Raw genomic sequence first — 56541 nt, forward strand, 5'->3', positions numbered from 1 at the left:
CCCGGCGGCCGCCGGCGCCTGGCCAGGCTGGCGCGAGTTCCGCGTGGTGCGCCGAGCGTTTGAAGACGATGCCCGGAGTCAATGCTCTTTCTACCTGCAGCCGGTGGACGGCGCGCCGCTCCCGGTGTTCCTGCCCGGCCAGTTCCTCACCTTCGCTGTGCCGGCGCGTGAAGGCGCCACCCCTTCGACACTCACACGCTGCTATTCACTCTCCGACCGCCCCGACCCGGCCGCCTACCGCATCACCATCAAGCGCGCCATGCCACCCCCGGGGCGTCCCGAACTGCCGCCCGGCGCGTCGTCCAGCCACTTTCACGACCGCGTGCACGAAGGCGATGTGCTCCGGGTGAAGGCGCCGGCGGGGCGATTTTTCATCGACACCGATGCCAGCGTTCCGGCGGTGTTGATTGCGGGCGGCATCGGCATCACGCCCATGATGAGCATGCTGCGCTGGTGCGTGAGCGAGCAACCCCAGCGCGCGGTGCACCTGTTCTACGGCGTGCGCAACAGTGCCGACCACGCTTTCAAGGGCGTGCTCGAATCGCTGGCCCGGACACACCCCACCTTTCAACTCCACATGGTCTACAGCGACCCGCAGCCCGGCGATGCGTTGGAGCGCGACCACCAGCACACCGGCCGGATCGATCTGGATCTGATCCGCCGTTGCCTGCCCCACGGGCAACACCAGTTTTATGTGTGCGGCCCGCCACCCATGATGCAAAGCCTGGTGCCCGCCCTGCGCGAATGGGGCGTGCGCGAGCAGGACATCCATTTCGAAGCCTTCGGCCCCGCCACCGTGCGCCCCGCAGGCCCGGCGAGCAACGAGCCGCCGCCCGCCACCGCGACCACGCTGGACGTGCACCTGCGCCGATCAGGCCGCACCCTGGTGTGGGACGGGCAAGACGCCAACCTGCTGGACTTTGCCGAGCGCCACCTGGTGGCGGTGGAATCCGGCTGCCGCTCGGGCAGCTGCGGCAGTTGCGAAACCCGGCTCGTCTCAGGCTCGGTGCGCTACGCCGAGCGGCCCGACCACGAGGTGGCGCCGGGTCATTGCCTGCTCTGCGTGGCCACGCCGCAGACCGCCCTGGAGCTGGAAATATGAGCGCAGCGCCGGGCCGCCCCAAGCCAGCTCGCACCGCAGCCCGCAGGGCGGAGGTACTTCTGTGACTTTGAGAGCACGCCTCTTCAGCCGCGAGGTGGTGCCTTTCTACCTCTCGCTGCTGGCGCTCGCGGTGGCCGCGCTGCTGGCCGACGCCGCGCTCCATTTGCTCAACGCCGTCTGGGTGGGCCGCTGGCTCGGCATCCCCGGGGTGCTGCTCATCCTCGGCTCCATGGGCTATTCGCTGCGCAAGCGCAAGCTCATCCAGTGGGGCAAACCCGTCACGCTGCTGCGCCTGCACGAATACATGGCCTGGGCGGGGTCGCTGCTGGTGCTGGTGCACGCCGGCATCCACTTCAACGCCATCCTCGGCTGGCTCGCCGTCGGGGCCATGCTCATCAACGTCGCCAGCGGGCTCACCGGCAAGTTCCTCATGCAGCGCGCCCGGCGCCGGCTCGACGAGTCCCGGGAGCGCATGCGCCAGCAAGGCCTGACCGATGAGCAGCTCGCCGAGCGCACCTACTGGGACAGCCTCACCTTCGACGCCGTCAAACAATGGCGCTCGGTGCACTTCCCCATCACGCTCGCGTTTGCCGTGCTCGCGCTGGCCCACATCGTGGCGGTGTTTCTTTTCTGGGGCTGGAAATGAAGGGCCGCTGGTTGTGGATCGTGATCGCGGCCAACCTGGTGGCTTTGGTGGGCCTCGCGTTCTGGCTCCCGCACCTCATGATCAGCCCAGGCCCGCTCATTCCCGGGCACGCCACGCTCACCACCGACTGCTACGCCTGCCACGCCCCCCTGCGCGGTGCCTCCACCGAGCGTTGCATCACTTGCCACACCGTGGCCGACATCGGTCTGCGCACCACCAAGGGCCAGGCCATCACAGTGGCTCAGGCGGTTCGCGCCACGCCCATGAAGATGTCGTTCCACCAGGAGCTCACGGAACAGGACTGCATGGCCTGCCACAGCGACCACGCCGGTCCCAAGCTCACCCAGCGCGACCGCAGACCGTTTTCACACGCCTTGCTGCGCGTGGCCACGCGCGAGCGCTGCGCGTCGTGCCACGCCGCACCCACCGATGACCGCCACCGCAAGCTCAACCCGGCCATGGGCTGTGTGACCTGCCACACCGCCGACGGCTGGAAGCCCGCCCACTTCGACCACGCTGCCCTCACCAAGGTGGAGCTGGACCGCTGCGAGAGCTGCCACAAGCCACCCGGCGACAGCCTGCACCGCCCGATCAAGGGGAACTGCGCCCAGTGCCACTCCACCCAGGCCTGGGAGCCCGCCACCTTCGAGCACGACAAGCTGTTTGTGCTCGACCGCGACCACAACGCCAGTTGCGAGACCTGCCACAAGAACCCGGCCGACTACCGTCAATACACCTGCTACGGCTGCCACGAACACACGCTCGCCAACGTGCGTGAGGAGCACGAAGAAGAGGGCATCCGGAACTTCGACAACTGCGTGAAATGCCACCGCAGCGCGGACGAGGAGCCGAGTGGCGAAGGTCGGGGCGAGGAGAAGGACGGCGAGCGGGACTGACCGATCCAGATCCTCGAAGGCGCATCGGCAACCTTGGCCAGCGCCTGTTGCATGATGGCCGTGTAAGCTGCTTCGACAACCGATGCCGTGGGGACCTGTGCCGTCTCGGCTCCTTGCACGCAAAACCCCGTCCGTCGTCCTCATGACCCCGCCTGCCCAACGCTCGTCGCCTGTCCGGGCTCATGTCCGCATGCCCACACCGTCCACGGTTTTCCGCGCCTTGCTGCGCTGCCTGGCCCTGGCGATGGGCGTCGCAGCGGGTGGCGTCTGGGCGTCCGAGGCGCCGTTGTGGTTCGACGCAGGCCGTCCCCGGCTCCAGGCCTGGCAGGCGGTGGAGCTGCTGGCCGGGGCGCCCGGCCATGGGCTGATCGCCGAAGACTACGGCGTCGATGCGCTGGGTCTGCAGGTGGCCGAGGCGGCCCAGGAGCCTTCGCTGGATGACGCGGCCCAGGAACGGCTGGCGCAAGCGCTCAGCGCCGCCATGCAGCGCTACCTGAGCGACCTGCACCAGGGTCGGCTGGACCCGCGACGCATCAACCACCACTTCAGGCCACCGGCCAGTGACGGCTTCGACCCGGCGGAACGGCTGCGCGAGGGCCTGCAGACCGGGCAGTTGGCCGATGTGGTGCGCGAGGCCGCACCGCGCCTGTCGCAGTACGAAGCGCTGCGCCGGGCACTGGCCCGGATGCGGGCGCTGGGCGACCACCCCGCCTGGCGGCAGGAGCTGCCCCCGTTGCCTCGCCCGGCCCGTCCCCAGCCGGGCCGGCCCGGCAAGCTGGAGCCCGGCCAGACCTGGGCCGGCCTGGCCCTGCTCGCCGAACGGCTGCGCCTGCTGGGCGACCTGACGGCCGACGAACCGCTGCCGGTGGTCTACGAGGGTGTGTGGGTGGAGGCGGTCCAGCGCTTCCAGGAGCGCCACGGGCTGGAGGTGGACGGGGTGCTCGGCAAGGACACCTGGGCCGCGCTGCGGGTGACACCGGGCGAGCGCGCGCAGCAGATCGCCCTCAATCTGGAGCGGCTGCGCTGGACGCCGCTGACCGAAGCCCAGCGCATGATCGTGGTCAACATCCCGGAGTTCGTGCTGCGCGCCTACGAGGTCCGCGAGGGCCGCATCGTCGTCCACCAGACCATGAAGATCATCGTGGGCAAGGCCATGGACACGCGCACGCCGGTGTTCGAAGAAGAGATGCGCAGCATCGAGTTCAGCCCCTACTGGAACGTGCCGCCGTCGATCGCGCGCAGCGAGACCGTCCCCAAACTCCAGCGCGATCCCGGTTACCTGGCGCGTGAGGACATGGAATTCGTGTTACCGGACGGCCTCGTCAGCACCGAGGTCACCCCGGACGTGCTGGCCGAGGTGCTGGCCGGGCGCGCCCGCATACGCCAGCGCCCCGGGCCGAAGAACGCGCTCGGCGCGATCAAGTTCTCCTTCCCGAACCGCGACCACATCTACCTGCACCACACGCCCGCGGCCCAGCTCTTTGGCAAGGGCCGGCGCGACTTCAGCCACGGCTGTGTGCGTGTCGAGAAGCCGGTGGAGCTGGCCCTGTTCGTGTTGCAGGACATGCCCCAGTGGACCGAGCAACGGGTGCGCGAAGCCATGGCCGCGGGGCAGTTGCAGGCCGTGCGGCTCGCCACGCCGGTGCCGGTGCTGATCACCTATGGCACGGCGCTGGTGAAGCAGGGGCGTCTGCATTTCTACCCCGACATCTACGGCCACGACCGTGAGCTGGCCGAGGCCTTGCGACAGCGCTGAGTCAGATCGGATCGGCCAGCAGCTTGGAGAAGGCGGCGATGTTGGCGGCGCTGGGCACCTGCGGTTTCATCTCGTCTTCTTCGGCGGTGGCGTTCTCGTGGGCCTGGACGGCGTTGACCAGGGCGTACTGGTTTTCCCACGAGAGGGTCTTGCCTTCCGGACACATGTCGCGCAAAGTGCCAAACCAGTAGTAGCCGTCCTTGCCGCCGAACAGCGTGTCGATGGCGCCGGCGTCGCCGGTCTTGATGCCCTGGGCCGAAAGGATGAGCTTGAGTTTGTGGTGGGAGACGGAATAGTGCATGCGCGCTTCGGGTGTGTGTGGCCAGGTCAGGGCGGCCCGCCAATGTGCGGGTCACCAGGGGCAGCGATTTTACCGATGGCGCCGCCGACCCGGCGCCGGTGGTTGGCACTGCACTTGCTAACGCCCCTGGGGTGACGGAGCCGACCTCGCGTGGGCTCCGACGGTTTCGCCAGCGATTGGTCTTTTTCAAGGTGCCCGCTCATGTCCGCAGATGCCCTGTCAGCTGATTCCCCATCGCCAGAGGTTCCTGTGGCCGTGGCACCCGCGTCGCCCAACACGCCGCACCCGCGCCACATCCGCCTGACCTCGCACTCCGGCGGGTTCGGGGCGCTGCCCATCGTGTGGGGCGCGGCCACCGCGCGCGAGCGCGGGCCGGTGGTGGGCACCACACTCAACGTGTCGAACCGCAACGTGATCGGCACCCACAGCGGCAGCTACAGCGTGTACCGCGCGCTGGCCGTGGCGGCGGGCGCGCTCAAGCGCGAGCACCGCGCCGACCTGACCAACACCGCGCCCACCGACATCATCGGCCCCTACCCGCAGTGGGCCGACCCGGAAAAGATCGTCAGCATGGACCCCTGGGGCGCGGTGATCGCCGACGCCTACGCCACCGAGCTGGAGGCGGGCTACGACATCCGCCCGACGATTGCCGTGACACAGGCGCACGTGATCCTGCCCGAGGTGATCGACGCGCTGCAAAAAGGCAGGCTCCAACCCGATGGCCGCTTCCTCACCGCGGGCGGCGCCGCCGTGGTGACCAAGGTGGCGGTGGAGCCGGTGTGGTACCTGCCGGGCGTGGCGAAGCGTTTTGGCTGCACCGAGGCCGTGTTGCGTCGCGTGCTGTTTGAAGAGACCGGCGGCATGTACCCCGAGCTGGTCACGCGCTCCGACCTCGAGGTGTTCCTGCCGCCCATCGGCGGGCAGACGGTCTACATCTTCGGCAACCCGCGCGACCTGGCCGACCCGTCGGTGACGCTGACCGCGCGCGTGCACGACGAGTGCAACGGCTCGGACGTGTTCGGCTCCGACATCTGCACCTGCCGGCCTTATCTCACGCACGCGATCGAAGAGTGCATCCAGGGCGCGCAGCGCGGCGGCGTGGGGCTCGTGTCGTACTCGCGCAAGGAGGGCCGGGCACTCGGCGAGGTGACCAAGTTCCTGGTCTACAACGCGCGCAAACGCCAGGTGGGTGGCGACACGGCCGACCAGTATTTCGCACGCACCGAGTGTGTGGCCGGCGTTCAGGACATGCGCTTCCAGGAGCTGATGCCCGACGTGCTGCACTGGCTGGGCATCACCAGGATCCACCGCCTGGTGTCGATGAGCAACATGAAGTACGACGCCATCACCGGCTCGGGCATCGAGGTCGGCGAACGGATCAACATCCCGGACGAACTGATCCCCGCCGACGCGCGCGTGGAGATGGACGCCAAGATGGCGGCGGGCTACTTCACGCCCGGCGCGGTGCCCGACGCCGAGGAACTGAAGATCGCCAAGGGTCGGGGGCTGGGGTCATGAGCGCCGCCCGGCCGTTCCGAAGGCGCTCAGCCCCGCAGTGCGCAGCACGGAGGGTCGTCCAGTGAGCGCTGCGCCCGGCCGCTCCAAAGCGGGCTCGCACCGCAGCGCGCCGCGCGGAGGTCGCTAAATGACCGCCGCCGTACCCGACACCCGCACACCGGCCGGCGCGGTGCGCGCCCTGCGCTCCACCGCGGCGGTGCGGCAGCGGGCGCAGCAGCTGCTGGCCCGCGCCCGCGCCGGCGCTTCGCATGCCTTTGCGGTGGACGATGCCGCACTGAGCGTGGCCGCACGCACCGTGGCCGAACTCACAAGGCAGCGCTTTCCGGACGGGCGCATCCCTTACCACAGCCGCTGGCGCCATTTCGAAGCGGGCGGGGTAGACCGCGCTGGCCAGCTGGACGCGCTGCTCGGTCCGGTGGACGCGGCCACCCGAGCGCGGGCGCAGATCGACCTGGCGCTGGTGAGCGTGTTGCTGGACGCCGGTGCCGGCCCGCAATGGACGTACCGCGAAGCCGCCAGCGGACAAAATTTTTCGCGCTCCGAAGGGCTGGGTGTGGCGAGCTTTCACGCCTTCACCGGCGGACTGTTTTCCAGCGATCCGTTGCAGCCGCTGCGGGTGGACGCGGCCGGCCTTGCGGTGCTCAGCGCCGAGTGCCTGGGCGACGCCTTTCAGGTGACGGCGGACAACCCGCTCGTGGGTCTGGCCGGTCGCACCCAGGTGCTGCGCCAACTGGGCGAGGCGCTGAAGGCGCAGCCCGACACTTTTGGCCCCGCGGGGCGGCCGGGCGGTTTGTACGACGCGCTGTGCCATGCCGCGGCTGCGGACACCGAACCGGTGCGCACCATCGCGGCGCATCACATCCTGGTCCTGCTGCTGAATACGCTCTCGGCCATCTGGCCGGCGCAGAACACCATTCACGGCCTGGCCCTGGGCGACTGCTGGCAGCACCCCGCCGTGGCGAGCGAGGGCCTCACCGCCGGCTGGATGCCGTTCCACAAGCTCTCGCAATGGCTCACGTATTCGCTGCTGGAACCGTTCGAATGGTCGGGCCTGCGCGTGACCGGGATCGACGCGCTCACCGGGCTGCCCGAGTACCGCAACGGCGGCCTGCTGATCGACGCCGGTGTGCTGCGCCCGCTGCCGAACGGCTGGGCCACGCGCAGCTGGTCCGCCGGCGATGCCTTCATCGTCGAATGGCGCGCGCTCACCGTGGCCCTGCTCGACGAGCTGGCCCCGCTGGTGCGCGCCGAGCTGGGCCTGAGCGCCGAGCAGATGCCGCTGGCCTGTGTGCTCGAAGGCGGCACCTGGGCCGCGGGGAGGGCGCTCGCGCAGCGGCTGCGCAACGGGCTGCCGCCGCTGAACATCGTCAGCGATGGCACGGTTTTCTGACCACAACAACACAAGGCAAAACCATGAGCAACGTCCACCTCATCGACCACCCGCTGGTGCAGCACAAGCTCACGCTGATGCGCCGCAAGGACGCCAGCACCAACAGCTTCCGCCGTCTGCTCAACGAGCTGGCGCTGCTCATGACCTACGAGGTCACACGCGACCTGCCGGTGCAGGACATTCAAATCGAGACCCCGCTGGAGCCCATGACCGCCAAGGTGGTCGATGGCAAGAAGCTGGTGTTCGTGTCCATCCTGCGCGCGGGCAACGGCATCCTAGAGGGCATGCTCAACGTCGTGCCCGGCGCGCGCGTGGGTCACATCGGTCTGTACCGCGACCCCAAGACACTGACCGCGGTCGAGTACTACTTCAAGATGCCCTCGGACATGCACGAGCGCGACGTGATCGTGGTCGACCCGATGCTGGCCACCGGCAACTCGGCCATCGCCGCGATCGACCGTCTGAAGGAAACGCGCCCGAAGTCCATCAAGTTCGTCTGCCTGCTGACCTGCCCCGAAGGCCTGGCCGCGCTGCAGAAGTCGCACCCCGACGTGCCGATCTACACGGCGGCCATCGACCGCCAGCTCAACGAACACGGCTACATCCTGCCGGGCCTGGGCGACGCGGGCGACCGCATCTTCGGCACCAAATAGCGCACCGCTCCGCGGCGTATCCTCGGGCGCTGATGAAACTCCGCCGTCAAGGTGAACCACGATGCTGGACCTGCTGATCACCCACGCCAACCTGCCCGACGGCCGCACCGACATGTCGGTAGCCGTGCGAGGTGGTCGCATCGTCGAAGTGACGCCCGGCCTGCTGGCGCCTGCGCACGAGACGCTGGACGCTGGCGGTCAGTTGCTCACGCCGCCGTTCTGCGACCCGCACTTCCACATGGACGCCACGCTCAGCGTCGGGCTGCCGCGGATCAACCAGAGCGGTACCCTGCTCGAAGGCATCGCGCTGTGGGGCGAGCTCAAGCCGCTGCTGACCGAGGAGGCGCTGGTCGAACGCGCGCTGGCGTATGGCGACTGGGCGGTGGCCAAGGGACTGCTCGCGATCCGCAGCCACGTGGACACCAGCGACCCCAGCCTGCTGCCGGTGCGCGCGATGCTGGAGGTGAAGCGGCGCATGGCGCCTTACCTCGATGTGCAGCTGGTGGCCTTCCCGCAGGACGGCGTGTTGCGCTCGCCGGGCGGGCTGGAGAACCTGAAGCGCGCGCTCGACCTGGGCGTCGACGTGGTGGGCGGCATTCCACACTTCGAGCGCACCATGAGCGAAGGCGCAGCCAGCGTGAGGCTGCTGTGTGAACTCGCCGCCGAGCGCGGCCTGCCGGTGGACATGCACTGCGACGAAAGCGACGACCCGCATTCGCGTCACATCGAAACGCTGGCCTTCGAGACGCAGCGCCTGGGCCTGCAGGGCCGCGTCAACGGCTCGCACCTCACGTCCATGCACAGCATGGACAACTACTACGTGAGCAAGCTGATCCCGCTGATCGCCGAGGCCGGCGTGAGCGCGGTGGCGAATCCGCTGATCAACATCACGCTGCAGGGCCGGCACGACAGCTACCCCAAGCGCCGCGGCATGACGCGCGTGCCCGAACTCATGGCGGCTGGCGTGACGGTGGCCTTTGGCCACGACTGCGTGATGGACCCCTGGTATTCGCTCGGCAGCGGCGACATGCTGGAAGTGGCCCACATGGGCCTGCACGTGGCGCAGATGACCAGCCAGGCCGGCATGCGCCAGTGCTTCGAGGCCGTGACCACCAACGCCGCCAAGGTGATGGGGCTGACCGGCTACGGCATCGAAGCGGGCCGGGATGCCAGCTTCGTGCTGCTGCAGGCGCGCGACCCGATCGAGGCGATCCGCCTGCGGGCGACGCGGTTGAAGGTGTGGCGCCAAGGGCAACTGCTGTCGGACATGGCTCCAGCGGCTGCGCACCTGAACCTGGCGGGGCGGCCCGGTTCAACGACGTTCGCCCGATAACACCCACCGTGCTCTGGGCGCTGGCGCACAGATGACCGGGCGCATATCGTCCAAGCTACCCGATCCCGTCCAGCCCGGGCACGGCGCGATCCTGCGCCTCCCGGCGGATTTTCACGAAAGACGATCCGATGTTTCCAGAGTACCGAGAGCTCATCACGAGCCTCAAGACCACCGATCTCCACTTCACGCGCCTGTTCGACCAACACAATGAACTCGACCAGAAGATCCAGAACATGGAGGACGGCATCGAGATGGCCACCCCGGTAGAGATCGACACGCTCAAACGCGAGAAGCTGCAGCTCAAGGACGAGCTGTACGTCATTCTCAAGAAGGCCGAGAGCGTCTGAAGTGAAGCACCCCCCGCAGCGCTTCGCGCTACCCCCTGGGGGCGGCACTGGCCGTCCGGCAAAGCCGGCCCGGCGGTGCCCCGGGCTGCAGTTTCATGAGTCACCCATCAGGTTTCATTTCTTCCAGGAGGGCCCATGGCCACGATGATGAAAGCCGCTGTCTTTGTCGAAAAGAACCGCATCGAGGTGGTGGACAAACCCATTCCCGATGTCGGTCCCAACGATGCCCTGATCCGCATCACCACGACCACCATCTGTGGCACCGATGTGCACATCCTCAAGGGGGAGTACCCGGTCGCCAAAGGCCTGACCATCGGCCACGAGCCGGTGGGCGTGATCGAAAAACTGGGCAGCGCCGTGATGGGCTACACCGAAGGCCAGCGTGTCATCGCCGGCGCCATCTGCCCCAACTTCAACTCCTACGCGGCGCAGGACGGCGCGCCATCCCAGGACGGCAGCTACCTGATTCCACAGGGCCTGTGCGGTTGCCACGGTTTCAAGGCCACGGCGGGCTGGCGATTCGGCAACCTGATCGATGGCACCCAGGCCGAGTACGTGCTGGTGCCGGATGCACAGGCCAACCTCGCGCCCATCCCCGACGGGCTGACCGACGAGCAGGTGCTGATGTGCCCCGACATCATGTCCACCGGCTTCAAGGGCGCGGAGAACGCCGGCATCCGCATCGGCGACACCGTGGTGGTGTTTGCGCAAGGCCCCATCGGCCTGTGCGCCACCGCGGGCGCGCGCCTGCTGGGCGCGTCCACCATCATCGCGGTGGACGGCAATGACCACCGCCTGGACATCGCGAAGAAGATGGGCGCCGACCTCACGCTCAACTTCAACCACTGCGACGTCGTCGACGAGATCATGAAGATCACCGGCGGGCGCGGGGTGGATGCGTCCATCGAAGCGCTGGGCACCCAGTCCACCTTCGAATCGGCCCTGCGCGTGCTCAAACCCGGCGGCACCCTGTCCAGCCTGGGCGTCTATTCCAGCGACCTCACCATTCCCCTCTCGGCCTTCGCCGCCGGCCTGGGCGACCACCGCATCGTCACCGCGCTGTGCCCGGGTGGCAAGGAACGCATGCGCCGGCTGATGAACGTGGTGGCCTCGGGCCGCATCGACCTGGGCGTGATGGTGACGCACCAGTTCAAGCTGGACGACATCGTGGCCGCGTATGAGCTGTTTGCACACCAGCGCGATGGCGTGTTGAAGGTGGCGATCAAGCCCTGAGGCCGGCGGGCGGCCTGCGGTCGGAAATCCGTTTTTCCGTGTGGTGGGTGAAACGGATTTCCGTTCGCCCGGACGTCCTGTGGGCGGCCCAGAGGGGGTCTGAGCGGCGTTTTTGAGGGGATTCGGGGCCTGTTCCTAGGGTAAATACCCACTGGCACGGCCTTTGCGCTGAACACCCTCAAACAGCCCATGACCATGATCCGTTGCCTGCCCCCTTTTCTGCTGATGTGCTGCGCCCTGAGTGCACAGGCCCAGACGCCGGTGCTCACGACGCTGCAGAAGATCTCGCAGACGGCCACCATCAACCTGGGGCACCGCGAGTCGTCGGTGCCGTTCTCGTACTACGACGGCCGCCGCCAGGTGGTGGGCTATTCGCAGGACCTGATGCTGGCGGTGACGGAGAGCATCAAGCGCGAACTCAAGCTGCCGGCGCTGGCGGTCAAGCTGGTGCCGGTGACCTCGCAGAACCGGATACCCCTGGTGCAGAACGGCTCGGTGGATCTGGAGTGCGGCTCCACCACCCACAACCGCGAGCGCGCACGCCAGGTGGCGTTCTCGGTGTCCATCTTCCAGACCAGTTCGCGCCTGCTCACCCACAAGGATTCGGGCGTTACCGAGCTGGCTGATCTGAGCGGCCGGCGCGTGCTGGTCACGGCCGGCACCACGAGCGAACGCCAGCTCATGCTGCACAGCGAGTCCACCGGCCTGCGCGTCGACATCGCCACGGCCAAAGACCATGGCGAGGCGTTCGCGCAGCTGCAAAGCGGGCGGGCCGTCGCGTTCCTGATGGACGACGCCGTGCTCTACGGGCTGCGCGCCAAGGCGGACAAGCCCGACGACTGGCGCGTGGTCGGCAAGCCGATGGCGGCCGAGGTCTACGCCTGCATGCTGCGCAAGGACGATGCCGCGTTCAAGGCCGTGGTGGACCGCAGCCTGACGCAGCTGATGCGGTCGGGTGAGGCGCTGAAGATCTACCGCCGCTGGTTCCAGAGCCCGATTCCCCCCAAGGGCCTGAACCTGAACTGGCCGCCGCCCGACGCGTTGCTGGAGCTGTACCGGTCGCCGACCGACCGGCCGCTGGGCTGAGCGCAGCTGGCGCCAGATTCCAGCAAGCCCCAGCCCTCTCCCCGTCCCCACCACCGTCCCAGCCAAGGATTCACCATGCCCAGCCGCTTCTTGTCATCCGTCAGGCCCGCCGCCCGGGCGGTCTGCGTGACGCTGTGTGCGCTGGCGCCACTGTGGGTCGGTGCCGGCCCGGTGCTCGATCGCATCCAGCGCACCGGCACGGTGGTGCTGGCGCACCGGGAATCGTCGGTGCCGTTCTCCTTTCTTGACCAGGACCGCAAGCCGGTCGGCTATTCGATCGACCTGTGTCTGAAGCTGGTGGACGCGCTGCGCAAGAAGCTGGAACTGAAGACGCTGACACCCGCCTTCGTCATGGTCACACCGGCCAACCGCATCGCGACGGTGGAAGAGGGCAAGGCCGACCTGGAGTGCGGCTCCACCACCAACAACGCCGAGCGCCGCGAGAAGGTGGCCTTCACGGTGCCGCACTACATCACCGGCGCGCGCTACTTGGTGCGGGCCGACAGCCCGGTCCAGGTGGTCCGCGATTTCAAGGGCCGCAAGCTGGTGTCCACCAGTGGCACCACGCCGCTGAAGGCCATCACCCGATCCAACATCGACCACCTGCTGGGCATCCGGATTGTGGAGGCCGCGGAACATGCCCGGGCGGTCGAGATGGTGGAAACCGGCGAGGCCGAGGGTTTCGTGATGGACGACGTGCTGCTGTACGGCCTGGCGGCCGGGCGGCCCGATCCCGACCGGCTCAAGGTGGTGGGCAAGTTCCTGACCATCGAGCCGCTGGCCATCATGCTGCCGAAGAACGACCCGCAGTTCAAACAGCTGGTGGACGACGAGATGAAGCGGCTGATCCGGTCCGGAGAGGCCCACGCGGTCTACGACCGCTGGTTCAGCCAGCCCATCCCGCCGGCCAACAAACCCCTGAACCTGCCCATGAACTACCTGCTGAAGGATTTCTGGAAGTACCCCACGGACCAGGTGCCCGGTTGATTCGGCCACGGTCTTTCTTTGTTTCCCCCACCCTCCCAACCTATTGGAGCCTGTATGAAAAAGTCTTTGTTGATTGTTGCCGCCCTCGTGGCCAGCTCGGCCGCCGTGGCGCAGACCACCGACACCCTGAAGAAGATCAAGGACAGCGGGTCCGTGACCATGGGCGTGCGTGAAAGCTCGGGCGCCCTGTCCTACACGCTGGGCGACGGCAAGTTCGTGGGTTACCACGTCGAGATCTGCCAGAAGGTGCTGGCCGACGTGCAGAAGCAGCTGGGCCTGGCCAAGCTGGACATCAAGTACCAGCCGGTGACCTCGCAGAACCGCATCCCGCTGGTGCAGAACGGCACGGTGGACATCGAGTGCGGCTCCACCACCAACAACGCCGCGCGCCAGAAAGACGTGTCCTTTGCGGTCACGACCTTCGTGGAAGAGGTGCGCATCGCGGTCAAGGCCAACTCCGGCATCACCTCGATTGCCCAGCTCAACGGCAAGAAGGTCGCCACCACCACCGGCACCACCTCCGTGCAGACCCTGCGCAAGAACGAGCGCGCCACCGGCGTGAACTTTGAAGAGGTCTACGGCAAGGACCACGCCGACAGCTTCCTGCTGCTGGAGAGCGGCCGTGCCGATGCGTTCGTGATGGACGGCGCCATCCTGGCCGGCAACATCGCCAAGGCCAAGAACCCGGCCGACTTCAAGCTCGTGGGCGAGGTGCTGTCGGTGGAACCCATCGCCATCATGGTCCGCAAGGACGACGCCGCCTTCAAGAAGGCCGTGGACGACAGCCTCAAGGCCATGATGAAGTCGGGCGACGTGGCCAAGCTGTGGACCAAGTGGTTCGAGCAGCCGATCCCCCCGGCCAACACCAAGGTCGGCATGGTCGCCAACGAGAACACCAAGGCGGCCTGGGCCACCCCCAACGACAAGCCGATGGAAGACTACGCCGTCAAGAAGTAAGGCCCCCACACTCCGCCGCTGCGCGGGTCGTTGCCCCCCGAGGGGGCTGGGCCAGCCTTGGGGCGGCCCGGCGGCTGGCCCGGTCTGGCTTGCACACTCCGGCGCCGCGCAGGCCGCTTCTTCTCGAACAAGGAATTCACCATGAGCACATGGGATTGGCAGGTGTTCTGCAAGGACACCATCGACGGTGAGGTGCGCCCCAGCTGTTTTGGCGAGGGCGGCGACATCACCTACCTGGACTGGCTGCTCTCGGCCTGGGGCTGGACGCTGAGCGTTGCGGTGCTGGCGCTGGTGGTGGCGCTGGTGGTGGGCTCGCTGATGGGCATCTTCCGCACCACGCCCAGCCGCGCGCTGGTGGTGATCGGCAACGTGTGGACCGAGCTGTTCCGCAACATCCCGCTGCTGGTGCAGGTGTTCCTGTGGTACCACGTGCTGCCGGCGCTGATTCCGCCACTCAAGGACGTGCCCAGCTTCCTGCTGGTGGTGTTCGCGCTGGGCTTCTTCACCTCGGCGCGCATCGCCGAGCAGGTGCGAGCCGGTATCCAGAGCCTGCCCAAAGGGCAGCGCTACGCCGGGCTGGCCATGGGCCTGACGCTGCCGCAGACCTACCGCTACGTGCTGCTGCCGATGGCGTTTCGCATCGTCATCCCGCCGCTGACCAGCGAGAGCATGAACATCATCAAGAACTCCTCGGTCGCGTTCGCGGTGTCGATCGCCGAGCTGACCATGTTCGCCATGCAGGCGCAGGAAGAAACCTCGCGCGGCATCGAGGTCTACCTGGCGGTCACCGGTCTGTACTTCATCTCGGCCTTCGTCATCAACCGCATCGCGCTGTTCATCGAACACAAGGTGCAGGTGCCCGGCATGATCGGAGGGCATTGACATGAACCTCGACTTTTCTTTTCTCGACGGGTCGGTCCTGTCGAGCTTCGTGCTCAAGGGCCTGATCTTTTCGGTGCAGCTCACGCTGATCGCCATGGTCGGTGGCATTCTGCTCGGCACGGTGCTCGCGCTCATGCGCCTGTCGGGCAAGAAGTGGCTGGTGATGCCGGCCGCGTTCTACGTGAACACGCTGCGCTCCATCCCGCTGGTGATGGTGATCCTGTGGTTCTTCCTGCTGATCCCGTTGCTGATCGGGCAGCCCATGGGCGCCGAGCTCTCGGCCATGATCACCTTCACGGTGTTCGAGGCCGCGTACTTCTCGGAGATCATGCGCGCGGGCATCCAGAGCGTGCCCAAGGGCCAGGTGAATGCGGGTTACGCGGTGGGCATGACCTACGGCCAGACCATGCAGCTGATCGTGCTGCCGCAGGCCTTCCGCAACATGCTGCCGGTGCTGATGACGCAGACCATCATCCTGTTCCAGGACACCTCGCTGGTCTACGCCATCGGTGCCTACGACCTGCTCAAGGGCTTCGAGGTCGCGGGCAAGAACTTCAACCGACCGGTGGAGACCTACCTCGTGGCCGCCGTCGTCTATTTCGTCATCTGCTTCTCGCTGTCGATGCTGGTGCGTCGCCTGCAGAAGAAGATCGCCATCATCCGCTGAGGATCAGGAGCACAACCATGATCGACATCAAGAACGTTTCCAAGTGGTACGGCAGCTTCCAGGTGCTGACCGACTGCACGACCTCCATCCAGAAGGGTGAGGTGGTGGTGGTCTGCGGCCCCTCGGGCTCGGGCAAGTCCACCCTGATCAAGACCGTCAACGCGCTGGAGCCTTTCCAGAAGGGCGACATCGTGGTGGACGGCATCAGCATCGCCGACCCCAAGACCAACCTGCCCCAGCTGCGCAGCCGGGTCGGCATGGTGTTCCAGCACTTCGAGCTGTTCCCGCACCTGAGCGTGACCGAGAACCTCACGCTGGCACAGATCAAGGTGCTGGGCCGCAACGCCGACGAGGCCAAGACCCGCGGCCTGAAGATGCTCGACCGCGTGGGCCTGATGGCGCACAAGGACAAGTTCCCCGGCCAGCTCTCCGGCGGCCAGCAACAGCGCGTGGCGATCGCGCGGGCGCTGAGCATGGACCCGATCGTGATGCTGTTCGACGAGCCCACCTCGGCGCTCGACCCCGAGATGGTGGGCGAGGTGCTCGACGTGATGGTCAAGCTCGCGCAAGAGGGCATGACCATGATGGTCGTCACCCACGAGATGGGTTTTGCCAAGAAGGTCAGCCACCGCGTGATCTTCATGGACGCCGGCAAAATCGTCGAAGATTGCCGGCGCGACGAGTTCTTCGGGAACCCGGACGCGCGCTCGCCACGGGCCAAGGAGTTCCTGTCGAAGATCCTGGCGCATTGAGACCGGTTTGCCTTCAAAGCGATAACTGCGTTGCTGAAGCCTTGCCGTGCTACAGCACTGTCTGCGGCTTCGCGCCATGTTCTCACTTTGAATGCAAACCGGTATGAATTTTTCTTCCTGAGGTCGCCATCCACCCCGCACCGCCGTTCGGTCCCCCCCCAACCCCGCCGCACCGCCGGCCTGGGGTGGCCCTGCGGCGCGCGTGGCTGGCGTTGATGGCGCTGGCCCTCATCGCGGCGGCGGGGTTCTGGGTCTATGAACGCAGCTTCGCCCAGGGCGCGAGCAGCCTGAAGGCGGCCTCCAACGGCCGCCTCGATCTGTTTGCCTCGGTTGTCGAGGCGCGGGTGCGGCGCCTGGAGCCGGTGCCCGCCACCATCCAGCTCAACCCGGTGGTGGTGCGGTTGCTGCAGGCGCCCAGCGCGGCGCACGCGTTGGCCGCCAACGACTACCTTTCGCGCCTGAACGCCCACCTGGGCAGCCTGGCGGTGTTCGTGCTCGATGTGCGCGGTGTGGTGCTGGCCTCCAGCAACACCGCGCTGCGCGACGACAGCCTGCGCGGCGAAGACGTCTCCTACCGCCCCTATTACCTGGAGGCGCTGGCCGGGCGCTCGACGCGCCATTTCGCCATCGGCAGCGGCGGCCATGCGGGCTACTTTGCCTCGCACCCGATCTACGACGGCCCCCGGGTGGTCGGTGTGGCCGTGATCAAGATCGGCCTCGACGCGCTGGAGCAGACCTGGCCCATGCTGGGGGCGCCGGCGCTGGTGGCCGACGCCAACCAGGTGGTGATCCTGTCCTCGCAGCCGCAGTGGCGCTACACCTCGCTGGCGCCGCTGCCCACCGAGCGCCGGGTCGACCTGCAGCTGGCCCAGACCTATGGCGCGCTGCGCCTGCCGCTGTTCCCGCTGAGCGTGGAGCTGTCGGTGAACGAAGATTCCCAGGAGGTGCAGGGCCTGCTGCTGGGCGACGAGGCCCGGGTCTCGGCGGCGCTGGGCCAGGCGCGCAGCCGCGCGGACTTCATGGTGCTCGGGCGCTCGCTCGACGGCATGGACTGGCGCGTGCTGATCTTCACCAGCCTGGCCGCGGTGCGCCACCAGGCCCTGCTGGACGGCGTGGGCGGCGCCGTGTCCGTGGCCTTCCTGCTGCTGCTGGCGCTGTACTGGGCGCAGCGCCAGCGCATCGAGCGCCAGAAGCTGGGCGCCAAGCGCCAGCTGGAGCAGGCCAACGCCGAGCTGGAGCAGGAGGTGGGCCGCCGCACGCAGGAGCTCACCGACGCCAACACCCTGCTGCGCAAGGAAGTGGCCGAGCGCGAGCAGACCGAAAAGACCCTGCGCGCGGCGCAGAACGAGCTGGTGCACGCCGGCAAGATGGCCGTGCTGGGCCAGCTCGCGGCCAGCATCACGCACGAGCTCACGCAGCCGCTGGGCGGGATCCGCACCCTGTCGGGCAACGCGGCCGAGTTCATGCGCCGCGGCAACCACGGCGCGGCGCAGGAGAACCTGTCCATCGTGGCCCGGCTGGTCGACCAGATGGCGCGCATCATCGACCCGCTCAAGAGTTTTTCGCGCAAATCGAGCTCGCGTCCCGAGGCGACCGACGTGGGCCGCATCGTGGAGCAGGCCCTGTTCCTGTTCCAGCTGCGCCTGCGGCACGAGAAGGTCGAGACCGACAACCGCTGCGAACCGGGACGCTGGATCGCCTGGTGCGATGCCAACCGGCTGGAGCAGGTGCTGGTCAACCTGGTCGGCAGCGCGCTCGACGCCATGCGCGACGCGCCGCGCAAGACGCTGCGGATCACCGCCGAACTGCGCCCGGAGCAGGAGCAGGTGCCGCTGGCCATCGCCATCCAGGTGCAGGACAGCGGCAAGGGCCTGAGCGAGGCCGACTTCGCCCACCTCTTCGAGCCCTTCTACACCACCAAGGCCAGCGGCGCCGGCCTCGGGCTGGGGCTGGTGATCTGCCGCGACATTGCCGCAGAATTCCAGGGTGCACTGCAGGCGCACAACGTCCCCGAGGGCGGCGCCTGTTTCACCCTCACCGTTCCCCTCTGGCAAGCTTCCCTGCACCCGAAAACCCCCGTGACTCCATGAACCGCGCCCTGACCGTCCTTTTGGTGGAAGACGATGCCGCCGTGCAGCTGGGCTGTGTGCAGGCGCTGCAGCTGGCCGACATCCCGGTGCGCGCCTTCGATTCGGCGGAGGCCGTGCTGCCGCACATCGGCCCCGGTCTGGCCGGCGTGATCGTGACCGACATGCGCCTGCCCGGGGCCGACGGCCTGTCGGTGATCTGCGAGGCGCGTGACATCGACCCCGACCTGCCCGTGATCATGATCACCGGCCACGGCGACGTGAACCTGGCCGTCCAGGCCATGCGCAGCGGCGCCTACGACTTCATCCCGAAACCCTTTTCGCCCGAGCAGCTGGTGGAGGTGGTGCAGCGGGCGCTGGAGAAGCGCCGCCTGACGCTGGAGGTCGCCAACCTGCGCCGCGCGCTGACGCTCAGCGAAGGCCTCGAAGGCAAGCTGGTCGGCCACTCGCCGGCCATCGCGCGTGTGCGGCAACTGGTGACCGAGGTGGCCGACTCGCCGGTGGACGTGCTGATCCGCGGCGAAACCGGCACCGGCAAGGAGGTGGTGGCGCGCGCGCTGCACGACCACTCGCGGCGCCGCAATGCGCCCTATGTGGCGCTCAACTGCGGCGGCCTGCCCGACAGCCTGCTCGACAGCGAACTGTTCGGCCATGAACCCGGCGCCTTCACCGGCGCGCAGAAGCGCCGCATCGGCCGCATCGAACACGCCAACGGCGGCACGCTGTTTCTCGACGAACTCGAAAGCATGCCCATGGGCGTGCAGGTCAAGCTGCTTCGCGTGCTGCAGGAGCGCTGCATCGAACGGCTGGGCTCGAACCAGAGCATTCCGGTGGACGTGCGCGTGGTCGCCGCGACCAAGGACGACCTGCTGGCGCGCGCGCAGCAGGGCAGCTTCCGCGCCGACCTGGTGTACCGGCTGAACGTGGTCAACATCGAGCTGCCCGCGCTGCGCGAGCGCCGCGAGGACATCCCCATGCTGCTGGAGCACTTCATGCTGCTGGCCGCCAGCCGCTACGACCGGCCCGAGCCCCGGCTGCCCCAGGCGCAGCTGCGCCAGCTGATGGCGCGCGACTGGCCCGGCAACGTGCGCGAGCTGCGCAACGTGGCCGACGCGCTGGTGCTGGGCGTCGGCCCGCAGTGGGTGTCGCCGCACGGGCCGGCGCCCGATGCATCAGGCAACGATGCGCAGCCCACGCTGACCGAAACGGTCGAGCAGTTCGAACGCAGCCTGATCGCCGATGCCCTGCAGCGCCACGCCGGCAACGTGGGCCAGACCGCCAAGGCGCTGCGCATCGCCAAGACCACCCTGGTCGACAAGATCAGGAAACACGGGCTGGGCAAGGGGGAGGCGGCTTCGGAAGCCTAAGGGGCCGAACGCTCCCGCATGGCCGCCAGCCCCTGGATCACCGTCTCGGTCCAGAACTCGAAGCTCTGGTCCAGCGGCTGATCGACGCCGCTGGAGGCGCGGACCACGAAGGCGCCGCGCGCCAGATGGGGCATCTCGCGCGCCAGCGTGGGGCATTGCCGGGCGTCCACGTCCTGCATGCGCTGCCGGTGCGCCGTGGCCCAGCCCTCGGGGTCTTCTTCGGGCAGGGGGGCGAGTTCCAGTGTGACGAAGCCCACCATGCCCGCGACCAGCGTGTTGTAGGCGTGGCGCAGCCGGTCACCGGAAAAGCCCGCACGCTCCAGCAGCATCAGCATGTGCTCCACGAGTTCAGGCGGCATGCTCTCGTTGGACACCAGCTGGGCGCCGAGCACCGGGGCAATGGCGGGGTGCGCGCGCACGGCTTTGCGGTAGCGCCGGAACAGCGCGCGCACGCCCGCGGCCCAGTCGGTTGGCCGACGCGCGGGCTTGAGGTCGCCCAGGGCCATTGCCACGGCACCCGCGATCAGGGCGTTGCGACCCGGCACGTGCCAGTACAGGGCCGTGGGGTAGACGCCCAGGTCACGCGCCAGGTCGCGAACGCTGAAACCCGCCACGCCCTTGCGGTCGATGAGCGCCAGAGCGGCCACCAGCACGGCGTCGCGGGAGAGGCTGTCGCCGGGTTTCGGTGGAGCAGAGGCGGGTGGGGTGGTGGTCATGGGGTGCGAGGATACCGGTGTTCGAAAACCTTGCAACGTCTTGTACACTGTACAGGATCAGACGATGCGAAGGAACGGCCATGAACCTCATCGATACCCTCGAAGCCGCCCGCGCGCGCTACCGCGAACGCAACCCGGCCAGCGAGCGCCAGCTGGCCGAGGCGGCCACCGTCATGCCCGGGGGCAATACGCGCAGCGTGCTGTTTCATGCGCCTTTTCCACTGACCATGGTGCGGGGAGAGGGGGCCCGCCTGTGGGACGCCGACGGTCACCGCTACCTCGATGCCCTGGGAGAGTTCACCGCGGGGCTGTACGGCCACTCGAACGCCGTGATCCGGCAAGCCATCATTGACGCGCTGGCCGATGGCTTGAGCCTCTCGTCCCACAACCGGCGCGAGGTGGCGCTGGCGGCAGAGATCCAGCGGCGTTTTCCGTCGATGGCCCTGATGCGTTTCACCAACTCGGGCACGGAGGCCAGCCTGCTGGCGCTGGCCACGGCCAAGGCCTTCACCGCCCGGCCGAAGATCATGGTGTTCGACGGGGCTTACCACGGGGGCCTGCTGAGTTTCGGCCGAGGTGGTTCGCCGATCAACGTGCCCCACGCGTACGTGGTGGCGCCCTACAACGACCTGGCCGCCGCGCAGGCGTTGGTGCACGCGCACGGCCCGACGCTGGCAGCGATCGTCGTTGAGCCGATGCTGGGTGCGGGTGGTTGCATCCCGGGTGAGCCTGCATTCCTGCGCGGCCTGAGCGAGCTGGCCCGTGGCTGTGGTGCCCTGCTGGTGTTCGACGAGGTGCAGACCTCGCGCCTGTCCATCGGCGGGCGGCAGGCGCAGCTGGGCATCACGCCCGACCTGACGGTGATCGGCAAGTACTTCGGCGGTGGCCTGTCGTTCGGGGCCTTCGGTGGGCGCGTGGACTGCATGGCGCAGTTCGACCCGCGCCGCGCGAATGCCCTGTCGCACGCGGGCACCTTCAACAACAACGTGCTCTCGATGGCCGCCGGCCTCGCCGGCCTGCAGCAGGTGCTGACGCAGGAAGCGTTGGCCGCATTGAACCAGCGTGGCGACCGGCTGCGCGAGCGGCTCAACGCCGTGCTGCAGACGCATGGCGTGGCGGCGCAATTCACCGGCCTGGGTTCGGTCATGAACCTGCACGGCATGACCGGGCCGGTGCGCTGTGCCGCGGACCTGGCCACGTCCAACACCTGGCTGAAGGAACTGTTGTTCTTCGACCTGCTGGAGCGCGGGGTCTACATGGCGCAGCGGGGGCTGGTGTCCCTGTCGCTGCCGTTCGACGAATCGGCTTGCGAGGAGATGCTGGGCGCGTTCGAAGACGTGGTCCGGGCGCGCCGCGATGTGTTGCGAGGTTGAGGAGCGAGCATGACACTGATTTCGGACCTGCACGATGGCGTTCTGACACTGACGCTGAACCGTCCCGACAAGCTCAATGCGATCAACAACGATCTCGCGCTGCGCCTGCTGGATGCTTTGCGGGCGGCGGCTGCAGATCCGGGCGTTCGGGTGGTGCGACTGCGCGGCAATGGGCGCGCTTTCTGCGCGGGTCGCGATGTGAGCGAGCCGCCCACCGAGCGGGATCTGGAGCTGGTGCAGGCGGTGGCTCAGGCGATCGTGCGCTTGCCGCAGCCGGTGGTGGCCGATGTACACGGATGGACGCTGGGGGCCGGTCTCGAATGGATGCTGGATGCGGATCTGGTGGTGGCTGGCCGCAGTGCACGCTTTCGCCTGCCGGAGGCCTCGCTGGGGGTGTTCGTCACCGGGGGCCTGACCGCCACCTTGTCGGCCATGGCGGGACTGGCCCGTGCGCGCTCACTGCTGTTGCTCGGCGAGGCGTTTGATGCCCAGCAGGCGCTGGAATGGGGGCTTGTCTACCGGGTGGTGAACGATCCGGATCGGGAGGAGGCATCCCGGCATGTGGCGACCGCACTGGCCGCGCTCAAGCCCGAGGTGGCCCAGGCATTCAAGCGGGTCATGAACCAGATCGGCCTGCCTGCTTTTGATCGGGCCATTGAGGCCGAAAACGAGGCCCAACGGCTGCTGGGAACAAAACCCGGGCCAACCTGAGTCTTCCTGCGCGCGCCCTCAGGCGCACAGCGCCTGCAACACCTCTTCGGCGGTCGCCGGTGCGTTCACCAGCAAGGCATCGCCGCCGGCCTGCGCCACCGCGTCGCGCAGCGCCTCGTACACGCTGATGGCCAGCATGAACGGGGGTTCGCCCACGGCCTTGCTACCGTGCACGTTGTCCTCGCGGTTGGCCTCGGGCCAGAGCTCGATCTTGAAGTGCGCGGGCACGTCGCCGGTGGCGGGGATCTTGTAGGTGCTGGGGGCGTGGGTCTGCAGATACCCTTTGCCGTTCCAGACGAGTTGTTCCGTCGTCAGCCAGCCCATGCCCTGGATGAAGCCTCCCTCGATCTGGCCGATGTCGATCGCCGGGTTGATGCTGTGGCCGACGTCGTGCAGGATGTCCACCTTCAACACCCGGTACTCGCCGGTGAGGGTGTCGATGGCGACTTCGCTGACCGCCGCGCCGTAGGCGAAGTAGTAGAACGGTCGGCCGGTGAGCGTGGTCTTGTCGTAGTGGATCTTGGGCGTGCGGTAGAAGCCGTCGCTCCAGAGCTGGATGCGGTTGGCGTAGGCCGTGCCGACCACGTCTTCCCAGCGGCGTGTGCTCTTCTCCGTGATGACCTGACCGCCTTCGAAGCGCACCGCGCCCGCGCCGCAGCCGTCGAGACCGGCCACGAAGGCGGCGAGGTTGTCGCGCACATGGCGGGCGGCGAACTGCGCGGCGCGGCCGTTCAGGTCGGTGCCGCTGCTGGCCGCGGTGGCGCTGGCGTTGGGCACCTTGCTGGTGTCGCTGGCGGTGGCCAGCACGCGCTCGAACGGCACGCCGAGTTCGTCGGCCACGATCTGCGCCACCTTGGTGTTCAGGCCCTGGCCCATCTCGGTGCCGCCGTGGTTCACCTGCACACTGCCGTCGGTGTAGACGTGCACCAGCGCGCCGGCCTGGTTGAACAGCGTGGCGGTGAAGCTGATGCCGAACTTGACAGGGGTGAGCGCCAGGCCTTTCTTGATGACGGGGCTGCTGGCGTTCCACGCGGCGATCTGCTCGCGGCGTTCGCGGTAGCCGCTGGTGAGCGCGAGTTGCGTCATCAGCGGTTCGAGGACGTTGTCTTCCACCTGCATCTGGTAGTGGGTGACATTGCGCTCTGTGATGCCGTACAGGTTGCGCAGCCGCACGTCCAGCGGGTCCAGATCGAGCGTGCGCGCGATGTCGCTCAGGATGCGCTCGATCACGATCACGCCCTGCGGGCCGCCGAAACCGCGAAAGGCGGTGTGGCTCTGCGTGTTCGTCTTGCAGCGGTAGCTGGCCACGGCCACGTCTTCGAGGAAATAGGCGTTGTCGGCATGGAAGATGGCGCGGTCGGCCACCGGGCCGGAAAGGTCGGCGCTGAACCCGCAGTTGACCAGCATCTCCAGCTCCAGCCCGCAAAGCAGGCCGCTGTCATCAAAGCCCACGCGGTAGTGGTACGCAAACGGATGGCGCTTGCCGGTGATCATGAAGTCGTCGTCGCGGTCCAGCCGCAGCTTGACCGGGCACTTCAGCTGGTTCGCGGCGATGGCGGCCCAGACGGCCAGGTGGCCGGCCTGCGTCTCCTTGCCGCCGAAACCGCCGCCCATGCGCCGGCATTCGACCGTGACGGCGTTGTTGGCGATGCCCAGTGCGTGCGAGACCCAATGCTGCACCTCGCCGGGGTGCTGGGTGCTGGTGTAGACCCACCACTGGTTCTGCTCCAGCGGCAGCACGTAGGCGACCTGGCCTTCGAGGTAAAAGTGTTCCTGGCCACCGACCTCGAAGCGGCCTTCGAGCTGGTGGGGGGCGCGCTTCAGGGCAGCACCCGCGTCGCCGCGGCTCACCTGCACCGGTGGCAAAACATAACTTTCCAGCGCATGGGCTTCGTGCACGTTGAGCACGGCGGGCAGGGGTTCGATGTCCAGCTTCACGAGCCGCGCGGCGCGGCGCGCGGTCATCACGTCGTCGGCCACCACCAGCGCGATCACCTGGCCGGTGAACATCACGGTGTCGAGCGCGAACACCGGCTCGTCGTGCGCAAAGGCGGCGAGCGTGGTGTCGCCGGGGATGTCACCGGCGTCGATCACGGCGCGCACACCGGGCAGGGCCAGCGCGGCGGAGGCGTCCAGCTTGCGCAGGATGCCGTGGGCCACGGGCGAACAGACCGGCGCCGCGTGCAGCGTGCCGCGCACTTCGGGGATGTCGTCGATGTAGGTGGCGGTACCGGCCACCTGGGCTCGGGCGCTTTCGTGGAACCGGGATTGGCCGGCGGCGCGCAACGCCGTTCGCCCTGAGCCCGTCGAAGGATGGGTGGGAGCTTCAATAGTCTCAGCCTGAACGGAAGGGGCTCCTGCATCCGCCCGGGAAGAAATCACCACCGGCGATTCGGTTGAATTTTTGTCGCGTGCGTTCATGCCGTGGCCTCCAGGCTGGATGCGGTGAGGCTTTCGAGATTGATGGTCGTCATGCCCTGGCTTTCCAGCCAGAAGCGCCGCAGCAGATTGCCCAGCACGGTCTGGCGGTAGGCGGCGCTGGCGCGCATGTCGCTGATGGGCTGGAACTCGGCGCGCAAGGCGGCGGTGGCCGCCATCACGGTGTCGGCGTTCCAGGGCTGGCCGCGCAGGGCGGCTTCGGTCTGGTGTGCTCGGGCCGGGGTCGCGGCCACGCCGCCGGCGCCGATGGAGACCTGTTGCACGGTGCCGTCTTTCAGGGTCATCTGGATGGCGAGGCAGACGGCGGAGATGTCGTCGTCGAAGCGTTTGCTGATCTTGTAGACGCGCATGAACGCTGTGTTTTCCGGCCGAGGCACCTTGATCCAGCACAGCAGTTCGTCCGCCCGCATCACGTTGGTCCGGTAGCCGGTGTACAGGTCTTCCAGCCGCAACTCGCGGTGGGCGATCTCGCCGCCCGCGGCGGTTTTCTTCCACCGCATCAGCACCACGCTGGCGCCCAGCGCGATCAGCAGCGGCATGGCGTCGCCGATGGGTGAGCCGTTGGCCACGTTGCCGCCCAGCGTGCCGGAGTTGCGCACCGGCAGGCCGGCAAAGCGCTGGCTGAAGGTCTTGAGCTGGGGGCGTTCCTTCACCAGCGCGGCAAAGGCGTCGGTCAGGTTCACGGCAGCACCGATGGCGATGTGGTGCGGGTAGGTCTCCACCCGCTGCAATTCGCGCGCCGCGGTAACGTCCAGCACGCGCTCGAAGCGCTTGTGCAGCTTGGTGACCCACAGGCCCACGTCGGTGCAACCGGCCACGACCTGCGCCTTGGGGTGAGCAGAGCGGGCCTGCAGCAGCGCAACCAGGGTGGTGGGGCGCAGGTAGTTTTCATCGCCGTTCTGGCGCGGCTTCAGCGCCTTGAGGGCGGCGACGGTGGCCGCTTCGTCCACGCCACAGCCGGCGGGCAGCGGCAAACTGCCCATTTTTTCAGCAGCGTCCAGGATGGGGCGGTAGCCGGTGCAACGGCAGAGGTTGCCCGAGAGGTCCACCTGGGCCTGTTCCCGCGTGATGCCTTGTCCGCCACGACTGTTCTGGTACATGCCAAACAGGCTCATCACGAAGCCCGGCGTGCAGAAGCCGCACTGGCTGCCGTGGCACTGCACCATGGCTTCCTGGCAGGGATGCAGGTCGGGGGAGGCGCCAGCCTTGAGCGTGGGGGCAGACAGGTCTTCGGCCGTGAACACCGCCATGCCGTCCACCGAGTGGGCCAGCCGGATGCAGCTGTTGATGGCCTGGTATTGCAGCTTCCCGTTGACGGCCTGTGCCAGCACCACGGTGCAGGCGCCGCAGTCGCCTTCGCCGCAGCCCTCCTTGGTGGCGGTGAGCTGCAGGTCTTCGCGCAGCACCTCCAGCAGGGTGCGGTCGGGTGCTACATTGCCGAGCGCCACGGCCTGGCCGCGGCGCACGAATCTCAGGGTTTGTGCGGAGATTTTTGAATTCATGCGCGTCAGCATAGCGCCCACCCCATGGCACAACATATGCTCAGGCATATGGGCAGAATGCCCAAACCACCATCCACACGCATAGCCTCAGGGTATGAAATACGTGTCCATGTTCGACAAGATTGACCTGCACCTGATCCGCGTGCTGTACACCGTGCTCACCGAGCGCAGCGTGTCGCGCGCGGCGTTGCGGCTGGGCATGTACCAGCCGGCGGTCAGCGCGTCGCTCAAACGCCTGCGCGAACTCGCCGGTGACCCGCTTTTGGTGCGTTCGGGGTCCGGCATGGTGCCCACCGTGGCCGGGTTGCGCATGATCGAACCGGCGGCCGACATCCTGCGCAGCGCCGAGGTGCTGTTCTCCGACGCCCGCAGCTTCGACCCCGCCACCGCCCACCACACCTTCAGCCTGGCCGCCAGCGACTACCTGGACCCGCTGTTCCTGCCCCAGCTGGTGTCCCAGATCAAGAGCCTGGCGCCGCAGTGCCCGATCGAGATCCACCCGCTCTCGGCCGACTCCGACTACCGCCACCACCTCGCCCAGGGCGATTTCGATGTGGTCATCGGCAACTGGCCGCTGCCGCCCGGCGACCTGCACCTGGGCCGGTTGTTTGGCGACGAGGTGGTGTGCCTGGTGTCGAACCAGCACCCCGCGGTGCGCCGCGGCTGGGACGTGGAAGCCTGGCTCACCGCCGAACACATCGCGCCCACGCCCACCCACCCCGGCGCGCGCGGCGTGATCGACGACCACCTGGCCGCCAAGGGCCTGGTGCGCAACATCACCGCGCGCTGCCCGCATTTCGGGCTCATCCCGGCCATGGTGGCGGGCAGCCTGCTGGTGCTGACCACCGGGCGCCAGTATTGCGAGCGCTACACCAGCGTGCTGCCGGTGCAGGTGCTGCCGTGCCCGGTGGAGTTCCCCCGCATGATGTATTACCAGCTCTGGCACGAGCGCACCCACGCTTCCAGCGCCGGGCGCTGGCTGCGCGAACAGATCAAGGGTGTGGCGGCTTCGCTGCGCCGCCCGGACGCCGATGCCGCCGCGGCCTGAACACCACAGAGGAGAACACGTGACCACGCCAAGACTGCAACTCACCGGCATCACCAAACGCTATCCGGGCGTGGTGGCCAACAGCGGCGTCTCGCTCAGCGTGGCGCCGGGCCAGATCCACGCCGTGCTGGGCGAAAACGGCGCCGGCAAATCCACGCTGATGAAGATCATCTACGGCTCGGTCAAGCCCGACGAGGGTTCGGTCATGTTCAACGGCCGGCCGGTGCACGTGCGCAACCCGCAGGAAGCCCGGGCGCTGGGCATCAGCATGGTGTTCCAGCACTTCAGCCTGTTCGACACGCTGACCGTGGCCGAAAACGTCTGGCTCGGGCTGGACAAGTCGCTCACGCTCTCCGAGGTCAGCGCCAGCATCGATGTCACCGCCTCCCAGTACGGCCTGGACATCGACCCCAAGCGCCCGGTGCACACGCTCTCAGTGGGCGAGATGCAGCGGGTGGAAATCATCCGTGCGCTGCTGACCAACCCGCAGCTGCTGATCCTGGACGAGCCCACCTCGGTGCTCACGCCGCAGGCGGTGGAGAAGCTGTTTGTGGTGCTCAACAAGCTGGCGTCCGAAGGCTGCAGCATCCTCTACATCAGCCACAAGCTGCACGAAATCCGCGAACTCTGCACCGCCTGCACCGTGCTGCGCGGCGGCAAGGTCACCGGCGTGTGCGACCCGCGCGAAGAAAGCAACGCCTCGCTCTCGCGCCTGATGATCGGCGCCGAACCGCCCGCGCTGGAGGTGCGCGCGCTCAACGCCGGCGCCGCGGTGCTGGAGGTGCAGGGGCTGACGCTGGCGAGCGACGATCCCTTCGGGACCGATCTGGCCGACATCGCGCTCACCGTGCGCAGCGGCGAGGTGGTGGGCATCGCGGGCGTGTCGGGCAACGGCCAGAGCGAACTGCTGTTTGCGCTCTCCGGCGAAGACCGCCGCGCGCCGCTGGGCAGCATCCGGGTGACGGGCAAGGACGCTTCGCACTTCGGGCCGGGCAAGCGCCGCGCCCTGGGCCTGCATTTTGTGCCCGAAGAACGCCTGGGCCGCGGCGCCGTGCCCACGCTCTCGCTGGCGCACAACCTGTTGCTGACGCGGCGCGACGCGCTGGGCGCCGGCGGCTGGCTGAAGCTGGGCGCGCTCAAGGCCCAGGCGACCGACATCATCCAGCGCTACAACGTCAAGGCCAACGGGCCCGACGCGGCGGCCAAATCGCTCTCGGGCGGCAACCTGCAGAAATTCATTGTTGGCCGCGAGATCGAGGCCAAGCCCAGGTTGCTGATCGTGAGCCAGCCCACCTGGGGCGTGGACGTGGGCGCTGCGGCGCAGATCCGCGGCGAGATCCTGGCGCTGCGCGACGCGGGTTGTGCGGTGCTGGTGGTGAGCGAAGAACTCGACGAACTGTTCGAGATCAGCGACCGCCTGCACGTGATCGCCAAGGGGCGGCTCTCGCCCAGCATGGACCGGGCCGACGCGACCATCGAGCGCATCGGCGAATGGATGTCGGGTCTGTGGGACACCGCCGCAGGCAGCACCGCAGATCACAACCAGAAGGAGACCGCCCATGCTGCGGCTTGAAGTTCGTCCCCAGCCCTCGGCGCGCTGGGGCTACGCCTCGCCACTGCTGGCCCTGGCCATCACGGTGGTGATCGGCGTGATCCTGTTTGCCGTGCTCGGCAAAGACCCGGTGCGTGGTCTGCAGGTGTTTTTCTGGGAGCCGATCAAGAGCACCTACGCGCTGTCGGAGCTGATGGTCAAGGCCACGCCCTTGCTGATCATCGCGCTGGGTCTGGCGGTGTGTTTCCGCTCCAACGTGTGGAACATCGGCGCCGAAGGCCAGTACCTGATCGGGGCCATCTTCGCTGCGGGCGTGGCCCTCACCGCCGACAAGACCACCGGGCCCTGGATCATCCCGGCCATCATCGTGGCCGGCATTCTGGGCGGCATGTTCTGGGCCGGCATCACGGCGCTGCTGCGCGACCGCTTCAACGCCAACGAAATCCTGGTCAGCCTGATGCTGGTCTATGTGGCGATCCAGGTGCTGAACTTCCTGGTCTACGGCCCGTGGAAAGACCCGCTGGGCTACAACTTCCCGCAGACCAAGACTTTCGAGTCGGTCACGCAGATCCCCAAGCTGATGCAGGGCTCCCGGGTCAACATCGGTCTGCTGCTGGCGCTGGCCGGGGTGGCCGCGGTCTGGGTCTTCCTGTTCCGCACCTACGCGGGCTACGGTCAGTTGGTGGGCGGCCTGGCGCCGGCCGCGGCGCGCTACGCCGGTTTTTCCTCACGCAAGGCGCTGTGGATCGCGCTGCTCACCTCGGGCGGCGCCGCCGGCCTGGCCGGTGCGCTGGAGGTGGCGGGCCCGATCGGCCAGCTCACGCCCTACGTGCCGGCGGGCTACGGCTTCGCGGCCATCATCGTGGCGTTCGTGGGGCGGCTGCACCCGGTGGGCATCGTTTTTTCGGCCATCCTGATGAGCATGTTCTACATCGGCGGTGAGCTGGCGCAGTCGCGCCTGGGCCTGCCGAAATCGATCACCGGTGTGTTCCAAGGGTTGCTGCTGTTTGCGCTGCTGGCCTGCGACACGCTCATTGCTTACCGCATCAAGTGGAGTAAATGATGACCACCCCCGTCGCTTGCTCGCTGCGCGTAGCCGCATCCCCCCTCAAGGGGGCAACGCCTGTGGCCTGGCAATGCCAGTTCCACGGCGTTTCTGGGTCAGGGACCTGTGCTCGTTGCGTTTCTCCTCATTGGAGTGCTTGATATGGAATCCATCGCTCTTTTGATCGGCTCGTCGCTCAACGCGGGCACCGTGCTGGCCATCGCCTCGCTGGGCCTGCTGATCAACGAAAAGGCCGGTATCGTCAACCTCGGTGCCGAGGGCATGATGCTCTGCGCCGCGCTGGCCGGGTTCGCCACCGTGGTGCACACCGGCAGCACGGTGGCCGGCTTTGCCGCCGGCATGGCGGCGGGCGCTTTTCTGGCGGCCCTCTTTGGCGGCCTGGTGATCTGGCTCAATACCAACCAGTACGCCACCGGTCTGGCGCTGTCGTTGTTCGGCGCGGGGTTTTCCGCCTTCGCGGGCAGCAGCTATGTGCAGGAAAAGCTGCCTGAGCAGGCGCAGTTCGTGGTTCCCGTGCTGGGCGACATACCGCTGGTGGGCCCGGCATTGTTTCGTCACCATCCCATGGTCTACATCTGCATCGGCATCGTGTTCGGCCTGATCTGGTTCCTCTACCGCACGCGCGCCGGCCTGGTGCTGCGCAGCGTGGGCGAGAGCCCGGAGTCGGCGCACGCGCTGGGCTACCCGGTGCGCCGTATCCGGCTGATGGCGGTGATGGCCGGTGGCGCGCTCTGTGGGCTGGCGGGTGCCTATGTGTCCACCATCTACACGCCGCTGTGGGTGGAAGGCATGATCGCCGGCAAGGGCTGGATCGCGCTGGCGCTCACCACCTTCGCCACCTGGCGCCCGGCACGCGTGTTGCTTGGTGCCTACCTGTTCGGTGGCGTGACCATGCTGCAGTTCCACCTGCAGGGGGTCGGCGTCAATGTGCCCAGCCAGTTCCTGACCATGATGCCCTACGTGGCCACCATCGTGGTGCTGGTGCTGATCTCGCGCAACCCGACCTGGATCCGCATCAACATGCCCACTTCGATCGGGAAACCGTTTTATCCCGGCGCATAATCTTTTTTGGTTTTTGTCACTGTTTCCGTTACCACCCACTCTCCCAACAAAGAGGTTTCCATGACTGACCTGAGCAAACGTTCCCTGATGAAGCTTGCGGCCCTGACGGCCGTGGCCAGCGCCGTGCTGATCGGCTGCGGCAAGAAGGAAGAAGCCGCGCCCGCACCGGCTCCGGCACCCGCTGCGGCCGAGGCGCCCAAGGCCGAGCCGCTGAAGATTGCGTTTGCCTATGTGGGCCCGGTGGGAGACGGTGGCTGGACCTTCGCGCACGACAACGGCCGCAAGGCCGTCGAGGCCGAGTTCGGTGACAAGGTCGTGACCAGCTTCGTGGAGAACGTGCCCGAGAGCGCCGACGCCGAGCGCGTGATCCGTGACCTCGCCAGCCAGGGCAACAAGCTGGTGTTCGGCACCACCTTCGGCTACATGGAGCCCATGCTCAAGGTCGCACCCGACTTCGCCGACGTGAAGTTCGAGCACGCCACCGGCTACAAGACGGCCGCCAACTTGCGCACCTACGACAGCCGCACCTACGAAGGCGCCTACATGGCCGGCGTGATCGCCGGTTCCATGACCAAGACCAACACGCTGGGCGTGGTGGCGTCGATCCCAATTCCCGAGGTGATCCGCAACATCAACAGCTTCACGCTGGGTGCGCAGTCGGTCAACCCCAAGGTCAAGACCAAGGTGGTCTGGGTCAACGGCTGGTTCGACCCACCGAAGGAAACCGAAGCCGCGACCTCGCTGATCAACGGTGGCGCCGACGTGCTGATGCAGAACACCGATTCGTCCGCCGTGCTGCAGACCGCCGAAAAACTGGGCAAGCGCGCCTTCGGCTGGGATTCCGACATGACCGCCTACGGCCCCAAGGCCCACCTGGGTTCGGCCGTGATCAACTGGGGTCCGTACTACGTCAAGGCCGTGAAGGACGCGCTGGAAGGCACCTGGAGCACCGGCGGCGTCTGGTGGGGTCACAAGGAAGGCGCGATTGACATGGTGTCCATCGCCGAAGACGTGCCGGCCGAAGCCAAGGCCAAGATCGACGCCGTCAAGGCCGGTCTGAAGGACGGCTCCTTCGCCATCTGGAAGGGCCCGATCGTGGGTCAGGACGGCAAGGAAGTGCTGGCCAAGGACGTGGTCGCTGACGACAAGTTCCTCGGCGGCGTGAAGTTCTACGTGAAGGGTGTCGAAGGCAAACTGCCGAACTGAGCCCACCCCTGCCGCGCCATGGGCGCGACCCCCTCAAGGGGGCGTTGCGAGTGGCCCGGCGAAGCCGGTTCCACCGCATCCTGGGAAAAGCCACTCGCTTCGGACACATTGCAGATCGACGACCGTCGGACCTGCGGTGCCCTGGCCCAAAGCCGCTGCATCTGCAGCGGCTTTTTCGTTGGAGGATCACATGATCGAGAAACAACTCTGGCATCCGGTGACCGCATCGCACAGGGTGCGCGAAGCGCCGGTGGCGGTGGAGCTGCTGGGCAAGCCCTTGGTGCTCTGGCGCGAGCCGGGGCATGAGGGTGCGCCGGGTGTGGTGCACGCCTGGGCCGACCGCTGCCCGCACCGCGGGGCGAGTCTCTCGCTCGGTCGCGTGCTGAACCACCTGCACGGCGCGCGGCTGGAGTGCCCATACCACGGCTGGCAGTTCGGTGGCGACACCGCGGCCCAGCAGGCGGTGGTGCCGGTGGCCGTGGGGCGTTGTGTGCATGTGCCGGCGGCACCGCTGTTTGAGCCGCCCGCGTCCCACTGCGCCACGGTGTTCGAGGCGGTGGAGCGCCACGGGCTGGTGTGGGTCCGCCTGCAGCGACCCGACCGGACCCACGTGCCCGCGGCCCTGACGGAACCCCCCGCGTTTGAGCCCTGGAGCGATCCGCTCTGGCGCCAGGTGCTGTGCGGGCCTTACGAAGTCAACACCAGTGCGCCACGCCTGGTCGAGAACTTCCTGGACCTGAGCCATTTCGGTTTTGTGCACGAGGGCTGGCTCGGTGAGCGCAGCCATGCGCAGGTGGAAACAGGGCGGGTGGAGGAGGGCGCCGACGGTCTGGTGGCCCGCGACTGCAAGGCCTGGCAGCCGCGGGCCTACGCGGGCGCCAGCGAGGGCAGTTTCATCGCCTACCGCTACACCGTGCCGCACCCGTTTGCCGCGGTGCTGCGCAAGGACGCGGCCGAGGGCGACCCGGTGAGCAACGCGATCGCGCTGTTCATCCGGCCCGACTCGGCGGCAAGTTGCACCGCCTGGTTCGCCATGGCCACGCTGGGCGACCTGTCGGACGACGAGGAACTGCGCGCCTTCCAGGACGCCGTGTTCGCGCAGGACCGCCCCATCGTGGAATCCCAGGTGCCCAAGACCCTGCCGATCGGCCAGGACGGCCCGATTGCCGAGGTGCACAGCCCGGCCGACCGCATGTCCAGCGCCTACCGGCGTTTCCTGGCCCGGCTGGGTGTGTCTTTAGGCGTGTGTTGAAACGCGACCCCATGCCGGGTCTGTGGGTACCCGGCCCATGTTAATTTTTGATCCCTGCTGGAAGGAGTGTTCCGATGAAAAACCTTGCCCTTGAACGCGCCGTGGCCCTGGCGCGTGCCATTCCCAAGGCCGAGTTGCACATCCACATCGAGGGTTCGCTGGAGCCCGAGCTCATCTTTGCGCTGGCGCAGCGCAACGGCGTGCAGCTGCCGTACGCCGACGTCGAGGCCCTGCGCGCCGCCTACGCCTTCACCGACCTGCAGAGCTTCCTGGACATCTATTACGCCGGTGCCAGCGTGCTGCTGAAGGAGGCCGATTTTTACGACATGGCCTGGGCTTATTTCGAGCGGGCCAAGGCCGATCACGTGATCCACACCGAGATCTTTTTCGACCCGCAGACGCACACCGCGCGCGGCGTACCCATGGCAACCGTCATCCAGGGGCTGTCTCGCGCCTGCGCCGACGCGCAGGCGAAGCTGGGCATCAGCTCGGCGCTGATCCTGTGTTTCCTGCGCCACCTGAGCGAGGCCGACGCGTTCGCGACGCTGGAAGCCGCACTGCCGTACCGCGAACACTTCATCGGCGTGGGGCTGGATTCCAGCGAGGTGGACCACCCGCCTGAAAAGTTTGTGCGCGTGTTCGCGCGCTGCCGTGAACTGGGCCTGCGCATCGTCGCGCACGCGGGCGAAGAGGGACCACCCGAGTACATCTGGGAAGCGCTGGAGCTGCTGCAGGCCGAACGCATCGACCACGGTGTGCGTTGCCTGGAGGACCCGGTGCTGGTGGCCGAACTGGCGAAACGCCGCACGCCGCTGACCGTGTGTCCGCTGTCCAACCTGAAGCTCTGCGTGGTGAACGACCTGGCCGACCACCCGATGAAACAGCTGCTCGACGCGGGCCTGTGCGCCACCGTCAACTCGGACGATCCGGCCTATTTCGGTGGCTACCTCAACGCGAACTTCGAACAAACCGTGCGGGCCCTGGCGCTGACGGAGGCCGACGTGATCACGCTGGCGAAAAACAGCTTCGAGGCGAGCTTTGTGAGCGACGCTGATCGCGCTGCCATGTTCGATGCGCTGGACCGTTCGGTGGGACAAGCGGCGCTGGCCTGAACCGGGGTTTCAAAGCCGCACGGTACAATTCGACCCCTGCGAGCCGGTGCTTCCCCGGCTCGCTTTTTTTGTCCTTCGGAAGCCATGTAGAGGAACACCATGTACAAAAACCTCGTGGCCCGGCGCGCCTGTGCCCTGGCGGTCACCAGCTTTTTCTTTTCTTTTCCCTTCTCCGCACAAGCCCAGACGGCGCCCGTCGCGCCACCGGTCAAGGCCGCGTTTGTCTACGTCGCGCCGCTGACCGACGCCGGCTGGGTGCGCCAGCACGACCAGGGCCGCAAGGCCGTGGAGGCGGCGCTGTCCGGCAAGGTGCAGACCACGTTCGTGGAAAACGTGGCCGAAGGCCCGGACGCCGAACGCGTGATCCGCGACCTCGCGCAGCAGGGGCACCAGATCATCTTCACGCCCAGCTTCGGCTACATGGAGCCCACGCTCAAGGTGGCGCGCGAGTTCCCGGGCGTGAAGTTCGAGTCGGTCACGGGTTACAAGACCGCGCCCAACGTGGCCACGTCCAATGCGCGTTATTACGAAGGCCGTTACCTCGCCGGTGTGGCGGCCGGGCGCATGGCCACGCAGGCCGGCTACGTGGCGGGTTTCCCGATTCCCGAGGTGGTGCAGGGCATCAACGCCTTCACGCTCGGCATGCGTTCGGTGAACCCGGCCGCCTCGGTGCGCGTGGTGTTCCTGGGCGAGTGGTTCAACCCGCCGCGCGAGCGCGAGGCGGCCATGACGCTGATGAACCAGGGCGCCGAGGTGCTGGCCTTCCACACCGGCTCCACCGCCGTGATGACGGCAGCGCAGGAGCGCGGCAAGCTCGCCGTGGCCTACCACTCGGACATGCGCAAGGTCGCGCCCGACGCGCAGGTGGTGGCGGTGACCCACCTCTGGGGCGACTACTACACCCGCCGCGTCAAGGCCGTGCTCGACGGCAGCTGGAAGAGTGGCAGCGTCTGGGGCGGCGTGAAGGACGGCATGATCCGCGTCGATGGGTTTGGCAGCAAGGTGCCCGCCGCCGTGCAGGCGGAGGTGCTGGCGCGGCAGGCCGACATGGCCGCGGGCCGGCTGCAACCGTTTGCCACGAAGGCCGATGTGCGCAACAACGAAGGCCAGGTGGTGATGACCGCCGGCCAGTCGCTCAGCGACGCTGAAATCCTGAACATGAACTGGCTGGTCGAGGGCGTGGTGGGCAAACTGGCGCGCTGAAGGCGGGGTGCGCCCGGCGGGCCGTGTGACTTTCGTCATGGGGTTATCTGCCCCGCCGTATGCCGCGGGTGGGCGGTGCCGGTAAGCTTGGGACTGCATGAAAGCCTACCGCGCCGCCCTTCTCCGTTTCGACGACGACCACAACCCCCTCTACGAATCCGACGGCCTGCTCGTGGTCGGCCCCGACGCGAACGGGCGCCGGGTCGTGCGGGCTGCGGGGAGCCACAGCGCGCTGGTGGACCGTTTTCCCGGCGTCGCCGTGGAAGACCTGCGCGGCCGCCTGATCGCACCGGGCTTCGTGGACATGCACGTCCACTACCCGCAGACCGATGTGATCGGTGCACCCGCCGCGGGCCTGCTGCCCTGGCTGGAAAACTACACCTTCCCGCACGAATCGCGTTTCCACGACGAAGACCATGCGCGCGAGGTGGCGGGTTTCTTCTTCGACGAATTGCAGCGCCATGGCGTCACCACGGCCCTGACCTTTGCCACCTCACACCCGCAGTCGGTGGACGCGGCGTTCAAGGAAGCCCAGGTGCGCGGCCTGCGTTTCATCACCGGCAAGGTGCTGCAGGACCGCCACAGCCCCGATGGTGTGCGCGACGACACCGAACAGAGCCTGATCGACACCGAGACCCTGATCCAGCGCTGGCACGGTGTGGACCGCCTGGGCTACGCGATCACGCCGCGATTCGCGCCCACCAGCACACCCGCCCAGCTGCGCGGCGCGGGTGAGCTGGCGGCGAAGTACGCCGATGTGTGGATCCAGTCGCACGTGGCCGAAAACCTGGACGAAGTGAAATGGGCGGCCGAGCTGTTCCCGGACGCACGCAGCTACCTCGGCGTGTACGGTGATTTCGGCCTGCTGCGCGAGCGCGCGGTGTACGCCCACTGCATCCACCTCGATGCGGACGACCGGGCACTCATGCGCGAAACCGGCGCCGCAGCGGCCGTGAGCCCCACCAGCAACCTGTTCCTGGGCAGTGGGTTCTTCGACTACGCCGCTGCCGATGCCGCCGGCATGCGCTACGGCCTGGCCAGCGACGTGGGCGGCGGCACCAGCTTCTCGCCGTTCCACACCATGCTCGCAGCGTATTACGTGGGCCGCGAAGGCCAGAGCAAGACAGGCCTGAGCCTTACGCCCGGCCAGCTCTGGTGGCAGCATACCGCGGGTGCGGCGCAGGCGCTGGGTCTGGCCGGCGTGGTGGGCAACCTGCAGCCCGGCAATGAAGCGGACTTTGTGGTGCTCAACCTCCAGGCCACGCCGCTGCTGGCGCGCAAGACGGCTCAGGCGAACAGCCTGGACGAGCTGCTGTTCGCACTCATCGTGCTGGGCGACGACCGGGTGGTGGAACGCAGCGTGGTGGCTGGCGGCTGATTTTTTCGTTGCTCTTGCGGACGGGCGGAGGGCTGGCTTTTTCGTTTGTCCCTTTTGTGGCGGGGCGGGCGGGCCGGGTGCGCGTTCTCCGGTCCAGCTCGCGGGCGTCTTCCCATGTGCGCCACTCTCGTTGCGTCAACATCATGATTGGCACGCTATCTCGGTGGCAACCGCGAATCGTCCCTGCGCCCGCGCACCCAGCCCACCCACCCTGGTGAAGCGCAGGTTCGCGGAGCAAGATGAACAACGCATCGCTTCCTGAGTGAAATGTCTTTTTCAAGGGCACCCGTGGAACCGGCTTTGCCGGGCCACAGGGCGCGTCCCCCCTCCAAGCGCCGAAGGCGCGCAAGAGAGGGGGGAAGCCGCGTCAGCGGCGCAGGGGGGAGTTCCTAGTTATAGGAAAGCGCGCGCGCTTTCCCCCAGAACACCCGGTACATGAAGGCCGTGTAGATCACGATCACCGGCAGCGTGATCGCCACACCGATGAAGACCACCGTGAGCGACTCGGTGCCGATGGCCGCTTCCCACACCGTCATGCGGCCGATCACGATGTCCGGAAAGATGCTGTAGGCCAGCCCGAAGAAGGCCAGCACGAAGATCAGCACGGTGGCGGCGAATACCACCCAGCCGTGGCCGGCCTTCACTGTGCCCGGGTGCGTCACCACCCAGCGCACCGCGAAGAAGGCGAGCACGCAGCTCAGCGGAATCGGCATCAGCGCAAACACCTCGGGCACGCCGAACCACTTGTCCACCACCGCCGGGTTCACCAGCGGCGTGGCGGCCGAAATGGCCACCAGGGCGGCACCCATGGGCCACAGCACGCGCCGCGCCCAGTGCACCGCGCGCTCCTGCAGCACGCCCTCGGTCTTCATGATCAGCCAGCCAGCGCCCAGCAGCACGTAGGCCGCGGGCAGCGTGAGCGCGATGCCCAGGCTGAATCCCAGCCCGAGCGGACCGTTGTCAAAACCCGTGATGTAGCTGCCCAGCATCCAGCCCTGGGCCGCGCTGGCCAGCAGCGAGCCGCCGAAAAAGGCCCGGTTCCAGAACGGCTTCCAGACCGGCGGCGCCTTCACGCGGAAGTCGAACGCCACACCGCGCAGGATCAGCCCGATCAGCATGAGGGCCACCGGCAGGTACAGCGCCTGCAGCACCAGGCCATGGGCGAACGGAAACGCCACCAGCAACACGCCCACGCCCAGCACCAGCCAGGTCTCGTTGGCGTCCCAGAACGGGCCGATGCTGGCGATCATGGTGTCCTTCTGCGCGTCGTCGGCCAGGGGCAGCAGCAGGCCCACACCGAGGTCGTAGCCATCGAGCACGACGTAGGCCAGCAGGGCCAGGCCCATCACGGCCAGAAAGATCAGCGGCAGCAGGTGCGCCCAGCTTGTGTCCATGGGGTTCTCCGGGGGGATGTCAGACGCCGGCCTTGCCGAGTTCGGCGCCGTGGGTGGGGGAGGGCGCGTGCTGGACGGGGTGCTCCGCCATGTACTTGAGCACGCCCACGTAGGTGACCAGCAGCAGGCCGTAGACCACCAGGTAGGCGGCGAGGGTGAGTGCGATCATGGGCGGCGCCGTGTGGGTGGCCAGCTCGCTGGTGCGCAGCAGGCCGTAGACCATGAAGGGCTGGCGACCGATCTCGGTGACGTACCAGCCCGAGAGCGTGGCCAGCCAGCCCGAGAACGTCATGCCCGCCAACACCCAGAGCCAGGGCCGGGGCCACGGGGTGTGGCCTTCTGCAGCGCCCCGGTGGCGCTGGCGCCAGAGGCGCCAGACGCTGAACCAGGCCACCACCAGCATCAGGCTGCCCACGCCCACCATCACGCGAAAGCCCCAGAACACCGGCGCCACCGGTGGGTGTGCGTCCTTGAAATCGTGGATGCCCTGGACTTCGCCATCGAGGTCGTGCGTGAGCACCAGGCTGGCCAGCCGGGGGATCTTGAGCGCGTAGTGGGTGGTGCCCGCGGCTTCATCGGGGACGCCGAAGAGCGTGAGCGGTGCGCCCTTTTCGGTGTCCCAGATGCCTTCCATGGCGGCGATCTTGGCCGGCTGGTGTTCCAGGGTGTTGAGTCCGTGCAGGTCACCGGCCAGGAACTGCAGCGGCATGGCCACCGCGGCCGCCACGATGGCCGCACGCATGGCCTTGTGGGTGCCGGCCGTGGCGCTGCCCTTGAGGAGCTGCCAGGCGCACAGGCCCGCGATCAGGAACGAGGCGGTCAACGCCGAGGCCAGCAGCTTGTGCGCGAAGCGGTAGGGGAACGAGGGGTTGAACACCACCGCCCACCAGTCGGTGGGGATGAACTGGCCGTTGACGATCTCGAAGCCCGCGGGCGTCTGCAGCCAGGAGTTGAGGCTGAGGATCCAGAACGCCGACAGCGTGGTGCCCAGCGCCACCAGCGCGGTGGCGAGCAGGTGCACACGCTCGGACACGCGGCCCCGGCCAAACAGCATGATGCCCAGGAAGCTGGCCTCGAGGAAAAACGCGGTCAGCACCTCGTAGCCCAGCAGCGGGCCCGAAATGTTGCCGGTCTTCTCCATGAAGCCCGGCCAGTTGGTGCCGAACTGGAAGCTCATCACGATGCCCGAGACCACGCCCAGCGCGAAGCTGAGCGCGAACACCTTGGTCCAGAAGTAATACGCCTCTTCCCAGGCCGGCTCGCGGGTCTGGATGAAACGCAGGCGGAAGAACAGCAGGAACCAGCACAGCGCGATGGTGATGGAGGGGAACAGGATGTGGAAACTGATGTTGGCCGCGAACTGCATGCGCGACAGGATCAAGGCGTCCATGGGGTTTCCAGGTGGTGGGGGCGTGGCGAAAAGGGCCGTCAGGCGGCGTCGGGCTGCTGGTCGGCGCGGGCCGGGCGGGCGGCGCCTTTGCCGGTGATCCGGTCCTTGAGTTCGAGCACGCGGGTCACGGTGGCGCCCATGCCCATGAGCTGCAGGGCGGTCTCGGGGGCGAGCTTCTGCACGTCGTCGAACCAGGTCATGAGCCGGTCGATCAGGTCGTGCATGTCACGCATGCGGGCCTGGGCGTGGCGCTCGGCGTCGGTCGAGGGCGTTTCCAGCAGGGCCGTGCGCAGCATCGACAGCGTGGGCTCGATTTCGCGGCGGCGGCGCTCTTCGGCCAGCACGCGGAAGATCTCCCACACATCGGCCGGCGCTTCGAAATACTCGCGCCGGTCACCAGGCTGGTGGCGCAGCCGCACCAGGCGCCAGGACTGCAGCTCCTTGAGGCCCATGCTGACGTTGGAGCGCGAGAACTCCAGCTGCTCGGCGATCTCGTCGGCGTTGAGTGCCCGGGGCGAGATGAAGATCAGCGCGTAGATCTGGCCCACGGTGCGGTTGATGCCCCATTTGCTGCCCATCTCGCCAAAGTGGGCAACGAATTCGCGGTTCAGCGGGGGGAGGTGGTCTTGCAGCGGCATGGGGCGGAGTCTAGGCAGCTGTGTCTGTAATTTCAGAAAATTCTGAAATTACATGAATATCCGTAGGGTTATTCCGTTGGCGCGCCGGGTCCTTGTCCGGGGTGCGGCACAGGCGGGTGCCTACAATCGGACGCAACAACACCGCCCGGAGCACGCACGCATGAGCATCAAAAGCGACAAATGGATCCGCCGCATGGCCAAGGAGCACGGCATGATCGAGCCCTTCGAGCCCGGTCAGATCCGGCAAAACGCGGCCGGCGAGAAGATCGTGAGCTACGGCACCAGCAGCTATGGCTACGACATCCGCTGCGCACCCGAATTCAAGGTCTTCACCAACATCCACAGCACGGTGGTGGACCCGAAGAACTTCGACGAAAACAGCTTCGTGGACATCAACAAGGATGTCTGTGTGATCCCGCCCAACAGCTTCGCGCTGGCGCGCACCATGGAGTACTTCCGCATCCCGCGCAACGTGCTGACCATCTGCCTGGGCAAGAGCACCTACGCGCGCTGCGGCATCATCGTCAACGTCACGCCCTTTGAGCCCGAGTGGGAAGGTTATGTGACGCTGGAATTCAGCAACACCACACCGCTGCCGGCCAAGATCTACGCCGGTGAAGGCTGTGCCCAGGTGCTGTTCTTCGAGAGCGACAAGGACGACGTCTGCGAGACCAGCTACAAGGACCGCGGCGGCAAATACCAGGGCCAGGTGGGTGTGACGCTGCCCAAGACCTGAAATCGCCACACCGATCGCAACGGAAGCGCTGCCCCCGGCAGCGCTTTTTGTTTGGAGCTTTGCATAATGGGTCTGGCTGTGTCGCCAGACCCGAGGAGAACGCACCATGAAATGGGGAAACAACCGCCAGTCGGACCAGGTTGAAGACCGCCGCTCCTCATCGGGGGGCGGCATGTTCGGCGGCGGAGGTCGGCGCACTGGCGGACGCAGCATCGGCCTGGGCACCATCGTGATCGCGCTGATCGGCGGCTGGATCTTCGGCATCAACCCGATGACCATCCTGAGCTTCCTGGGCGGCGCGGGCGACCTCGCACCGTCGCAGACGCAGAACGCGCCGGCATCGGCCCCGGCGGGCAAACCGACCGATGAAATGGGCCAGTTCGTGGCCGCCGTGCTGGGTGGCACCGAAGATGTGTGGATGACGGTTTTCCAGCAGAGCGGCTCGCAGTACCAGAAGCCCCGCCTGGTGTTGTTCCGCGGCGCTGTGCCCACGGCCTGCGGCACCGGCCAGTCGGCCATGGGCCCGTTTTATTGCCCGGGTGACCAGAAGGTCTACATCGACCTGAGCTTCTACGAGACGCTGCGCAGCCAGCTCGGCGCGCCCGGCGACTTTGCCCAGGCCTACGTGATCGCGCACGAGGTGGGCCACCATGTGCAGAACCTGATGGGCCTGACCCAGCAGATGGAACAGTCCCGGCAACGCGTGAGCGAGCGCGAGTACAACGCGCTGTCCGTGCGGCTGGAATTGCAGGCCGACTGCTTTGCCGGCATCTGGGCGCACCACAACCACAAGACCAACGCCATCCTGGAGCCGGGCGACGTGGAAGAGGCGCTGAACGCGGCCGCCGCCATCGGTGACGACGCCATTCAGCGCAAGAGCCAGGGGCAGGTGGTGCCCGACAGTTTCACCCACGGCAGCAGCGAGCAGCGCCAGCGCTGGTTCCACAAAGGGCTCGAAACCGGCAGCGTCAAGGCCTGCGACACCTTCAACGCGCGCCAGATCTGAGATTCCCTGGCGTTTGGCGTCGGACGGGGGCCGGCCGGGGCTTCCCTGCCCGGGCTGGGTGAAAAACGCCCAAAGTGCGACAATAGCGGGCTAAAGCCCTCCCAGCGCGCATGAATACGCAACGCGCATTGAAATGACCCTATCCTTCTCCCAACTCTCTCTCTCTCCTTCGCTGGAGCGCGCCGTGGCCGAAATGGGCTACGAGAACATGACGCCGATCCAGGCGCAGGCCATCCCCGTGGTGCTGCAGGGACGTGACGTGATGGGCGCCGCCCAGACGGGCACCGGCAAGACCGCAGCCTTCACGCTGCCGCTGCTGCAGCGCATGATGAAGCACGACAACACGTCCACTTCGCCCGCGCGCCACCCGGTGCGCGCGCTGGTGCTGTTGCCCACGCGCGAGCTGGCCGACCAGGTGGCCGAACAGGTCAAGCTCTACGCCAAGTACACCAACCTGCGCAGCACCGTGGTGTTCGGCGGCATGGACATGAAGCCGCAGACCGCCGAGCTGAAGAAGGGTGTTGAAGTGCTGGTGGCCACGCCGGGGCGTCTGCTGGACCACATCGAAGCCAAGAACTGCGTGTTGAACCAGGTCGAATACGTCGTGCTCGACGAGGCCGACCGCATGCTCGACATCGGTTTCCTGCCCGACCTGCAGCGCATCCTCTCGTTCCTGCCCAAGCAGCGCACCACGCTGCTGTTTTCGGCCACCTTCTCGACCGAGATCAAGCGCCTGGCCAACAGCTACCTGCAGGACCCGGTGACCATCGAGGTCGCCCGCTCCAACGCCACCGCGTCCACCGTCGAGCAGCATTTCTACCGCGTGGAAGATGACGACAAGCGCGGCGTGCTCAAGCAGATCCTGCGCGAGCGCGGCCTCAAGCAGGCCTTCGTGTTCGTCAACAGCAAGCTCGGCTGTGCGCGTCTGGCGCGTTCGCTGGAGCGCGAGGGCCTCAACACCACGGCCCTGCACGGTGACAAGAGCCAGGACGAACGCCTGAAGGCGCTCGAAGCTTTCAAGAGCGGCGCGGTCGACCTGCTGGTGTGTACCGATGTGGCCGCACGCGGCCTGGACATCAAGGACGTGCCGGCGGTGTTCAACTTCGACATCCCGTTCAACGCCGAAGACTATGTGCACCGCATCGGCCGCACCGGCCGCGCGGGCGCGTCGGGTCTGGCGGTGTCGTTTGTCAGCGGGCGCGATACGCGCCTGATGGGCGATCTGGAAAAACTGCTGGGCAAGAAGCTGGAGCTCGAAGCGCTGGAACTCGAAGCGGACAAGCGCCCGGCCGGTCACTTCAACGATGGCCAGCGCGCCTGGCAGCAGCCCGAAACGGCGCGCGAAGAGCGCGACATCCGCGAAAGCCGCGGCAGCCGCGGCAGCCGTCCCGAGCGTGAGGCGCGTGCGCCTTCCAGCCGCCCGGTGCGCGCACCCCGTGCGCCTGCCGATCCCCTGTTCGACAAGCCTTACGAGCCCAGCCTGGCCGCCGAGGCCACGCCGTCCTGGGAAGCCGCGCAGAAGCCGGCCAGCCGCCTGTCGCCCAACATCAAGACCCGCAAGAAGGTGCCGGCGCTGTTCAAGAGCGCGCCGGTGGCCCCTGTGACCCCTGTGACCGACAACAGCTGAATCCATCAGCCCTTGCCCGGTTTGCGGGTCTGCGGGCAGCGCACGGCAAAGCGCTCGACCTCGCCCGGTTGCGCCCCCAGTCGCGCCGCCGTCAGGCAGCCTCCCCACACACAACCCGTGTCCAGGGCCAACACACCCGGGCGCTGCGCACCGGCGCCCAGCGTGGACCAGTGGCCGAACGCCACCGGTGTGCCTTCGGTGCGCCGCCCCGGCACCTCGAACCACGGCATGAAGCCCGCTGGCGCGCTGTCCGCGCTGTCCTTGGTGTCGAATTCCATCACGCCCTGCGGTGAACAGAAGCGCAGCCGCGTGAGCGCGTTGACGATCACGCGCAGCCGGGCCGCGCCGCGCAGGCCGTCGCTCCAGAAATCGGGCTGGTTGCCGTACATGCCGTGCAGGAACACGCCCCAGTCCGCGCTGCGCAGCGCCGCCTCCAGCTCGCCCGCCAGCGCCAGGGTCTGCGCCGCGTCCCACTGCGGCAGCACGCCCGCGTGCACCATCAGCCAGCCGTGCACCTGCAGCGCCATGGAGCGTGTGCGCAGCCAGTCCAGCAGGTCGTTGCGATCGGGCGCGTTCAGGATGTCGGCCAAGGTATCGCTGCGGTGCGGCTTGCGCACGCCGTGCGCCACGGCGAGCAGGTGCAGGTCGTGGTTGCCCAGCAGGCAATGCGCCGCACCTTCAAGCGCCATCAGCCGGCGCAACACCGCCAGCGAATCCGGACCGCGGTTGACCAGGTCGCCCAGCAGGTACAGCGTGTCGCGGCTGGGTGAAAAACCGATTTCGTCCATCAGACGTCCGAGGGCCTCGTCGCAGCCCTGCACGTCGCCAATCATGTAAAGTGCCATGCGCCCATTATGGATACCCTCTTAATCATCTTTCTCACCCTGCTCAACGGTGCCTTTGCCATGTCGGAGCTGGCGCTGGCCTCCAGCCGCAAGGCCCGCCTGTCGGCCATGGCGGAGTCCGGTGACAAGGGCGCACAGACCGCACTGAAGCTGCTCGAAAATCCGACACAGTTCCTCTCCTCGGTGCAGGTGGGCATCACCTCGATCGGCATGCTCAACGGCATCGTCGGTGAAGCCGCCTTCAGCGATGACCTGGGAGCGTGGCTGCAGGGCCTGGGACTCACCGCGGCCACGGCCAGCGTGAGCGCCACCGCGGTGGTGGTGGTGGTGATCACCTTCATCACCATCGTGTTCGGCGAACTGGTGCCCAAGCGCATCGGCCAGCTGTATCCGGAAACGGTGTCGCGCTGGGTCTCGCGGCCGATGGCCTGGGTGGCGAAAATCGCGCGCCCCTTCGTGCTGCTGCTGTCGGTGACGACGCAGGGCACGCTCAAGCTGCTGCGCGTCGACACCAACGCCGTGCAGCACGTGACCGAGGAAGAAATCAACGCCAGCCTGGAAGAGGGCGTCGACGCCGGGCTGATCGAGGAGCACGAACACCAGATGGTGCGCAACGTGTTCCAGCTCGATGACCGCCAGCTCACCTCCATCATGGTGCCGCACGCCGACATCGAATGGCTGGATGCGGAAAGCGCCATCGACGACGCGGTGCAGCGGGCCTGGACCACCGGTCATTCCTGGTACCCGGTCTGTCGTGGCGGGCTGGCCGATGTGGTCGGTGTGATCCACCTGCCGCGCATGCTGGCGCTGCAGGCCGAGGGCAACAACGAGCCGATCATGCGGCACGTGCAGCCGGCGGTGTTCGTGCCCGAGACGCTCTCGGGCATGGAGCTGCTGGAGCAGTTCCGCGAGCGCTCCACGCGCATGGTGCTGGTGGTGGACGAATACGGCGTGGTGCAGGGGCTGCTCACGCCGCTGGACATGCTCGAAGCCATCACCGGCGAACTCTCGCCCCACGAGGCGCTGGACGCCTGGGCCACACAGCGCGAGGACGGTGCCTGGCTGGTGGACGGGGCCATGCCGGTGGCCGAACTCAAGGCACGGCTGGACATCGAGGAACTGCCCGACGAGGACAAGGGCCGCTACAACACCGTGGCCGGTCTGATGCAGACGGTGGCGGGCGATCTGCTTGCACAGGCCGACACGGTGGATTGCGCGGGCTGGCGCTTCGAGGTGCTGGTGCTCGACGGCCGGCGCATCGATCAGGTCCTGATTTCGCACCTGCCTGAAGGCGAAGAAGCGTTGGCCGAAGACACCCGCTGAGCGGGGGTGCCCGCGGGCCGGGTCAGCGGCTCAGGCGGGTGGCTGGGCGGGACCCACGGGCCGGTGCTCAAACAGCCAGTCCTTGAACGCCAGCGCCGCAGCCGACAGCCGTTTGCCGCGCGGGTACACCACGTGCCATTGACGGATCAGCGGAAAGCCCACCACGTCCAGCAGCACCAGCTCGCCCAGTGCCAGTTCCGACACCACCGTGGTGGCCGACAGCACCGCCAGGCCCAGGCCACCGGCCACGGTCTGCTTGATGGCCTCGTTGCTGCCAACCTCCAGCCGGTTCTTCAGCGTCACGCCCTGGCTGGCAAAAAACTTCTCGGCCGTGAGCCGCGTGCCCGAACCCGGCTCGCGCAGGATGAAGGGCTCGTTCTTCAGCCGGCTGGGCGCGATCTTCTTTTTGCCCACCAGAGGGTGGTCGGGTGGCGCCACCAGCACCAGCGGGTTGTCGGCAAAGTTCTCGCTCACCACGTCCATGCTCTCGGGCGGCTGGCCCATGATGTAGAGGTCGTCCTGGTTGGCGGCCAGGCGCTGCAACAGGTTCTCGCGGTTGCCCACCAGCATGGCCACTTCGATGCCCGGGTGCGCCGCGCAGAAGCCGCCCAGCAGCTTGGGTACGGTGTATTTCACCGTCGTCAGGATCGCGAGTTTCAGGCTACCGCGCTCCACGCCCTGCAGCGCCGCGAGGTCTTGCGACAGGCGCTCCATGCGGGTTTCGATGTCGGCGCAGGCGTCGGCCAGGGTCTGGCCGGTGGCGGTGAGAAAGATCTTCTTGCCCAGCTGCTCGAACAGGGGCTGGCCCACCGTTTCCGAGAGCTGCTTGACCTGCAGCGACAGCGTGGGCGGCGAGAGGTGCAGTTCTTCGGCCGCACGCGCGAAGCTGTTGTGGCGCGCCACGGCCAGGAAGATGCGCAGCTGGTGCAGGGTGGCGTGGCGCAGGTTCATTCGGGTCTCCGGAATTGATAGATAAAAATCTAACGTAACAGTAAAAACATTTTACTTTTATTTATTCTTCAGCGGCTCAACAATCCGTCTGTCCCCGATCAAAAACCCGGGGCATCCATCAACACCGAGACAGCAACCCTCTAGACATCCCCGGAGACCCTCATGGACCAAAGCAACCGCTACGCCGACCTCAGCCTGAAAGAAGCCGACCTGATCGCCGGCGGCAAACACATCCTCGTGGCCTACAAGATGAAGCCCAAGGCCGGCCACGGCTACCTGGAGGCCGCCGCCCACTTTGCCGCCGAGTCGTCCACCGGCACCAACGTCGAAGTGAGCACCACCGACGACTTCACCAAGGGCCTGGACGCGCTGGTGTATTACATTGACGAAGCCACGGAAGACATGCGCATCGCGTACCCGATGGACCTGTTCGACCGCAACATGACCGACGGCCGCATGATGATGGTGTCGATCCTGACGCTGGTGATCGGCAACAACCAGGGCATGGGCGACATCGAGCACGGCAAGATCCACGACATCTACTTCCCCGAGCGCGCCATCCAGCTGTTTGACGGCCCGTCCAAGGACATCTCCGACCTGTGGCGCATCCTGGGTCGTCCGATGAAGGACGGCGGTTACATCGCCGGCACCATCATCAAGCCCAAGCTGGGCCTGCGTCCCGAGCCGTTCGCGGCCGCGGCCTACCAGTTCTGGCTGGGTGGTGACTTCATCAAGAACGACGAACCCCAGGGCAACCAGGTGTTCTGTCCGGCCAAGAAGGTCTACCCCATGGTGTACGACGCCATGAAGCGCGCCATGGACGAAACCGGCCAGGCCAAGATCTTCTCGGCCAACATCACCGCCGACGACCACTACGAAATGCTGGCCCGCGCCGATTTCATCCTGGAATCCTTCGGCCCCGACGCCGACAAGGTGGCTTTCCTGGTCGACGGCTTCGTGGGTGGTCCGGGCATGATCACCACCGCCCGCCGCCAGTACCCAGGTCAGTACCTGCACTACCACCGCGCCGGCCACGGCATGATCACCAGCCCGAGCGCCAAGCGCGGTTACACCGCCTTCGTGCTGGCCAAGATTTCGCGTCTGCAAGGTGCCTCAGGCATCCACGTCGGGACCATGGGCTACGGCAAGATGGAAGGCGAGAACTCGGACAAGAACATCGCCTACATGATCGAGCGCGACGAAGCCCAGGGCCCGGTCTACTACCAGAAGTGGTACGGCATGAAGCCCACCACCCCGATCATCTCGGGCGGCATGAACGCGCTGCGTCTGCCGGGCTTCTTTGAAAACCTGGGTCACGGCAACGTGATCAACACCTCGGGTGGCGGCGCCTACGGCCACATCGATTCACCGGCCGCCGGTGCGATCTCGCTGCGCCAGTCCTACGAGTGCTGGAAGTCGGGCGCCGACCCGATCGCCTACGCCAAGGAGCACAAGGAATTCGCCCGCGCGTTTGCCTCGTTCCCTGGTGACGCCGACAAGCTGTACCCTGGCTGGCGCGAGAAGCTCGGTTCGCACAAGTAAATCCCCCGTTTCTTTTGCGGGGCGGCTGCTTCGGCCTCGGGGCCACTGGGCGCACTGCGACGCTCGTGTCCCCCGCCGGCCTGCGGCCGGCTCCTCCTTTACCTCGCTTTGCAGTACACCCAGCGGCCCCGAGGCCGAAGCAGCTTTGGTGCTCGAAGGTCGGATCAGAGCCCAGGTGCTGGCGTTTGGAGCGCTGGGTGTCCGACGCAGCGAAGTCAAGGAGGAGGGGCGGGCGCAGCCCGACCCGGGGGACATGAGCGTAGTTGGATGCCCAGTGCTCCAAACGCGGAGCGAAGTGCCTTCATCACGGACCCCAGCAAGGACCCAGTCAATCGGAGACAAGAGATGACCACCGACTACCGCATCGAACAAGAACCCTACTACCAGCCGCAAAGCAACGAGGTTGCGCTGTACGAAGCCGCCTACGCCGCGCGCCTGCCGGTCATGCTCAAAGGCCCCACCGGCTGCGGCAAGTCGCGCTTCGTCGAATACATGGCGTGGAAGCTGCAGCGCCCGCTCATCACCGTCGCCTGCAACGAAGACATGACCGCGTCCGACCTGGTGGGCCGCTACCTGCTCGAAGCCGGCGGCACGCGCTGGCTCGACGGCCCGCTCACCATGGCTGCGCGGATGGGCGCCATCTGCTACCTCGATGAAATCGTCGAAGCGCGCCAGGACACCACCGTCGTGATCCACCCGCTCACCGACCACCGCCGTACCCTGCCGCTGGACAAAAAGGGCGAGCAGGTGCGTGCCCACCCGGACTTCCAGCTCGTCATCTCCTACAACCCCGGCTACCAGAACCTCATGAAGGACCTGAAGCCATCGACCAAACAGCGCTTCGCCGCGTTCGATTTCGACTACCCGCCACCCGAGCAGGAAGCGCGCATCGTGGCCAGCGAAACCGGCATCGACGAAGCACTCGCCGCCCGGCTGGTGAAGATCGCCATCACCGCGCGCAACCTCAAGGGCCACGGTCTGGTCGAAGGCATCTCCACCCGCCTGATGGTCTACGCCGCCACGCTCATGAAGGGCGGCGTGGCGCCGCGCGATGCCTGCCGCATGGCGCTGGTGCGGCCCATCACCGACGACGCCGACATCCGCGAGACGCTGGACCACGCGATCGACGCCGTGTTTGACGCCGCTTGACCCCCCGGAGCCCGGCATGACCACCGCCGCCACCGACGACCTGCAGGCCTGGCGCGCCCGGCTCGACACGCGCTTTCCCGAAGTGGAGCCGGTGTTCGAAAGCTGCCTGGGCGAAGCGGTGCGCGTGCTCTCGCCTGAGGGGCTGGACGCCTACATCGACTACGCGCGCACGCTCGGCAAGCTGGGCCGCGGCGTCGAGCCGATGTTGATCTTTCTGGCCGAGTGGCCGCAGATCGCGCGCTCACTGGGTGAAGACGCGCTGCCCGCCATCACCGCCACCATCCACACGCTCTACAAGTCGCCCAACGGCAAGGCCATCACGCCCTTTCTGCAAAGCCTGGCCGCCGTCGCGCGGCGCCTGCCTTCGCGCGAACCGTTCCAGCGCTACCTGAGCCTCTCGCTCGATTTCATGGAGCGCACCACCGGCTCCATCCACGGCCATCACAAGACCTTCGCCAGCCCGGGGCTGCCGCTGTTCTTCGAGCGTGCGCCGCAGCTGCTGGGCCTGCTCAGCGTGGGCGGGCTCAAGCGCTGGGTCGAATACGGCGTGCGCAACTACCACCACCACCCCGAGCGCCAGCGTGACTACTTCAGCCTGAGGTCGGCCGACGCCAAGGCCGTGCTGCAGCGCGAGCGCCGCGGCACCCTGCTGGCCGACCACACGCGCGTGCTCGACCTGTACCTGCAGGCCCTGTGGCAAGAAGAAGCGCTGCTCGTGCCCTACGCCACGGCCCACCTGGGCGACGACAGCGCCAGCGCACCGCGCCACAGCCAGCCGTATTTCGACGCGCTGGGCATCCGCCTGCCCGACGTGTACGAAGACCGCGGCGGCGTGCGTGGCATCGACCGCTACCGCGCCGCACTCGCCCACATGGCCGGCCACCGCCGCTGGAGCCAGCCACAGGTGGCCGACAACTGGAGCCCGTTCCAGCGCCTGGCGGTGGAGATGTTTGAAGACGCGCGCATCGACACCCTGCTGCTGCGTGAATACCCCGGCCTGCGCGGCACGCTGCTGCGCCTGCACCCGCGCCCGACGGAGGGCGCCTGCGACCCGGCCACACACTCGTGCCTGCGCCACCGCCTGGCCATGCTCTCGCGCGCTATGCTCGATGCGCAGCACGGCTACACCGACCCGGACCTGCTCGATTTCCGCCAGCGCTTCCACCAGGCGCTGGCCGCCGGCGAGTCGAGCACGCAAGAGATGGCCAGCCTCGCGCTCTCGTGCGTGGCGCGCATCCGCCGCCAGAGCGACCAGCAGCCGAATGTGTTTTTTACCGACACCGAGGTGGACTACCGCGACGACAACCGCCACCTGTGGATCTACATCGAGGCCGGTGACGAAGAAGAGAGCTTCGATGACCATCGGCAGCGCGAGACCCCACCCGATGTGCCCGGCCTGCCGCCGCGCCACTACCCCGAGTGGGACCCGGCCAGCCAGACCTACCGGCCCGACTGGGTGAGCCTCTACGAGCGCCTGCAACCCAGCGGCAACCCCGCCGACATCCACCGCATCCTCGCGCGCCACGCGGCGCTGGCCAAGCAGCTCAAGCGCCTGCTCGATCTGCTCAAGCCGCAGGACAAAGTGCGCATCCGTTTCCAGGAAGAGGGCAGCGAGCTCGACCTGGACGTGGCGATCCGCTCCCTGATCGATTTCAAGAGCGGCGCCGCGCCCGACCCGCGCATCAACATGAGCCACCGCACCGACGGGCGCGACATCGCGGTGCTGCTGTTGCTCGATCTGTCGCAGTCATTGAACGAGCCAGCCGCGGGGAGTGAGCAGACCGTGCTCGACCTCAGCCGCGAAGCCGTCACCCTGCTGGCCTGGGCGATTCAACAGCTGGGCGATCCCTTCGCCATCGCGGGCTTCCACTCCAACACCCGGCACGATGTGCGCTACCAGCACATCAAGGGTTTCGATGAAGGTTTTGACGACGAGGTGAAAGGCCGCCTGGCGGGCATCGAGGCGGGCTACTCCACGCGCATGGGCGCGGCCCTGCGCCACGCCGGCCACTACCTGGGTGCGCGCCAGGCGGACAAGAAGCTGCTGCTGATCCTCACCGACGGCCAGCCCAGCGACATCGACACCCCCGACGAGCGCACGCTGATCGAAGATGCCCGCGAGGCCGTGCGCGAACTGGGGCAGGAAGGCATCTACACCCACTGCATCAGCCTGGACCCGAAAGCCGACGCCTACGTGGGCGACATCTTCGGTGGGCGCCACACGGTGATTGAAAACGTGCAGCGCCTCCCTGAGCGGTTGCCGCAGCTGTTCATGTCGCTCACGCGCTGAAGCGCGCGCCGTTCACTGCGCGGTGGTGGCGATCTGCTCCAGCCGTGCCGAGACGGACACCGGTGCGGCCAGCATGCCAAACAGATTTTTCGGATCGGCCAGCTGCGGGATCAGCGCGATGCGCTCGCCCATGCCCAGCCGGACCGCGCTGTCCATCATGAAACGCAGGGCGGAGAAGTCTTCGAGCGCGAAGCCCACCGAATCGAACACGGTGACCTGCTCGGCGCTGTCGCGCCCGGCGCGTTCGCCGCGCAGCACCTGCCAGAGTTCGGTGACGGCGAAGTCCGCGGGCTGGTGCTGGATCTCGCCTTCCACGCGCGACTGCGGCTCGTATTCCACGAACACCTTGGCCGCGTCGAGGATGTCGCCGTGCAGCTCGGTCTTGCCCGGGCAGTCGCCGCCCACGGCGTTGAGGTGCATGCCGGGCTCCATCATCTCGGGCGTGAGGATCAGGGCCATGGCCTTGTCGGCGGTGACGGTGGTCACGATGTCGGCGCCTTTCACGGCTTCGGCCGTGCTCTGGCAGACCGTGATGTGCAGGCCGCTGCCCTGCAGGTTGGCCACCAGCTTGGCGCTGGCGGCGGGGTCCACGTCGTACACGCGCAGGCAGGTAATGCCCACCAGGTGCTGGAAGGCCAGGGCCTGGAATTCGCTCTGCGCGCCGTTGCCGATCAGCGCCATCACGCGGCTGTCGGGGCGCGCCAGTGTCTGGGCGGCCAGCGCCGACATGGCGGCGGTGCGCAGCGCGGTGGTGAGTGTGAGCTCACTCAGGAACAGCGGGGCGCCGGTGTCCACGTCCGCCAGCACGCCGAAGGCCATCACGGTGGACATGCCGAAACGCGTGTTGCCCGGGTGGCCGTTGACGTATTTGAAGCTGTAGCGGTGGTCATCGGCCACGGGCATGAGTTCGATCACGCCGTCTTTCGAGTGCGCGGCCACGCGGGCGGTCTTGTCGAAATCGGCCCAGCGCAGGAAGTCGGCGCGGATGTGTTGTGCCATGTGCTGCAGGCAGTGCGGCAGGCCGAGGCGGCGGACCAGCTCGGCGGCTTCGGGTGCGCTCAGGTACAGGGTGCCCGTGTCGCGGAATTGGGTGAGTGCGGTGTTCTTCATGGTCGTCTCTTGGGGTGCGGAAAACGGTGCGAACAGACGTCCGCCAACCGGTCCCAAGAGTTTGCCGCTGCTGCGCAACAATGAAAATCGGCAACAAAGTAAAGAAATGGCAGAAAATCGGCCAATTCGGCAACCTTGATTGGCGTTTTGACCATGGATCAGCTGGACCAGCAACTCATCGCCCTGCTGCGGCAGGACGCGCGCCTCGCCGTGGCCGACCTCGCCCACAAGCTCCAGGTGTCGCGCGGCACCGTCACCAACCGGTTGCGCAAGCTCGAAGACACGCAGGTGATCGTGGGCTACACCGTGCGTCTGCGGCCCGAGTCGCAGCCCGAGCGCATCCGCGCCTGGATGAGCGTGCAGGTCGAGGGCAACCAGACCCGGCTGGTGATCGCCAGCCTGCTGGGTGAGCCGGGTGTGGCCGCCCTGCACGACACCAATGGCCGCTGGGACCTGCTGGCCGAACTGGAGGTGGGCTCGATGAAAGAGCTGTCCGACGTGCTGGAGCGCGTGCGCCTGATCAGTGGCATCCGCTCGACCGAGACCAGCATCCACCTCGCCAGCTACCGCTGAACAGGGCGCGCGCCGCCTCCCGGTGTTCCGGCAGCGATCTTGAGCGCGCCAACAAAAAGACCCGGCCTGGCCGGGTCTTCGAGTGGGGTGCACACGCCCGCCGCGTGGATCAGTTCTGGAAGACGTCGTCCATGCCACCGCGGCGACCCACGCGGCCGTCGCTGTCGTCCGGTGCATCGTTCACGTCGTCGGCGCCACGGCCGCGGCGACCCACGCGACCATCGCTGTCGTCCGGTGCGTCCACGCCGTTGTCTTCCACGCCACGGGGCCGGTCGCGGCCGCTGATATGGCCGTCGGCGTGGTGGTTCGGGCCGTCATCCGCGCCGCGACCGCGGCGTCCGCTGCCCGAGTTGCTGGAAGACGAGGAACCGCTGGACGAGGAACTGCCGGCGTTGCCACCATCATCGCCGCCGCGCCCCCGGCCGCGCCCGCGGCCGCTGTCGCCGGACGAACCGTTCGAGGACGAGGACGACGAGCTGCCGCCATCGTCACCACCCCGACCACGGCCGCGGCCACTGCTGTCGCCCGAGGAGTTGCTGGAGCTGCTTGATGAAGAACCGCCGCGGTTCTTGCCGCTGCCGGAGTCCCCGTCCTTGGCCAGGACGGCACTGGACGCGAGACCCAGTGCCATGGCGGCAATCAGGGTGGCGAGAGTGGACTTGTTGAAAGTGCGCATGGTTTTCTCCTGAAGGGTGGTGGTTGAGTGCGTGTGAAAGTTTCCCACGCACGGCCGCAGTATGTGTGTGAAAATTTCCCACGTCAATCTTTTTGTGTGATTTTTTCCCACGCAAGTGTTAAAGTTCGTTTCGCCCCCCACCCTCCGGACCGTCACCGCCCATGCCCACGCACTCCACACCGCCTCCGGTTGCCGAACAGGACACCGCGCCCGGGATCGCGGGGGCACCCTCGCCCGCGGTGGTGCGCGCCCTGCGCAAGGTGTTGCGGCCGCTGGTGCGCCTGATGCTCTCGCGCGGCATCACCTACCCCTACCTGTCGGACATGCTCAAGGGGCTGTTCGTCGAGGTGGCCGACCGGGACTTCCGGCTCGATGACAAGCCGCCCACCGACAGCCGCATCAGCCTGATCAGCGGCGTGCACCGCAAGGACGTGAGCCGTCTGCGCCAGTTGCTGCACAGCGAGGCGGCGATCGAACCTTCGGTGGTGCCGCGCGGCGCGCAGCTGGTGGCGCACTGGATGAGCGATCCGCGTTACCTGCAGGCCGACGGACAACCCCGGCCGCTGGCGCGCCTGATCAGCGAGGGCGGTGAACAGTCGTTCGAGGCGCTGGTGACCGGTGTCAACAGCGACATCCGCTCGCGCGTGGTGCTCGACGAATGGCTGCGCCTGGGCGTGGTGCACCTGGACGACGACGGCCTGGTCTGCCTGAACGCCGGGGCCTTTGTACCCACGCGCGGAGCCGATGAAAAGGCCTTCTATTTCGGTCACAACCTGCACGACCACGCCGCCGCTTCGGTGCACAACCTGCTGGGCGGACAGCCGGCGCTGATGGAGCGCAGCGTGCACTACAACGCGCTGTCACCGGCCTCGGTCGAGAAGCTGGCGAAGCTCTCCGAGCAGTGGAGCATGAAGGCGCTGCTGGCCGTGAACAAGGCCGCGATGCAGGCGGAAACGCAGGACAAGGCGCTCGCGCCGGAGCAGGCCAACCGGCGCTTCACGCTGGGCGCGTATTTCTACACCGAATCCGACACCGGGCCGGAGCAACCAGGGGAGCGGCCATGAAGGAACACCTCCGCCCGCCCGCGGCATGGGCAGCGGTCCTGATGCTGTGCCTGGGCCTGGCCGCGGGCTGCAGTCACCGGCTTCCAGACGCTCCACTCAGCGGCGCCGCGGCCTGCCGCGTGGCGTCGCTCACCAACCCCGCCGCGAAGGCGCCGGGGCTGGGTGGCACGGGCGCACCGGCGGTGGTAGCCGACCCCGGCGGCATCGGCGGCACCGGTCGGGTCGCGCAGCGGCCCGGTGTGGGCGGCACAGGGCAGGTGGCCGGCAGTCCGGGCATCGGGGGCACCGGCGCGGTGGCCGGCGCCGCAGGGCTGTCGCACGAAGGCGGTCTGGGGGGCACCGGCATCGTGGGCGTGGTCACTGGTTTTGCCAGCATCTGCGTCAACGGGGTGGAGGTGGAATACCAACCCGAAACCCCGGTGCAGCGCGACGGCGCTCAGGCGCCGCTCAGCGATCTGGCGGTGGGGCAGTGGGTGGCGCTCCAGGCCAGTGGTCAGGGGGAGCAGTTGCAGGCCCGGCGCATCGTGGTGCTGGACGCGGCCGTCGGGCCCTTGTCCAGTGTCGACGCCGCCGGCGGGCGTTTCGTGGTGATGGGCCAGCGCGCAGTGGCGCTCGAAGCGGCCGATCTCGCGGGGCTCCAGGCGGGT

Annotated in this window: 50 protein-coding genes (1 of these 50 cut by a window edge); 39 read left to right on the top strand and 11 right to left on the bottom strand. The window is 67.4% G+C overall.

Translation table 11 applies throughout. The features are described from left to right. From F3K02_RS14535 to F3K02_RS27790, 4 genes are all read left to right on the top strand, one after another. The coding region (locus F3K02_RS14535) for a 2Fe-2S iron-sulfur cluster-binding protein (RefSeq protein ID WP_177136403.1) at positions 1-1102 on the top strand (1102 nt) is incomplete at its 5' end. 61 nt (positions 1103-1163) lie between these two features. Next, positions 1164-1748 (top strand): hypothetical protein, encoded by a 585-nt coding sequence (locus tag F3K02_RS14540; RefSeq protein WP_343067093.1) that lies wholly within the window; start codon positions 1164-1166, stop codon positions 1746-1748. Further along, complete coding sequence (locus F3K02_RS14545; RefSeq protein WP_177136326.1) at positions 1745-2644, top strand: multiheme c-type cytochrome; 900 nt, start codon at positions 1745-1747, stop codon at positions 2642-2644. The genes F3K02_RS14540 and F3K02_RS14545 overlap by 4 nt, the downstream gene beginning before the upstream one ends. Before the next feature lie 190 nt (positions 2645-2834). Further along, complete coding sequence (locus F3K02_RS27790) at positions 2835-4400, top strand: L,D-transpeptidase family protein (protein ID WP_177136327.1); 1566 nt, start codon at positions 2835-2837, stop codon at positions 4398-4400. 1 nt (position 4401) lies between these two features. Here F3K02_RS27790 and F3K02_RS14555 read toward each other — a convergent pair whose 3' ends face one another. Then, the gene (locus tag F3K02_RS14555) at positions 4402-4701 is read right to left on the bottom strand and encodes a hypothetical protein (RefSeq protein WP_177136328.1); all 300 of its coding nucleotides are present in this window, start codon (positions 4699-4701) and stop codon (positions 4402-4404) included. Positions 4702-4902: 201 nt separating this feature from the next. Between F3K02_RS14555 and F3K02_RS14560 the strand changes: the two genes are divergently transcribed. The 14 genes from F3K02_RS14560 to F3K02_RS14625 all read left to right on the top strand — a co-directional run bounded on the left by F3K02_RS14560 (position 4903) and on the right by F3K02_RS14625 (position 19960). Then, positions 4903-6219: a GTP cyclohydrolase II gene (locus F3K02_RS14560; RefSeq protein ID WP_177136329.1), complete on the top strand. Its 1317-nt coding sequence runs from the start codon at positions 4903-4905 to the stop codon at positions 6217-6219. A gap of 127 nt (positions 6220-6346) precedes the next feature. Continuing rightward, a complete protein-coding gene (locus F3K02_RS14565) occupies positions 6347-7609 on the top strand; it encodes a URC4/urg3 family protein (RefSeq protein WP_177136330.1) in 1263 nt (420 codons plus the stop codon). Between the two features lie 23 nt (positions 7610-7632). After that, positions 7633-8262: a uracil phosphoribosyltransferase gene (upp, locus tag F3K02_RS14570; protein WP_177136331.1), complete on the top strand. Its 630-nt coding sequence runs from the start codon at positions 7633-7635 to the stop codon at positions 8260-8262. A 61-nt stretch (positions 8263-8323) separates the two neighbouring features. Further along, on the top strand, positions 8324-9595 hold the full coding sequence (locus F3K02_RS14575) for an amidohydrolase family protein (protein ID WP_177136332.1): 1272 nt from the start codon (positions 8324-8326) through the stop codon (positions 9593-9595). Between the two features lie 128 nt (positions 9596-9723). Further along, positions 9724-9942: an HP1242/YdcH family protein gene (locus F3K02_RS14580; protein WP_177136333.1), complete on the top strand. Its 219-nt coding sequence runs from the start codon at positions 9724-9726 to the stop codon at positions 9940-9942. Positions 9943-10077: 135 nt separating this feature from the next. After that, positions 10078-11175, top strand: a complete 1098-nt coding sequence (locus F3K02_RS14585; protein WP_177136334.1) for an NAD(P)-dependent alcohol dehydrogenase — start codon at positions 10078-10080, stop codon at positions 11173-11175. A gap of 189 nt (positions 11176-11364) precedes the next feature. Then, positions 11365-12261: a transporter substrate-binding domain-containing protein gene (locus F3K02_RS14590; RefSeq protein ID WP_177136335.1), complete on the top strand. Its 897-nt coding sequence runs from the start codon at positions 11365-11367 to the stop codon at positions 12259-12261. Positions 12262-12336: 75 nt separating this feature from the next. Continuing rightward, positions 12337-13248: an amino acid ABC transporter substrate-binding protein gene (locus F3K02_RS14595; RefSeq protein WP_177136336.1), complete on the top strand. Its 912-nt coding sequence runs from the start codon at positions 12337-12339 to the stop codon at positions 13246-13248. Between the two features lie 54 nt (positions 13249-13302). Continuing rightward, a complete protein-coding gene (locus F3K02_RS14600; RefSeq protein ID WP_177136337.1) occupies positions 13303-14205 on the top strand; it encodes an amino acid ABC transporter substrate-binding protein in 903 nt (300 codons plus the stop codon). Positions 14206-14346: 141 nt separating this feature from the next. Further along, positions 14347-15087: an amino acid ABC transporter permease gene (locus F3K02_RS14605; protein ID WP_177136338.1), complete on the top strand. Its 741-nt coding sequence runs from the start codon at positions 14347-14349 to the stop codon at positions 15085-15087. Between the two features lies 1 nt (position 15088). Further along, positions 15089-15754, top strand: a complete 666-nt coding sequence (locus F3K02_RS14610) for an amino acid ABC transporter permease (RefSeq protein ID WP_177136339.1) — start codon at positions 15089-15091, stop codon at positions 15752-15754. Between the two features lie 17 nt (positions 15755-15771). Beyond that, entirely contained in the window at positions 15772-16506 is a 735-nt protein-coding gene (locus F3K02_RS14615; protein WP_177136340.1) for an amino acid ABC transporter ATP-binding protein, read from the top strand. A 215-nt stretch (positions 16507-16721) separates the two neighbouring features. Next, positions 16722-18596, top strand: coding sequence for an ATP-binding protein (locus tag F3K02_RS14620; protein WP_177136405.1), 1875 nt, complete (start codon positions 16722-16724; stop codon positions 18594-18596). Then, complete coding sequence (locus tag F3K02_RS14625; RefSeq protein ID WP_177136341.1) at positions 18593-19960, top strand: sigma-54-dependent transcriptional regulator; 1368 nt, start codon at positions 18593-18595, stop codon at positions 19958-19960. The genes F3K02_RS14620 and F3K02_RS14625 overlap by 4 nt, the downstream gene beginning before the upstream one ends. On the opposite strand, the gene F3K02_RS14630 is transcribed toward F3K02_RS14625, so the two are convergent. Then, positions 19957-20676 (bottom strand): TetR/AcrR family transcriptional regulator, encoded by a 720-nt coding sequence (locus F3K02_RS14630; protein ID WP_177136342.1) that lies wholly within the window; start codon positions 20674-20676, stop codon positions 19957-19959. The genes F3K02_RS14625 and F3K02_RS14630 overlap by 4 nt on opposite strands. An 80-nt stretch (positions 20677-20756) precedes the next feature. Between F3K02_RS14630 and F3K02_RS14635 the strand changes: the two genes are divergently transcribed. Both F3K02_RS14635 and F3K02_RS14640 read left to right on the top strand, forming a co-directional pair. Next, positions 20757-22049: an aspartate aminotransferase family protein gene (locus F3K02_RS14635; RefSeq protein WP_177136343.1), complete on the top strand. Its 1293-nt coding sequence runs from the start codon at positions 20757-20759 to the stop codon at positions 22047-22049. 9 nt (positions 22050-22058) lie between these two features. Then, on the top strand, positions 22059-22760 hold the full coding sequence (locus F3K02_RS14640; protein ID WP_177136344.1) for an enoyl-CoA hydratase/isomerase family protein: 702 nt from the start codon (positions 22059-22061) through the stop codon (positions 22758-22760). Between the two features lie 18 nt (positions 22761-22778). On the opposite strand, the gene xdhB is transcribed toward F3K02_RS14640, so the two are convergent. Together xdhB and xdhA are read right to left on the bottom strand one after the other, a co-directional pair. After that, positions 22779-25181: a xanthine dehydrogenase molybdopterin binding subunit gene (xdhB, locus tag F3K02_RS14645; RefSeq protein ID WP_177136345.1), complete on the bottom strand. Its 2403-nt coding sequence runs from the start codon at positions 25179-25181 to the stop codon at positions 22779-22781. Next, positions 25178-26701 (bottom strand): xanthine dehydrogenase small subunit, encoded by a 1524-nt coding sequence (gene xdhA, locus F3K02_RS14650; RefSeq protein ID WP_177136346.1) that lies wholly within the window; start codon positions 26699-26701, stop codon positions 25178-25180. Before xdhA ends, xdhB begins: the two co-directional genes overlap by 4 nt. Before the next feature lie 94 nt (positions 26702-26795). Between xdhA and F3K02_RS14655 the strand changes: the two genes are divergently transcribed. From F3K02_RS14655 to guaD, 9 genes are all read left to right on the top strand, one after another. Beyond that, positions 26796-27749, top strand: a complete 954-nt coding sequence (locus F3K02_RS14655; RefSeq protein WP_177136347.1) for a LysR family transcriptional regulator — start codon at positions 26796-26798, stop codon at positions 27747-27749. Continuing rightward, positions 27733-29322, top strand: coding sequence for an ABC transporter ATP-binding protein (locus tag F3K02_RS14660; protein WP_177136348.1), 1590 nt, complete (start codon positions 27733-27735; stop codon positions 29320-29322). Before F3K02_RS14655 ends, F3K02_RS14660 begins: the two co-directional genes overlap by 17 nt. Further along, entirely contained in the window at positions 29309-30364 is a 1056-nt protein-coding gene (locus F3K02_RS14665; RefSeq protein WP_177136349.1) for an ABC transporter permease, read from the top strand. The genes F3K02_RS14660 and F3K02_RS14665 overlap by 14 nt, the downstream gene beginning before the upstream one ends. Before the next feature lie 144 nt (positions 30365-30508). Continuing rightward, entirely contained in the window at positions 30509-31429 is a 921-nt protein-coding gene (locus F3K02_RS14670) for an ABC transporter permease (protein WP_177136350.1), read from the top strand. Between the two features lie 60 nt (positions 31430-31489). After that, positions 31490-32635: a BMP family ABC transporter substrate-binding protein gene (locus tag F3K02_RS14675; protein ID WP_177136351.1), complete on the top strand. Its 1146-nt coding sequence runs from the start codon at positions 31490-31492 to the stop codon at positions 32633-32635. A 190-nt stretch (positions 32636-32825) separates the two neighbouring features. Continuing rightward, the gene (locus tag F3K02_RS14680) at positions 32826-33887 is read left to right on the top strand and encodes an aromatic ring-hydroxylating oxygenase subunit alpha (protein ID WP_177136352.1); all 1062 of its coding nucleotides are present in this window, start codon (positions 32826-32828) and stop codon (positions 33885-33887) included. Positions 33888-33961: 74 nt separating this feature from the next. Beyond that, positions 33962-34999, top strand: coding sequence for an adenosine deaminase (locus F3K02_RS14685; protein ID WP_177136353.1), 1038 nt, complete (start codon positions 33962-33964; stop codon positions 34997-34999). A gap of 99 nt (positions 35000-35098) precedes the next feature. Then, positions 35099-36202, top strand: coding sequence for a BMP family ABC transporter substrate-binding protein (locus tag F3K02_RS14690; protein ID WP_177136354.1), 1104 nt, complete (start codon positions 35099-35101; stop codon positions 36200-36202). A 97-nt stretch (positions 36203-36299) separates the two neighbouring features. Beyond that, entirely contained in the window at positions 36300-37580 is a 1281-nt protein-coding gene (gene guaD / locus F3K02_RS14695; RefSeq protein WP_177136355.1) for a guanine deaminase, read from the top strand. 389 nt (positions 37581-37969) lie between these two features. Here the strand turns inward: guaD and F3K02_RS14700 are convergent, their stop codons facing one another. The 3 genes from F3K02_RS14700 to F3K02_RS14710 are packed head-to-tail and all read right to left on the bottom strand — an operon-like array spanning position 37970 to position 41002. Continuing rightward, positions 37970-38974: a cytochrome d ubiquinol oxidase subunit II gene (locus tag F3K02_RS14700; RefSeq protein WP_177136356.1), complete on the bottom strand. Its 1005-nt coding sequence runs from the start codon at positions 38972-38974 to the stop codon at positions 37970-37972. Positions 38975-38993: 19 nt separating this feature from the next. Continuing rightward, positions 38994-40364, bottom strand: coding sequence for a cytochrome ubiquinol oxidase subunit I (locus F3K02_RS14705; RefSeq protein WP_177136357.1), 1371 nt, complete (start codon positions 40362-40364; stop codon positions 38994-38996). A gap of 38 nt (positions 40365-40402) precedes the next feature. Next, complete coding sequence (locus tag F3K02_RS14710; RefSeq protein ID WP_177136358.1) at positions 40403-41002, bottom strand: GbsR/MarR family transcriptional regulator; 600 nt, start codon at positions 41000-41002, stop codon at positions 40403-40405. A gap of 160 nt (positions 41003-41162) precedes the next feature. Here F3K02_RS14710 and dcd point away from each other — a divergent pair, with 160 nt between their 5' ends. The 3 genes from dcd (at position 41163) to F3K02_RS14725 (ending at position 44371) form a co-directional block, all read left to right on the top strand. After that, positions 41163-41738, top strand: a complete 576-nt coding sequence (gene dcd, locus F3K02_RS14715; RefSeq protein ID WP_177136359.1) for a dCTP deaminase — start codon at positions 41163-41165, stop codon at positions 41736-41738. Between the two features lie 106 nt (positions 41739-41844). Further along, positions 41845-42744, top strand: coding sequence for a KPN_02809 family neutral zinc metallopeptidase (gene ypfJ / locus F3K02_RS14720; protein ID WP_177136360.1), 900 nt, complete (start codon positions 41845-41847; stop codon positions 42742-42744). A gap of 133 nt (positions 42745-42877) precedes the next feature. Then, entirely contained in the window at positions 42878-44371 is a 1494-nt protein-coding gene (locus F3K02_RS14725) for a DEAD/DEAH box helicase (RefSeq protein WP_177136361.1), read from the top strand. Positions 44372-44376: 5 nt separating this feature from the next. Here F3K02_RS14725 and F3K02_RS14730 read toward each other — a convergent pair whose 3' ends face one another. Further along, on the bottom strand, positions 44377-45216 hold the full coding sequence (locus tag F3K02_RS14730; protein ID WP_177136362.1) for a symmetrical bis(5'-nucleosyl)-tetraphosphatase: 840 nt from the start codon (positions 45214-45216) through the stop codon (positions 44377-44379). 9 nt (positions 45217-45225) lie between these two features. Here F3K02_RS14730 and F3K02_RS14735 point away from each other — a divergent pair, with 9 nt between their 5' ends. Continuing rightward, positions 45226-46539 (top strand): hemolysin family protein, encoded by a 1314-nt coding sequence (locus F3K02_RS14735; protein ID WP_177136363.1) that lies wholly within the window; start codon positions 45226-45228, stop codon positions 46537-46539. Positions 46540-46569: 30 nt separating this feature from the next. Here the strand turns inward: F3K02_RS14735 and F3K02_RS14740 are convergent, their stop codons facing one another. Then, the gene (locus tag F3K02_RS14740; protein ID WP_177136364.1) at positions 46570-47490 is read right to left on the bottom strand and encodes a LysR family transcriptional regulator; all 921 of its coding nucleotides are present in this window, start codon (positions 47488-47490) and stop codon (positions 46570-46572) included. Positions 47491-47652: 162 nt separating this feature from the next. Here F3K02_RS14740 and F3K02_RS14745 point away from each other — a divergent pair, with 162 nt between their 5' ends. The 3 genes from F3K02_RS14745 (at position 47653) to F3K02_RS14755 (ending at position 52471) form a co-directional block, all read left to right on the top strand. Next, positions 47653-49032, top strand: coding sequence for a ribulose-bisphosphate carboxylase (locus F3K02_RS14745; RefSeq protein WP_177136365.1), 1380 nt, complete (start codon positions 47653-47655; stop codon positions 49030-49032). Between the two features lie 345 nt (positions 49033-49377). After that, positions 49378-50181 (top strand): CbbQ/NirQ/NorQ/GpvN family protein, encoded by an 804-nt coding sequence (locus F3K02_RS14750; RefSeq protein WP_177136366.1) that lies wholly within the window; start codon positions 49378-49380, stop codon positions 50179-50181. 16 nt (positions 50182-50197) lie between these two features. Next, a complete protein-coding gene (locus tag F3K02_RS14755) occupies positions 50198-52471 on the top strand; it encodes a nitric oxide reductase activation protein NorD (RefSeq protein WP_177136367.1) in 2274 nt (757 codons plus the stop codon). A gap of 12 nt (positions 52472-52483) precedes the next feature. On the opposite strand, the gene F3K02_RS14760 is transcribed toward F3K02_RS14755, so the two are convergent. Next, positions 52484-53581, bottom strand: a complete 1098-nt coding sequence (locus tag F3K02_RS14760) for an ornithine cyclodeaminase (protein WP_177136368.1) — start codon at positions 53579-53581, stop codon at positions 52484-52486. 153 nt (positions 53582-53734) lie between these two features. On the opposite strand from F3K02_RS14760, the gene F3K02_RS14765 reads away from it, so the two are divergent. Beyond that, positions 53735-54154, top strand: a complete 420-nt coding sequence (locus F3K02_RS14765; RefSeq protein WP_177136369.1) for an Lrp/AsnC family transcriptional regulator — start codon at positions 53735-53737, stop codon at positions 54152-54154. 109 nt (positions 54155-54263) lie between these two features. On the opposite strand, the gene F3K02_RS14770 is transcribed toward F3K02_RS14765, so the two are convergent. Beyond that, on the bottom strand, positions 54264-54830 hold the full coding sequence (locus tag F3K02_RS14770; protein ID WP_177136370.1) for a hypothetical protein: 567 nt from the start codon (positions 54828-54830) through the stop codon (positions 54264-54266). Positions 54831-54991: 161 nt separating this feature from the next. Here F3K02_RS14770 and F3K02_RS14775 point away from each other — a divergent pair, with 161 nt between their 5' ends. Together F3K02_RS14775 and F3K02_RS14780 are read left to right on the top strand one after the other, a co-directional pair. Then, positions 54992-55894 (top strand): DUF6502 family protein, encoded by a 903-nt coding sequence (locus F3K02_RS14775; RefSeq protein WP_210826691.1) that lies wholly within the window; start codon positions 54992-54994, stop codon positions 55892-55894. Further along, positions 55891-56541: the 5' end (the start) of a DUF5666 domain-containing protein gene (locus F3K02_RS14780; protein ID WP_177136371.1), read on the top strand. Its footprint extends 846 nt past the window's final position; 651 of the gene's 1497 nt are visible here — the first part of the coding sequence; its start codon is at positions 55891-55893; its stop codon lies off the right edge, out of view. The genes F3K02_RS14775 and F3K02_RS14780 overlap by 4 nt, the downstream gene beginning before the upstream one ends.

It is taken from the genome of Hydrogenophaga aromaticivorans, from assembly GCF_013387465.1.
Taxonomy (GTDB): Bacteria; Pseudomonadota; Gammaproteobacteria; order Burkholderiales; family Burkholderiaceae_C; genus Hydrogenophaga; species Hydrogenophaga aromaticivorans.

What these genes read in the sequence shown, in the direction of transcription:
- F3K02_RS14665 (WP_177136349.1), top strand. Translation starts at nt 29,309, where the DNA reads ATGCTGCGGCTTGAAGTTCGTCCCCAGCCCTCGGCGCGCTGGGGCTAC.
- F3K02_RS14585 (WP_177136334.1), top strand. Translation starts at nt 10,078, where the DNA reads ATGGCCACGATGATGAAAGCCGCTGTCTTTGTCGAAAAGAACCGCATC.
- F3K02_RS14605 (WP_177136338.1), top strand. Translation starts at nt 14,347, where the DNA reads ATGAGCACATGGGATTGGCAGGTGTTCTGCAAGGACACCATCGACGGT.
- F3K02_RS14560 (WP_177136329.1), top strand. Translation starts at nt 4,903, where the DNA reads ATGTCCGCAGATGCCCTGTCAGCTGATTCCCCATCGCCAGAGGTTCCT.
- F3K02_RS14710 (WP_177136358.1), bottom strand. Translation starts at nt 41,002, where the DNA reads ATGCCGCTGCAAGACCACCTCCCCCCGCTGAACCGCGAATTCGTTGCC.
- F3K02_RS14775 (WP_210826691.1), top strand. Translation starts at nt 54,992, where the DNA reads ATGCCCACGCACTCCACACCGCCTCCGGTTGCCGAACAGGACACCGCG.
- F3K02_RS14770 (WP_177136370.1), bottom strand. Translation starts at nt 54,830, where the DNA reads ATGCGCACTTTCAACAAGTCCACTCTCGCCACCCTGATTGCCGCCATG.
- F3K02_RS14690 (WP_177136354.1), top strand. Translation starts at nt 35,099, where the DNA reads ATGTACAAAAACCTCGTGGCCCGGCGCGCCTGTGCCCTGGCGGTCACC.
- F3K02_RS14600 (WP_177136337.1), top strand. Translation starts at nt 13,303, where the DNA reads ATGAAAAAGTCTTTGTTGATTGTTGCCGCCCTCGTGGCCAGCTCGGCC.
- upp (WP_177136331.1), top strand. Translation starts at nt 7,633, where the DNA reads ATGAGCAACGTCCACCTCATCGACCACCCGCTGGTGCAGCACAAGCTC.
- F3K02_RS14745 (WP_177136365.1), top strand. Translation starts at nt 47,653, where the DNA reads ATGGACCAAAGCAACCGCTACGCCGACCTCAGCCTGAAAGAAGCCGAC.
- F3K02_RS14675 (WP_177136351.1), top strand. Translation starts at nt 31,490, where the DNA reads ATGACTGACCTGAGCAAACGTTCCCTGATGAAGCTTGCGGCCCTGACG.
- F3K02_RS14730 (WP_177136362.1), bottom strand. Translation starts at nt 45,216, where the DNA reads ATGGCACTTTACATGATTGGCGACGTGCAGGGCTGCGACGAGGCCCTC.
- F3K02_RS14590 (WP_177136335.1), top strand. Translation starts at nt 11,365, where the DNA reads ATGACCATGATCCGTTGCCTGCCCCCTTTTCTGCTGATGTGCTGCGCC.
- F3K02_RS14700 (WP_177136356.1), bottom strand. Translation starts at nt 38,974, where the DNA reads ATGGACACAAGCTGGGCGCACCTGCTGCCGCTGATCTTTCTGGCCGTG.
- F3K02_RS14655 (WP_177136347.1), top strand. Translation starts at nt 26,796, where the DNA reads ATGAAATACGTGTCCATGTTCGACAAGATTGACCTGCACCTGATCCGC.
- F3K02_RS14545 (WP_177136326.1), top strand. Translation starts at nt 1,745, where the DNA reads ATGAAGGGCCGCTGGTTGTGGATCGTGATCGCGGCCAACCTGGTGGCT.
- F3K02_RS14680 (WP_177136352.1), top strand. Translation starts at nt 32,826, where the DNA reads ATGATCGAGAAACAACTCTGGCATCCGGTGACCGCATCGCACAGGGTG.
- dcd (WP_177136359.1), top strand. Translation starts at nt 41,163, where the DNA reads ATGAGCATCAAAAGCGACAAATGGATCCGCCGCATGGCCAAGGAGCAC.
- F3K02_RS14625 (WP_177136341.1), top strand. Translation starts at nt 18,593, where the DNA reads ATGAACCGCGCCCTGACCGTCCTTTTGGTGGAAGACGATGCCGCCGTG.
- F3K02_RS14610 (WP_177136339.1), top strand. Translation starts at nt 15,089, where the DNA reads ATGAACCTCGACTTTTCTTTTCTCGACGGGTCGGTCCTGTCGAGCTTC.
- guaD (WP_177136355.1), top strand. Translation starts at nt 36,300, where the DNA reads ATGAAAGCCTACCGCGCCGCCCTTCTCCGTTTCGACGACGACCACAAC.
- F3K02_RS14620 (WP_177136405.1), top strand. Translation starts at nt 16,722, where the DNA reads ATGGCGCTGGCCCTCATCGCGGCGGCGGGGTTCTGGGTCTATGAACGC.
- xdhB (WP_177136345.1), bottom strand. Translation starts at nt 25,181, where the DNA reads ATGAACGCACGCGACAAAAATTCAACCGAATCGCCGGTGGTGATTTCT.
- F3K02_RS14765 (WP_177136369.1), top strand. Translation starts at nt 53,735, where the DNA reads ATGGATCAGCTGGACCAGCAACTCATCGCCCTGCTGCGGCAGGACGCG.
- F3K02_RS14640 (WP_177136344.1), top strand. Translation starts at nt 22,059, where the DNA reads ATGACACTGATTTCGGACCTGCACGATGGCGTTCTGACACTGACGCTG.
- F3K02_RS14595 (WP_177136336.1), top strand. Translation starts at nt 12,337, where the DNA reads ATGCCCAGCCGCTTCTTGTCATCCGTCAGGCCCGCCGCCCGGGCGGTC.
- F3K02_RS14630 (WP_177136342.1), bottom strand. Translation starts at nt 20,676, where the DNA reads ATGACCACCACCCCACCCGCCTCTGCTCCACCGAAACCCGGCGACAGC.
- F3K02_RS14580 (WP_177136333.1), top strand. Translation starts at nt 9,724, where the DNA reads ATGTTTCCAGAGTACCGAGAGCTCATCACGAGCCTCAAGACCACCGAT.
- F3K02_RS27790 (WP_177136327.1), top strand. Translation starts at nt 2,835, where the DNA reads ATGCCCACACCGTCCACGGTTTTCCGCGCCTTGCTGCGCTGCCTGGCC.
- ypfJ (WP_177136360.1), top strand. Translation starts at nt 41,845, where the DNA reads ATGAAATGGGGAAACAACCGCCAGTCGGACCAGGTTGAAGACCGCCGC.
- F3K02_RS14660 (WP_177136348.1), top strand. Translation starts at nt 27,733, where the DNA reads ATGCCGCCGCGGCCTGAACACCACAGAGGAGAACACGTGACCACGCCA.
- F3K02_RS14755 (WP_177136367.1), top strand. Translation starts at nt 50,198, where the DNA reads ATGACCACCGCCGCCACCGACGACCTGCAGGCCTGGCGCGCCCGGCTC.
- F3K02_RS14750 (WP_177136366.1), top strand. Translation starts at nt 49,378, where the DNA reads ATGACCACCGACTACCGCATCGAACAAGAACCCTACTACCAGCCGCAA.
- F3K02_RS14670 (WP_177136350.1), top strand. Translation starts at nt 30,509, where the DNA reads ATGGAATCCATCGCTCTTTTGATCGGCTCGTCGCTCAACGCGGGCACC.
- F3K02_RS14555 (WP_177136328.1), bottom strand. Translation starts at nt 4,701, where the DNA reads ATGCACTATTCCGTCTCCCACCACAAACTCAAGCTCATCCTTTCGGCC.
- xdhA (WP_177136346.1), bottom strand. Translation starts at nt 26,701, where the DNA reads ATGAATTCAAAAATCTCCGCACAAACCCTGAGATTCGTGCGCCGCGGC.
- F3K02_RS14705 (WP_177136357.1), bottom strand. Translation starts at nt 40,364, where the DNA reads ATGGACGCCTTGATCCTGTCGCGCATGCAGTTCGCGGCCAACATCAGT.
- F3K02_RS14760 (WP_177136368.1), bottom strand. Translation starts at nt 53,581, where the DNA reads ATGAAGAACACCGCACTCACCCAATTCCGCGACACGGGCACCCTGTAC.
- F3K02_RS14565 (WP_177136330.1), top strand. Translation starts at nt 6,347, where the DNA reads ATGACCGCCGCCGTACCCGACACCCGCACACCGGCCGGCGCGGTGCGC.
- F3K02_RS14575 (WP_177136332.1), top strand. Translation starts at nt 8,324, where the DNA reads ATGCTGGACCTGCTGATCACCCACGCCAACCTGCCCGACGGCCGCACC.
- F3K02_RS14615 (WP_177136340.1), top strand. Translation starts at nt 15,772, where the DNA reads ATGATCGACATCAAGAACGTTTCCAAGTGGTACGGCAGCTTCCAGGTG.
- F3K02_RS14685 (WP_177136353.1), top strand. Translation starts at nt 33,962, where the DNA reads ATGAAAAACCTTGCCCTTGAACGCGCCGTGGCCCTGGCGCGTGCCATT.
- F3K02_RS14735 (WP_177136363.1), top strand. Translation starts at nt 45,226, where the DNA reads ATGGATACCCTCTTAATCATCTTTCTCACCCTGCTCAACGGTGCCTTT.
- F3K02_RS14740 (WP_177136364.1), bottom strand. Translation starts at nt 47,490, where the DNA reads ATGAACCTGCGCCACGCCACCCTGCACCAGCTGCGCATCTTCCTGGCC.
- F3K02_RS14635 (WP_177136343.1), top strand. Translation starts at nt 20,757, where the DNA reads ATGAACCTCATCGATACCCTCGAAGCCGCCCGCGCGCGCTACCGCGAA.
- F3K02_RS14725 (WP_177136361.1), top strand. Translation starts at nt 42,878, where the DNA reads ATGACCCTATCCTTCTCCCAACTCTCTCTCTCTCCTTCGCTGGAGCGC.